The sequence below is a fragment of the Maledivibacter halophilus genome (assembly GCF_900167445.1).
Classification (GTDB): domain Bacteria; phylum Bacillota; class Clostridia; order Peptostreptococcales; family Caminicellaceae; genus Maledivibacter; species Maledivibacter halophilus.
In genome coordinates, this window is sequence record NZ_FUZT01000002.1 from 1 (window position 1) to 57,671 (window position 57,671).

A 57,671-nucleotide genomic window follows, 5' to 3' on the forward strand; every position below is an offset into this window, starting at 1 on the left:
AGAATGATAAAGATGAAGCAATGGAAAACATATAAGGCAATGCATAAAGAAATGAGAAAACAAGGAATCAAAGGCAGTGGGGAGAAGATGGCAGTTACAAAGTGGAAAAATTCAAATGTTCACATCATACACATGCTACTTCCCAACAAACTGTTTGAAGAACTTGGACTCATTGATTTAACAAAATACGAAGTTGGATTGTTGTCGAACTATTATTAGTTTACGAGAAATTTCAGGAGCCGGATACGGCAAACGTAAGTCCGGTTCTGTGAGAGCAAAGAAAATAGGATTAATTATCCTATTTTCTAGCTACTCGATATATATAAGATTTAAAACATCTTTATTTATGACATGTCACCCAAAAATCCTAAATAGGTGTGTACAGCTTATTGGGAACCTACAAAACTTTAAGAGGTGAATAAAATGAATCTACCATTAATAATTGTTGTTTGCTATATAATTGGATTATTTGCTATAAGTATTTATGCCAGAAAACTTGCTGCAAAGGGTTCTGAGAACTTTATACTAGCCGGAAGAAAACTTACCACTCCACTAATAGCTGTTACTGTTACTGGCCTTGCCATAGGTGGAGCATCGACTATTGGTGTGGCAGAAAGAGCTTATAATGTAGGTTTAGCTGCTGGATGGTACAATGTTGCATGGGGATTAGGAGCTATAGTTATGGGAGTAGTTGCTGCTGCCAAATATAGAAAGCTTAATATATCCACTGTACCTGAATTATTTGAAAGATTCTATGATGTAAAGGGCCATATTATTTGTGTACTTAGTCAAATAGTTATACTTTTAGTAATAACTTCCTTGCAATATGTTGCAGGAGGAGCTATACTTGCTTCATTATTACCGAATATATTTACATTAAAGACTGGAATGATTATGAGTGCTGTCGTTTTTATAGGAATTACTTTTATAGGTGGTATGTGGTCAGCAGGACTTTCTAATATTTTAAATGTGGCTTTAATATATGTAGGTACTATATTTGCAGCTATCTCAACTCTTACTTCTCAAGGGGGATTAAATAATATAGCCTTAAAATTGCCTGCAGATGTTGCATACTTACATCCAATAAAGGGATTAGGATTAGGAATTATAATGGGTTGGTGTGCAGTAATGGTAACACAAACTATGTCGCTGCAAGCCACTGTTCAGATTGCTTGTGGAGCAAAGAGCGAAAAGCAGGCTAAAAAAGGATTTATTATAGGTGGACTTATGATGATTCCTATAGGGTTTTTAGCGGCTCTTATGGGAATAGCTGCAAAGGTTGCTTATCCAGATATAAGTGCAACTATGGCACTTCCTAAAATAATAATGTCCTTAAATCCTATTATGGCAGGTATAACCTTAGCTGCCCTGTGGGCAGCCGATGTTTCTACTGCTTGTAATCTTCTTTTAGGTACTTCTACTTTATTTTCCCAGGATATTTATAAGAGATTTATAAATCCAAATGTAGATGATAATAAGTTTATGATAATAAGTAAGATTACTGTTATATTTTTAGGGTTATTAACCTTTGGATTATCTTTAACAATTGTTGGCATACTAAAAACATTACTTGTTGCTTTAAGTTTAACTACAGCCTTTACTGTAACATTTCTTTTTACAATATTTGCACCTGGTTTATGCAGGAAAAATTCTGCCTTCTATACAATGATAGTAGGTATATCAGTTCTTGTTTTATGGCAGTTGTTCCCACAAATAAGAATATTCTCCCATGTTATATATTTAGAGTGGATAGCTTGTATAGGAACTTTCTTATTGGTGGCTGTATTAGATTCAGTGAAAACTGTTGATCTTGATAGAACTAAGGAAGTAGCATAATTGATAGAAGAAATTGCATAATTATCTCTATCTTGATTTGTAAAAATTCTATAAGAATTAAAATGATATTTATTTAGAAGGGAAAAAGGATTATGAAAGAGTATAAAATGAAGTATGGAAAAGAAAAAGTTAATCTTTGTTTAAATGAAGAAAATTTGATGGGAGTTATAGAAAGTAATAAAATAGATAATAAAAAATCTGAAGAAGAAGTAATATTAAATGCACTTGAAAATCCCATAGATAGTCCTAAGCTTTGTGATATAGTAAATGAAGGAGAGAAGATATGTATAGTAATATCTGATATAACTAGAGCATGGCAGAAAATGGGAGCATATCTTCATTACATTGTGGATGAATTAAATAAGGGTGGAGTTTCTGATGAAGATATTGTATTTTTGAGTGCTACTGGATCTCATAGAAAACAAAGTAAAGAAGAACATGATATTTTATTAGGAGAAAAATTGGCTGATAGATTTGAAGTTATAGACCATGACTGTTTAGATAAAGAGAATCTGGTTTATCTAGGTAAAACCTCCTTTGGAACTCCAGTTGAGATTAATAGGATAGCTATGGGCTGTGATCATATAATCCTTACTGGAGCCATAGTATTCCATCTATTAGCTGGATGGGGAGGAGGAAAAAAATCTATACTGCCAGGAATTTCGAGCTATGATTCCATAATGAAAAATCATTCTATGTCACTTAATCCCGAAATGGGAAGTGGATCTAATCCAGAGGCTAGAAGTGGTAAAGTTAAAAATAATCCTATACATGAGGATATGCTTGAGGCTGCAGAGTTTGTAAAGCCATCATTTCTATTTAATGTTATTATGGATTCCAAGGGAAATATTACTAGAGCTGTGGCTGGAAACTATATTAAGGCCCATGAAGAAGGATGTAGAATAGTAGACGAAATAGATGGAGTAAGCATTAATGAAAAGGCTGATATGGTAATTGCCACTGCAGGAGGATATCCAAAGGATATAAATTTCTATCAGACAATAAAGACAGTAATAAATGCTAAAGAAGCAGTAAAAAAAGATGGGGTTATGATAATTTTAAGTGAGTGTAGTGATGGATTTGGAAATGACCCAATAAGAGAAATAATACAAAATTATAGTTCCCTGGAGGATAGAGAAAGGGCATTAAGAGAAAATTATTCAATAGCCAAATATATAGGTTATTATGTAACGGAAGTAGCTGAGAACCATTTATTTATATTAGTATCTAAATTAGCTCCAAAGGCGGTATCAATGGCCAATATAAATGTAGTTAAAACTGCAGATGAAGCATTGAAAATGGCTTATAAAGTCAAGGGTAAAAACCTAAAAACCTATTTAATGCCCCAAGGGGCCAATACTTTTCCTAAATTAAGAGAGTAGTGAAGGGCTGTGGGTGAATATAGATTTTTGATTAAAAGTAGATTTTAAACAAAAAGGCATTCTATCAAAATCTTTGAATTACTTAGATTTGATAAAATGTCTTTTTCCATTTTAAGGATTCCTTTTATATTTCCCAACAGTCCCTAATAAAAGTTGTTTAAAGAGATTCTATTTTGAAAATATTTTTTTGCTGCTTTATAACCTTGATTATATAAAAAATTATATGTTTTATCACCGGTAGTTATATCAAAATTTGTAGAAGATACATTTTTTGTATCGATTTCAATAGATCTCATTTTATCTTTAGGACTTTGATTATAGATATCCTCTTGAACCTTCATAAATGATTTGAACAGATTTTCTATATATTCTAATAAATTATTTATTTCATTATATTTTGGTTGACTAATAAACTTTGCTCCCAATGTCTGTATATTTATGCCATTAATTATATTGTCCATAAAATAATTGGAATCAAATAAATTTATAGGATAATTTCGCATAATTCCACCGTCGGAAAATACATGAGATATTGAATTTTTATAGGACATATCTTTATTAATTTCTATTGATTCAAAAAAGAGAGGAATAGACATAGAAATCCTAACAGCTTCAGCCACTTCCATATCAGGAGTGGTTTCATAGGAAAATAGCATTGAAGAGTTAGTAGATATATCTGTACCAATGATATATAAATCTAAAAAAGGTCTCTGATTTACATGAATATAAGGAGTTTTAAAATCCTTAAATGTATAGGGGGGAAGTTTTTTAGAACTATCAAATTGATCTGCAATTTGTTTTTTTATCCATTTGTAAAAATATTCACTGGAAAACCACCCGTAATTCTTTATTAATCTATATATACAATCAATATCTCCAAATATTTTTTCTATTTCTTTTTTTATAGCATGAGGGATGATTTTCAAATCAGAATGTTCACCATTTTGTGGGATTTTTTTATAATCTAATGTATCAGCTATTTTTTTCATTTCATTAAAAGGTAATGAAAAACTGGTTAAACATGTTGTAATAGCTCCTGCCGATGTTCCTGCCACTTTTGTTATATTTTGTAATATACCCTTATTGTACAAATAATCTAGCACCCCTAAATAAGCTATTCCCAGTACTCCTCCTCCTTCAAAAACCAAGTTTTTATAATTATAATCCACAATATCACCTCATATATTATTTATAGCATAATATTCAGAAATGAATTTTGCTGTGAATTTTGAAAAAAATTTCAATTTAAATTGAAATTTTTTTCAAAAATACAAATTATTTAATTATTTATCTAATAAATGAAAGTTTATAAATTCTTTGAATTAGCCCAATATAAGGTAATTTAGTAAAAAGTATGAATTTTGGCATTTTTCTTGCTTGTATATAAATTTGAAATGCTTGCTTAAGATAATAAGCAAAAAAATTAAAGGAGGAAGTAAATTGAAAGCTAGAAAACCTTATATTTATGAAGCTATACTATCTTTTGTTTTCTTAATTGTAGTAATGGGAATAGGTATTGCAGTATTTGGTTCCGATCCCCATATACCTATGCTTATAGGTACTGCTTTTGCTGCACTAATTGCATTGAAAATCGGTTATTCATGGAAAGAAATTGAAAAAAGCATGTTTGAAGGAATAAGCCAAGCACTACAAGCCATTATTATTCTTGCAATTATTGGTGTATTAATAGGGGTATGGCTTTTAGCAGGGGTTGTTCCAACTATGATTTATTATGGACTACAAATTTTATCTCCTAAAATTTTCTTGTTTGCAACAGTCATTATTTGTTCTATAACTTCCCTTGCAACAGGAACATCATGGGGCACAGCTGGAACAATAGGTATAGCTCTGATGGGAGTATCACAAGGGTTAGGAATTCCAGCACCCATAGCTGCAGGTGCTATTATATCAGGAGCTTACTTTGGGGATAAAATGTCTCCACTTTCTGATACAACTAACCTTGCCCCCGCAATGGCAGGAACTGATGTATTTACCCATGTGAAATTTATGATGAAACCTACAATTATTTCATATGGAATTACTCTAGTATTTTTCCTGATAATTGGTTTTAGATATGGAAATGTAAATGTAGATATGACTAGTATAGAAATTATGAAGGACGGTATGAAAAACTCTTTTAATATATCTCCTCTACTTTTAATTCCCCCTATAGTAGTAATTGTTTCTATTTCCAGGAAAATGCCTGCTATTCCAGGGATATTTATAGGAATAGTTTTAGGTGCAATATTGGCTCCAATTTATCAAGGAGCAAATTTTGGTGATATACTGAGTTCTAGCTTCAGTGGTTATGTAAGTCAAACTGGGCTTGAATCCATTGATGAACTTCTTTCTGCCGGGGGCTTGGAAGGCATGATGTATTCAATTTCATTGACTATTATTGCAATGATGTTTGGAGGTATCATGGAAAAAACTGGTCAGCTTGAAGTTATCGTTAATAAGTTAATTAGTAAAGTAAAGAGTATTCCGGGATTAATTTCATTGACAATAGCCACTTGTATAGGCAGCAATATGACAATGCCTGAACAATATATTTCAGTTGTTGTACCTGGTAGAATGTATGCTCAGGCTTACGCTGATAGGAAGCTTCATCCTAAAACATTGTCAAATGCTTTGGAATCAGCTGGAACATTGACTTCTGCTTTAATTCCTTGGAATACATGTGGGGCATTTTTATATGGAGTGTTAGGAGTTCCTACAATTATGTATGCCAAGTGGGCGGTATTTAACTATCTTACACCAATTGTAGTTATCGCACTGAGTTTTGTGGGAGTGACAGTTGCAAAACTAGATTCTGACTCGAAAGCCAGTGATAAAGTTAGTTAAGGGTTAAATGAATATATTTGATTGTAGGATTTCCCAAAATGATTTGAAAGTTGAATAAATTAAAAAGAATAGATATACTAAAATCAGAGGAAAAACTCTGATTCTTTTTTTAAAGGAGATTTAAATGAAGAGACGATTTATAATATTTTTTATATTAGTACTTATATTTTTTATATTATATGCTAATAAATATTTGGAATTAGAGCATAATGCAAATATTTTAGAATATATTAATCTATCTTCTGGTCTTACAAATGATGAAATTGAGATACTTAATAAATATCAGCCATTGATCCATGGAGGAAATATAAATGAACCTCCCCTTGGTATGTATTATGAAGAAAATAGACAATATATGGGTTTTGTTGTGGACTATATAAATGCACTCTCAATTGAGCTTGGCGTTCCAATTATTTCTAAGCCTATGGTGTGGAATGAAGCCCTTGAAGCATTAGAGGAAGGCAGAACTGATTTATGTGACATGACTCCTTCTTCTGAAAGAGCCAAATCCTTTGTTTTTTCTAATCCCATATACAGACTTAGGGGATTAATAGTAGTAAAAAATTTTAATAATAAAATTCATGATTTATATGATTTAGATAATATTAGAGTTGCAGTTCAGGAAAAAGATTATTCAATAGAATATATTAATTCAAAAGGAGTTAATCCAAATTTTGTTTTTGCAGATAATCTTTATGAAGCCTTGAATTTATTGTATAACAATGAGGTTGATGCTGTTGTAGGAGATGAACCGGGAATCAGATATTATATGAATGAACTGCATTACATGGGCGATTATCGTATTATAGAAGAGCCATTTTATGATGATGTATGTGCTATAGCTGTATCAAAAGAACAAAAGGACCTTATAAAAGTTATAAATAAAGCTATTTTTAATATAAAAAGAAAGGGAATAGACAGAAAAATAGAAATTAAATGGTTAGGTCATACTACTTTTTTAAGTGAAAATAAATTTAATGAAAAAATAAAGCTTAATCTATTAATGTTTTTGATTCTTTCCATGATTATTGTATATTTAGTTTATCTTTGGAATAGAAGCCTTAAACTGTTGGTTGATTCTAGAACTAAAGAATTGCAAATTATGAAGAATGAATTAGAAGTAACCTTTGATGGGATAGAAAACTTTTTAATTGTTTTAGGCAAGGATTTAAGAGTAAAAAATATAAATAATCCATTTTTGAAATACTTAGAAGGAGATAAAGAATTAATTTTAAATTCTTTATTTATGGAGATATTACTGCTTTGGGATTTTGAAAACCAAAATGAAAATTTAATATATAGATTACTTACTTGTTATGATGAATGTAATAAATTTGATATTCAAAAAAAATATGAAGTTAAAAGCAGAGGAAGACTATTTCAAGTTTCAATTTATCCATTAGAAAGAAACAAGTCCCAGGTAGTGAATATTTTAATAATGATTTCCGATATTACTAATATGAGAATTCAAGAGCAAAAGCTTATTCATTCCAATAAGATGGAAACAATCGGTCGGTTGGCGGCGGGGATGGCCCATGAGCTAAGAAATCCTTTAGGAGTAATTAGAAATTCTACTTTTATTCTACATGATGAATATAAGGAAAAAGATAAATTAAAGACGATGGCAATAGAAGCAATAGATAATTCAGTAGATAGAGCAAGTAAGATTATTGGAAATCTATTAAAATCTTCAAGATTGACTAACGATAAAAAAGAATGGACTAATCTTAAGGATTTGATTGGAGAAGTAATAAATCTATATAATAAACCTTTATATGAACAAAATATTAAACTGGATATTTTTTGCAAGGAAGATATAGTGATATATATTAATAGTGAATCATTAAAACACATCCTTATGAATCTGATTCATAATGCTATTGATGCCATGGAAGAAGGAGGAATATTAGAAATACAATGCCTTTGTAATGTTAAAAACATTGAGATTAAAATTAAGGACAATGGAATAGGAATAGAAGAAGAAATGCTTGATAAGATATTTGATCCCTTTTATACTACTAAGGATATAGGCAAAGGAACGGGTTTAGGATTGTATATAGCTTATTCAGAGACTGAGAAAATAGATGGGAATATTAAGGTGATTAGCGAAGGAAATGAAGGAACTACTTTTATTATTGATATTCCATATGGGAGTGAAGATGTATGGCAGTAGAGTTAAAACTCTTGGTAGTAGATGATGAAAAGGATTTTCGAAATCTTCTTAGGGTTATTCTTGAAAGAGAAGGATATCTAACGGATATTGCTGAAAATGGTAATATAGCAATTGATATGATTAAAAAAAATCACTATGATGTTGTTCTAACAGATATGAAAATGAATGGAATTGACGGGATGCAGCTTTTGGAATATATAAAGACATTTGATGAAAAAATTGAATGTATTATAATTACTGGTTTTGGAAGTGTAAAGAATGCTGTTGAGGCTATGAAAAAAGGAGCCTTTTCATATTTTATTAAAAGCAATAATCCTCAGGAATTATTATTTGATATTGAAAAAATATCTAAAATAAAATCCTTAAGTGATCAGAATAATCTATTAAAAGATGAAATTGGAAAACAAAATTATATATTAAAGTCAAAAAACCATGATTTTCAAAAGACTATAAAATATGCTAAAAAAGTTGCCACAACAGATTCTAATGTTTTAATTCTAGGAGAATCAGGAGTAGGGAAAGAGGTTGTTGCAAGATTTATTCATAAATGCAGTAACCGTAAAAATGAAATATTTATGGCTGTAAACTGTCATTCTTTCTCAGATTCTTTACTGGAGGACGAGTTGTATGGACATGAAAAAGGAGCTTTTACTGGCTCATATCATATGAGAAAAGGTAGGTTTGAAGCTTCTGACAAAGGTACACTTTTCCTTGATGAAATAGGTGATATACCAGCATCAACTCAAATCAAAATTCTAAGAAATATTGAAAATAAGGAAATTGAAAGAATAGGAAATAATAAATCAATTAAAATTGATTTTAGATTGATTTGTGCTACAAATAAAGATATTAAAAGTGAAATTTATAAAGGTCGATTCAGAAAAGATTTATATTATAGAATTAGTACTGTAATACTGGAGATACCTCCACTTAGACGAAGAAAAGAAGATTTGCCAATACTTATTGACTTTTTCTTAAAAAGAGCTCAAAAGGATTTAAAAAAGAAAGTAAAGGGATTAGATGAAGATTTAATGAATGTTTTATTAAATTATAATTATCCAGGCAATGTAAGAGAATTGAGAAATATTATTGAAAGATTAGTAGTTATAGCTGAAAACGATAAATTAACCTTAAGAGATGTTAGTGGTTATGATGTTTTTTCAGATTCAAGATTTCTAAATAATAAGAAATCATTAAAGGAAGTCAGGCAGTTTGCTGAACGTAGTCATATTATAAAGATTTTAGAATCCTATGACTTTGATATAAATAAAACTGCAGAGATTTTGCAGATTACAAGCAGACAGCTATATAATAAAATTAATGAATACAATATTGTAATTAGGAAAAATTAGAGTAAGCTTTATAATAGGAAAGGAGAAGGAATCATACATGATTAAAGAATTTGAAGGAATTAGACCTGTACTGGATGAAAAAACATTTGTAGCTGATGGTGCAAAAATAATTGGTGATGTTACCATGAAGGAGTTTGCTAGCATATGGTTTAATACAGTTGTAAGGGGGGATGTAAATCGTATTGAGATTGGGCGGTATACCAATATTCAGGATAATAGTGTTATACATGTTGCTGATAAATTTCCAACTATTATAGGGGATTTTGTTACAGTAGGCCACAATGCGACTTTACATGGATGCACTATTGAAGAACATTGCCTCATTGGTATGAGTACCACTGTGTTAAATGGTGCTGTTGTTGGCAAGGGGAGTATAATTGCAGCAGGAGCATTAGTCAGAGAAAATCAAATTATACCACCTAATTCCCTTGTGGTAGGTGTACCGGGTAAAGTTATTAAGACTTTAAATGAACAGTGGGACAGTATACATGCCCAGGCACTAAAATATAAGACACTATGGACAGAGCGCTATAAAATAATGCCAAAGGCAGGTGGAGAAAGATATAAGGGGGAAAAAATTATATAGATTATAGTTTATATTGTTTTAAAATAAATATCTAAATTTTGGAGAAAAATATCAAATGTTCTAAATAGATAATAGCAAAGGGAGAAAAACATGAAATATATATGCTATGCAGCTTTTAGTGAAGACTTTGTAATACTTGCAGAAAAAATATTTAAAAAACTAGGTGAAAGTAAAAATGTAGATATTCGAGTTTGGGATCCTCAAAAACCCCAAGAAGTTGTTGACGATGGAATAAAGGTTATTATGGCCCGTGGTGGTACTGGAATAAGAATAAGAAACACTCTTGATCTACCAGTTGTTGAAATTCCAATTCCCTTTGAAGATATAATGAAGACTTTACTCAAGGCTAGTAAAATAGGAAAAAATATTGGAGTAATTGGTTATAACAATTTATTAAAAGGATTAGATCTATTAAATCCACTATTAAATATTAATATAAAACAAAGATTTGCAAATGATGAAATTGAAATGAAAAAGCAGATACAAAAATTTAAAGATGAAGGGATAGATGTAATAGTAGGTGGTCTGCTTCAAACTTATATAGCAAAAGAACTTAATATGAATTATGTTAGAATTGATTTAAGTGAAAAGTCATTGGAATATGCATATAATGAAGCAAAGGTAATATTAGAAACTATTCGCTTTAATACTAGAAAAAATGAAGAGCTAAATGCAATATTGAATCATACTAAGGAAGGTTATGTTGCCATTGATAAAGAAGGAAAAATAACTTTAATAAATAAAAGAGCATTGCAGCTGATCCCAGAATATGAAAAGCAGCCTATCGGCACCCCGCTTGTAAACGTATTCCCAGAGTTTGGTGGTTTGCTAAATGTCTTGAAATCTGGAAAAGAGATTTTACATGAAACCACTTGTTTAAAAAGCACAAATATTCTTTATAATTTTATTCCTTTAAAGCTTGATAATAATGAGGTCATAGGAGGGATAGCCACATTTAACGATAGCAATACAATTACTAAGGGCGAATATAAAATAAGAAATAAATTATTGAGTAAAGGACTATATGCAACATATGAATTCAATCATATAAAAGGTAAGAGCAAGGCCATAAAGGAGTCTATAAATATTGCTAAAAAATTTGCAGATGCAGATTCAACTGTATTAATAATGGGAGAAACAGGAGTTGGAAAGGAATTATTTGCTCAAAGTATACATAATATGAGTTCAAGAAAATTTGGACCCTTTGTAGCTTTAAACTGTGCATCCCTTCCAGAAAGCATCTTAGAAAGTGAATTATTCGGATATGAAGAGGGGGCCTTTACAGGAGCTAAAAAAAATGGAAAAGCTGGCTTATTTGAATTGGCCCATAAAGGTACTATTTTTTTAGATGAAATAAGTGAAATGCCTTTAACATTACAAGGAAGATTTTTAAGAATTTTGCAAGAAAGAAAAGTAATGAGGCTTGGAGGTGACCAGATTATACCTATAGATGTGCGTGTAATATCTGCAACAAATAGGGAGATCAAGGATTTGGTTACGGAAAATAAATTTAGGCATGATTTATTTTATAGATTAAATGTTTTAACTTTAGTTATACCTCCACTTAGAGATAGAAAAGAAGATATTTATGAATTAGCAAAAGAATTTTTAGAAAATTATTCTAAAAATAAGGAAATTAGCTTCTCAAAAGATGCCAGAAAAGCTTTACAAACATATAAATGGCCGGGAAATATTAGACAGCTTAGAAATTTTATTGAAAAACTTAGCATAATAAATACAGTAGATATGATTAATGCAAATATAATAAATAAAATGATATCCGATTATGAACCTGATTTCGAAGAGATAAGGGAAACTAAATATAGTAACTCTAAAGCATGTATTACAAAAGAAGAAATAGAAAATGCTTTAGGGTTTACCAAGGGAAATAAAACTAAGGCAGCTAATAATTTGGGGATACATAGAAGCACTCTTTGGAGACTTATAAAGAAATATAGCATTTAAATAATGTTGCAAAAGTGTTGCTTGTGTTTCGATTGAAACATAAGCAACACTTTTATTGTTCGGAAATAGAAATATTATCTTATGATGTGTTAAATTTATAACTATTAGTATAAAGGCGTTTCAAGCTATTTTTATTTTACATTTTGAATTATGGCACAATTATTGCTCTATCTAATTTAAACTGTTGTGCTAGTAAATCAAATTTTTTTCTAAAATATAACTTAGGAAATATTAAAACTCCCCATATAGGAACTAGCACAACGAGTTAACTTATGTATTATATATAATTTGACATCGAGGAGGATTCATATGATTGATTTAAGAAGCGATACCTTAAGCCTGCCGGAAGAAGAAATGTTAAAAACAATTTTGCATGCTAAACTTGGTGACGATGGAAGAACAAATGAAAATGGAAGAGGTGAAGATTTAACTGTAAATGAACTTGAAGATTTTGCTGCTAAGCTGACTGGAAAAGATGGATCTATACTATTTTCTTCAGGAACTTTAGCAAATACAACCGCTATATTAACCTATTGTAATCCAAATGACAAAGTTCTTGTTGATGAAATACAGCATATTTATAAAAGTGAAAAAGTTGTATTTGAAAAAAGTCTTGGACAATTAATTCCTGTTACTTATAAACTAAATAAAAGAAAAACTCCAGATATAAATGATATTAGAAATTTATTAAATGAAAATAATATTAAACTTTTATGCATAGAAAATCCCCATAATTTTGCTGGTGGTACATGTATTAATCTGGAAGAATTAAAAGAGATATATAAACTTGCTAAAGAATTTAATGTTCATGTACATATGGATGGTGCAAGATTATTTAATGCTGTAGTAAGTCTAGGTGTAAAAGCAGAGGATATATGTAAGTACGTAGATTCTGTTATGTTTTGTTTATCTAAGGGATTAGGTGCACCTATTGGTTCCCTTTTATGCGGAAATAAAGATTTTATAAAAAAAGCAAGAATAAAAAGAAAATTATTAGGGGGGAATATGAGACAGGCTGGAATAATAGCAGCTCCAGGACTATATGCTCTTCAGAACAATATTGATACATTAAAGCAAGATCATGAAAACGCCAGATATGTTGTTGACAATCTTAAAGACTTAAAAAAAACAAAGGTTCAAAAGGATGTACAAACAAATATAGTTATGCTGGATATAAGAGAAACCGGTTTGACTGCTGAAAAATATTGTGCAATTGCAAAAGAAAAAGGTCTATTAATTCGTTCGGTATTAGGAGGGAATAAAGTTCGTTTGGTTTTTTATAGAGGAATTAGTCGCAATGATACAATTATTGCAGCAAAAATTATTAAGGATATAGATAGTTTAATATAATTTTGATAACTTAAATTGTATGCAAAATATTATCAATAATATATGAAAGGTTGGGTTTATATGAAGATAGGTGGAAAGAAAATTGGTTTAACAACACAAGTTTTTCTTGCTATGATTGTAGGAGCTATTCTAGGACTTCTTATCGGAGAACCTATGACCAAATTAGGGTTCATTGGGACAATTTGGCTTAATTGCATTAAGATGATTGTTGTACCTATGGTTATTGTTACTATTATTACAGGTATTACTTCCCAAAAGGATGTTAAGTCTTTAGGACGTATTAGTGTAAGAATAATGGCTTATTATATTTTTTCCACACTGATTGCCTGTGCCATAGGATTAACTGTGGCTTTAATTATTAAACCTGGGACAATAGCTAATTTTACAGGACTGGCTTCAAAGGAAATCACTGGTTCTACTGATATTACCGTTGCAGATTTTTTTACAAGTATGTTTTCAGCAAATATGTTTAAGACCTTTTCAGAAGGTAATATTTTACAGACCCTAATCATTTCTGTTATGATAGGAATTGCAATTTTAAGAATGAAAAATGAAAAGTTCAAAACAACTGTAGTTAACGGATTTAATGCACTTGGGGAAATGGTTTTTTCACTTATTGGAATGATTATGATTGCATCACCAATAGGAGTATTTTTCTTGATGGCCGATTCATTTGGCAAATATGGTGCAAGTATTTTTACTAGTATGGCAACCCTAGCAGGTACCTATTATCTGGCTTGTATTGTTCAAATAATCTTGGTTTACGGTGGAGTAGTATGGTTAACAGCAGGAATTAATCCCATTAAGTTTATAAAAGATAGTGCTGAATTATGGATTTATACAATTTCTACATGTAGTAGTGTGGCTTCCATCCCCATAAATATTAAAGTGGCTAAAGAAAAATTTGGTGTTCCTGAAAGAATATCCGGTTTTACTATTCCTTTAGGTTCTCAAATGAATTATGATGGTAGTGTAATATTATATGGTAGTGTTATTGTGTTTATCAGTCAAGTAGTAGGAGTACCAATTACTCTAGGTGTTATGCTTAAAGTTATATTCCTATCAGCAATTTTATCTACTGGCGGTGGTGGAATTCCAGGAAGTGGTATTGTTAAATTGCTTGTTATGGTTCAAGCCTTTGGACTTCCAACTGAAATCGTTGGTATTATTGCTGCATTCTATCGTTTATTCGATATGGGAACAACTACTAATAACTGCTTGGGAGACTTAGCAGGAACTGTATTTGTTTCAAAACTAGAAGAAAAAACTATTGAAAAGAACAATAGAAAAATGGCTGAAGCCAATTAATTGATAAACTTGCATAATTAACATTATTAATTTTAAAATTCTTTACATCTGTTATGCAATTTCATCAATTATTTAAGGAAATTCTATAATTATTTCTTATAAGAACTATTTAATATGTTTAGATTTTACTAAATGCTGGGTAAAAAAACCCAGCATTTTAACTTTGATGAGAGAAATATATAAGAATTTATAAAATTATTATATTCACAAATTTCATATATCTTCATATTGTAATAGTATCTAGGAAATGGAAGGGGAAAAGAAATGATACCATATTATCCGTATATGCCTATGAATTTACAAAGAGCATGTAGGAGAACTACACCAAATTCTTATATAAGATTATTTCATGCTTCACCTAATGCGCCAGCTGTAGATATTTATGCTAATGGAGACCTTATTGTACAGAATCTTTCATATAAAAATTTCTCGAAATATCTACCGGTTGCTCCAGGAAATTATAACATTCAAATCTATCCAGCAGGTAATACTACAAATGAAGTTTTAAATACAGATTTATATATTCCCCAAGGAACAATTTTTAATGCAGCGGTTGTTGGAGAGCTTCCTAATATAAGTTTATATCCTATACCTGAGCCCTATACTGGACAAAATTTTGGCAGACCATGTATTAGATTTATTCATTTATCTCCAAATGCTCCAGCTGTGGATATAGTATTATCCAATGGCAGTAAGGTATTTAATAATGTAGGTTATAAGGATATTACAGATTATGTTTGTATTCCTTCTGGCACCTATACTTTCCAGGTGCAACCTACAGGAAGCGATGATGTAGTTTTAACAATTCCAGATGTTCGATTGAAGCCTAATAATTATTATACTGTTTATGCTGTTGGATTAGTTGGTGAAACTCCAGAATTAGAAGCCATATTGGCTCCAGAACCAAGGCAATGAAGCTTTATATATTGAAAACAGATGGTTTTAATAAGAACCATCTGTTTTTTTATTTTTAATATTTTATATTGTTGACAGTATATAAGCATAGCTATATGCTAATTATATAAAGATCAAAGGATGTGTTGAAAAGTTGAATTTAAAAATAGCTGTAATTGGTTCTGAAGACACAGTAGACAGAATATTGGAAGTTACTAAGGAATTTGAAGGGAAAGCAGAATTTATGCCCTTTAAATATAAAGATAAGTCTCAAACTATTGAGTATACAAAAGAGATTCAGAAAAATTCAGATGCAATTATTTTTTCAGGGGAGGCACCTTATACAATAGCCTTAAATGCAGGGGTTATAAAAAAACCTTCAGTTTATGTTCCAAGAAAAGGGACAAGCCTTTATAAAGTGCTTTGGAAAATGAGAGATGATAATATTGATATTAAAAGAATAAGTACAGAAATTTTGTCAACTGAAGAAGTTGTGGAGACCATGGAAGAATTAGAGGTTGATTTTGAAAAAATTTATAACTATGATTTTGACCATTCTTTTAAATTTGAACATAAAGAATTGGCTGATTTTCACTATAATCTTTGGAAGGATGGGAAGATAAGTGCTGCTGTGACGGGATTTACAAATATATTTTATATGCTAAAAGATAGAGGAATGCCTGTTTACAAATTATATCCTACAAAGCCTTTAATCAGGGAATATATTAATAAAGCCATATTGCTTGGAAAAGTAAAAAAGGTACAACAGTCTCAGACTGCGGTTCAAATAGTAAAGATAAGAAATCGAGGAGAAAGCTTTTCTTCAGATTATGAATTTATGATGATAAAAAATAAATTGGAAAGTAAACTTATTAAGTATACTCGCGATAACTTTGGGTCCCTGTTTCCCCTTGGAAGGGATGAATACCTTATATTTACAAATAGGGGGTCAATAGAAAATATCTACAATATATTTAATTTCCATAGTGAAATTTATATTGAGGAAGATTCTAAGATTATATTATCTTCAGGTATTGGTTTTGGAAACACTGTATATGAATCAGAAATTAATGCAAGGATAGCTTTAAGCCATTCTATAAAAAGAAACTATAATTGTACTTTTATAATGGATGAATCTAGTAATGTTTCAGGACCCTTTTCAAATGAAGAAGATAAAAGATTTACCTATGACATGTCCTCAGGGAAGAATGAAGAAATAAGAGAACTTGCAGAAAAGACTTCTTTGAGTCCTGTATATATATCAAAATTAAGGGGGCTAATTGAAAAAATTGATAGAAATATTGTGGATGCCAATGTAGTTTCCAGTTATTTAGGAATCAGTACAAGGAGTGCAAGGCGAATACTTAATGTTTTAGTAAAGTCTGGATTTGGAAAAGTAAAGCATACTGAAAGCAAGGCTAAGACTGGAAGGCCAAGGAAGATTTATGAAATTAATATATAATTTGAGACATAAAAATAATATCTGTAGAGGCTTATTTTAAAATAAGGAATAGTACAATATATTAATAATTTATATATTAAAACTAAAGCTTATTTTGAAATAAGCTTTTTTTGTCGAAAAATGAAAATTGAAAAAAATTAAAAAAATGCAAGAAATTATTATAAAAATGTGATAAAATAGTATTAGACAAATCCTAAACAAGACCGAAAGTCCTGCAGGAAAAAATGTTCTTGGATTTATGTCTGTAAATAAAAGTAAGGGGGTAGTGTTAAATGGAAAATGGAAAAATGAAAAAGCAGACATTTCTTTACAGGTTCTTAAAAAAGGTAGAGATAGTAGGTAATAAATTACCTCACCCATTCTTCCTTTTTGTTGGATTAGTTGCAATAGTAATATTTTTATCTTTAATCTTATCGAAAATTGGTATACAGGTTAAACATCCTGTAAAAGATGAAATAGTTGTTGTAAAAAATTTATTAAGTAGAGAAGGTATTAGATATATGATACTAAATCTTCTTAATAACTTTACAAGCTTTAGACCTTTGGGATTAGTATTGTCAATGATGATTGGTATTGGCTTGGCTGAACAAGCGGGGCTAATGAGTGCCTTTATGAGGAAATTTATTTTAGGGGCTCCTGAAAAGCTGTTGATAATGTCTATTTTCCTAATAGGTATATGTGGAAATATAGCTTCAGATGCTTCCATAATTATAGTTCCACCATTGGCCGGAGCCATTTTTTATGGAGCTAAAAAGAATCCTATAGTTGGGGTTGCGGCAGGATATGCAGCAGCTTGTGCAGGTTTTACAGCAAATCTATTAATTGCTGGAACTGATGCCCTTTTAGCTGGGATTACAGAAGAAGCAGCCCATATTATAGATCCAAGTATCACTGTATCACCACTAGTAAATTATTATTTTATGTTTGTTTCTACCATATTATTATCAATAGTTGGTACATGGATTACAAAAAGGTATGTAGAAAAACAAGCAGGTGAATATATTGCAGATGAAAACATTCAGACAGATATCAATGAGTATCAGTTATCAGAGTCTGAAAGTAAGGGATTAAGAAGAGCTGGATTAATTACTTTAATATATTGGGGAATAATTATTATAGCTTTGATACCAAAAAATTCTGTTCTAAGAGCTGATGATGGGGGAATTATAAGTGGAACATTTATAAAGGGGATTATTCCTTTTATTCTATTTTGGTTTATTGCTGTGGGTATAGGCTATGGTAGAAAAGCTGGAACTATAAAACAGTCTGCTGATATACCTAAATTGATGTCAAAGGCAATGGCAGGAATGGCTTCATATATAGTAATTGTATTTGTTATAGCTCAATTTGTTAACTTTTTTAACTGGACGAACCTTGGACTTGTTTTAGCAGTAAATATGGCAAACTTAATGAAGGCTACTAATTTTACTGGATTACCAATGGTTATAGGTGTATTATTTATAACTATGTTTATAAATCTCTTTTTAGGCAGCGGATCAGCTAAGTGGGCTCTTCTTTCACCGGTTTTTGTTCCTATGTTTATGATGCTGGGCTATTCTCCAGAATTTGCACAGATTGCCTATAGAATTGGTGATTCCACAACAAATGCTATTTCACCATTGTTTCCGTATATAGCTATTGTTCTTGGATTTATGCAGAAATATAAAAAGGATGCTGGATTAGGTACACTTTTTTCCTTATTGTTACCATATACAATTGGATTTGGGTTGATTTGGATATTACAAATAGCAGTTTGGTTTATATTTAAACTTCCTTTAGGACCTGGAGCAAGTATTTTCATGTAAAAGCATAGAGTATTAAATTTTGAAATAAAATATAGTGAAATAATTCTAAGCTTTAATTTAAGCATCTTATCTTAAAATATCAATATTCCGGATTTTTATTATGCATAAATTGAGTTTTATTATGAACTCTATATAGATATTCTAGCAAAACAGTTAATTTATACATATCAAAAATCCCTAAAAATACTGGAAATTTTATATGTATAAATTAAGTTTTGCTATGAGAAATCTATATTATTACTAAAATATTTTAATCATAATTAAAGGGGTGTTGTAATGATTGACAAGAAAAGAATATTGGAAGTGATAGATCAAAAGAAAGATATTTTTACAGAGATTAGTGATAAAATTTGGGAATATGCAGAAACACGCTTTGAAGAATTTAAATCTGTAGAGCTTTTATCTAAGGCTTTAGAGGATGAGGGATTTGATGTCAAAAGAGAAATTGCTGATATTCCAACAGCCGTTAAAGGGTGCTATGGAAGTGGATATCCAGTGATTGGTATTCTCGGTGAGTATGATGCTTTATCAGGCTTAAGTCAAAAAAGTGGTATATCGGAGGAAGCACCTGTAATAGCAGGAGGCAATGGTCACGGATGTGGGCATAATATATTGGGAGCAGCATCTCTTTTAGCCGCTGTAGCAATTAAAGATTATATAGTAGAAAATAATATTGAAGGAACTATTTGTTTTTATGGATGTCCAGGCGAAGAAGGGGGTTCAGGAAAAACCTTTATGGCCCGGGAAGGAGTTTTTGAAGATATAGATGTTGCAATAACATGGCACCCCGGAACATATAATGGGATTATGAATGTTAATACCCTTGCAAACTATCAAGTATACTATAAATTCCATGGGAAAAGTTCCCATGCAGCAGCAGCTCCTCACTTAGGCCGAAGTGCTTTAGATGCTGTTGAATTGATGAATGTAGGAGTAAATTATTTAAGAGAGCATATTATCCCTGAGGCTCGTATTCATTATGCAGTTACAAATACTGGAGGGACCTCTCCAAATGTAGTTCAAGCTCAAGCTGAGGTTATATATCTTATTAGAGCCCCAAAGGTGTCTGAGGTAGATGAAATTTATAAAAGAGTATGCGATATAGCAAAGGGAGCAGCCATGATGACCGGTACAAAATGTGACATTATCTTTGACAAGGCCTGTTCAAACTATATTCCAAATAATACTATTGAAAAACTTATGTATGAAAATTATAAAGAATTAGGCACTTTTGATTTTGATGAAAAAGAGATAAAATTTGCTAGAGAAATAAGAGCGACATTATCAGATTCCGATAAGAATAATGATTTGCAAATGGCAAAGAAACTTATGGGAGAAAAAAGTACTTCAGAAATATTAAAGGAGTTAGAAAGAAAAGATTTATGTGATATAATACTTCCATATTCTGATTCATCTAATGTAAATATTGGCTCAACCGATGTTGGGGATGTAAGTTGGATTGTTCCAACAGCCCAAGTCTTTGCAGCATGTTATGCTTTAGGAACTCCAGCTCATTCTTGGCAGATGGTAGCCCAGGGAGCAAGTAGTTTAGCCCATAAAGGATTGGTTACAGCAGGTAAGGTTATGGCTATGACAGCTTTAGATATCCTAACAAATCCTAAAATTATTGAAAATGCAAAAAAAGAGCTAAAGGAAAAGCTTGATGGTGAAACTTATATTTGTCCAATTCCTAAAGGAGTAAAACTTTCACCAATAAAATAAATCCTATATAATTCATAGGTATTGAAGCCATAATAATTAAGAGGAGTGATACCAATGAATAAAGGGAAATCAAACAAACAGGATTTAAAGAAAAAATTAACTAAGGAGCAATATTATGTTACCCAAGAAAATGGTACAGAAGCTCCTTTTTCTGGGAAGTATTGGGATCATAAAGAAGAAGGAATATATGTTGATATAGTAAGTGGCGAACCTCTATTTAGTTCAAAGGATAAATTTGATTCAAGCTGTGGATGGCCCAGCTTTACCCAGGGCATTGATAGAAATAATATTAAAGAAAGGGCAGATTTTTCTCATAATATGCATAGGATAGAGGTAAGAAGTAAAGAAGGAGATTCTCATTTAGGCCATGTTTTTAATGATGGACCATTAGAAAAAGGTGGACTTCGCTATTGTATCAATAGTGCAGCCCTTAGATTTATCCATAAGGATGATCTTGAAAAAGAAGGATATGGTGAGTATAAAAAGTTTTTCGAATAAACGGTTGTTATAAGATTTATTAATTTTAAATTTAAAGAAATTATATAATTATTATTTGGCAGAATTGTATAATATATATAGTATTCCTTTGAAACCTTTAAAACTATATATTAGAGGGTTTTTACAAAAGGTTATTATGCAATTTGCTCATTTAATTAATTTTAATAAAGGAGATATGGAAAAATGGTTTAATAAAGTCGTTTTTGCATATCTTTTTTATACATTACAATAGTTTCAATACAAAAAACTTTTCAACCCTAGATGTTGACATAAATCGATAAATAAATTAAAATTAAGCTGAATAAAACTAAATACAAAGCTTTATGGTATTTCTGATTTTAAATTTAATTTAAGTCAGAGATTTAAAAGGGAAGTTTGGTGAAATTCCAACACGGTCCCGCCACTGTAATGGGAAGTAAATCTATATAGATCCACTGTTTCTTATATAGAGTTCCTAGTAAAACTTAGTTTATATGTATTTTGATGTGTATAAATAAAAGTTTTTACTGGAATTCCTATTAAAAAGAAATGGGAAGGCATAGATTTATTATGATTCTAAGTCAGGAGACCTGCCATGAAGAACAATACCATAATTACTCACGAGGATGAGGAGGTGTTAGAGGCAAGTAATTTGATAGTATGGCCATGTCTATTTTAATTTTTATTTGCACAAAACACCCTTTTATTTTTATTAAAAGGGTGTTTTATAAGTTTTTTAAGTAAAGTAAATATAGTGAAACAAATTCAAAGGTAGATTTATAGATTGTTTTACTATACATAGTTTTGTTATAAGTCGAGGGAGGATAAATAGAAATGAACTTCAATTATGTCCAATTCATTACAGATCCATTTATACTAATATTTATGTCAGTTATATCAGGTTTATTGATAGGTAAAATAGAAATCAAAAGAATTAAAATAGGAAATTCTGGAGGTTTGTTTACAGGCTTAGTGATAGGTTGGTTTGTTTATAGAAAATATATACTACCTTATGAGGGCGGAGAGAATATTCCTCTTCATATCAATAAAATCCTTGAAAATGGAATGATTCCAAAGGAAATATTCCATTTTGTATTAATATGCTTTATAGCATCGGTTGGATTATTAGCTTCAAAGGATATTGGAAAGGTTATAAAAAAATATGGTGTTAAATTTATCTTAGTAGGCTTTAGTGTCATATTTACTGGAGCTTTAATTTGTTATGTAGCTAGTTACTTTAATAGAGAGTTTAATATATATTCCGTAGCAGGAGTTTACATAGGAGCATTAACATGTTCTCCTGGTTTAGCAGCAGCTCTTGAATCAGTTTCGAATGTCGGTAGGGAAGCTGAAGCTATGATTGGACTTGGCTATGCCGTAGGCTATATTCCAGGAGTGGCAATAATAACTCTTTCTATGCAAATTTTACCTATTATATTTAAACTTGATATAAAAAAAGAGAAAAGACGATTTAATTATGAAATGAGAAAGGAAAAAGAAAAAAATGATTTAGATAGAATTGATTTTGAAGTTCTTTCATTTCTATTTATATGTATATTAGGTTCTTTTATGGGACAAATAAGAATTTATATGGGGCCAGTAATTAAATATTTAAGTTTTGGAACTGCTGGTGGAGTTTTAATAGCAGGCTTAATTTTAGGGCATATAGGGAAAATAGGATTTATGAATTTTCGTATGAACCCTAAAATCTTAATGGCCATAAGGGAATTATCCCTTTCAATTTTTTTGGCGATTGTTGGTTTAAGATATGGATATTCAACTATAACAACAATTGGAGACAGGGGAGGGGAATTATTAGGACTAGCCTTAGTTTGTTCTACAATATCTATATTGATGGGTTTTATAGTAGGTAGATATATTTTTAAAATAAATGGGATTATTTTATTAGGAGCTCTTTGCGGTAGTATGACCAGTACTCCAGGACTTACATCAGCAATAGATTCTATTGATAGTGAAGATGTAATGGCCGGTTATGGAGCTACCTACCCCTTTGCATTAATTGGAAAAATTATTTTTAGTATACTCATACATAGATTGTTTATAGGATAAAATTACAAAATTCACATTTTATAATTTAAGGAGGAAAACCCATGATGTCAAATAGGATTAGAAATAAAAAGCTTTTAAAAAGGGTGTGCAGTGCTAAGGAAGCTGCAATGTTGATAAAGGATAATATGAATGTCGCAGCTAGTGGTTTTACCCCTTCAGGATACCCGAAGGCAGTACCCCTTGCCCTGGCAGAAATATGTAAAGAAAATAAAGAAAAAATAAAAATAAATCTTTATACAGGTGCTTCTGTAGGAGACGAACTAGATGGTTCCTGGGCTAGAGCGGATATTATAAAAAAGAGATTACCCTATCAGACCAATGAGAGCCTTAGGGATCATACTAATAAAGGAAGATGTGAATTTTTAGATATGCATCTTAGTCATGTTCCCAACTACGTAAAATTAGGTTTTTTAGGAAAGATAGATATTGCCATTATAGAAGCTGTTGCAATTACTAAAGAAGGTCATATAATCCCATCTACATCGATTGGAGCATCTCCTACCTATGTAAAGATGGCAGATAAAGTAATCGTAGAAATCAACACCAGTCAACCCTTGGAATTAGAAGGAATGGCTGATATTTGTATTCCACAAAACCCTCCATATAAAAGGCCATTACCCATTGTGCTACCAAATGATAGAATAGGAACTGATTACATTCCCTGTGGTTTAGATAAAATAGCTGCCATAGTAATTACAGATATAGAAGATAATGTTCGTTCGTTATCACCAATTGATGAAACATCTGAGAAAATATCAGAAAACCTAATTAATTTTCTTAAAAAGGAAGTTGAATTAGGGAGATTGACAAATGAACTTTTACCCCTTCAATCTGGTGTAGGAAGTGTGGCCAATGCAGTTTTAGCGGGGCTGGGGAAATCGGAATTTGAAAATTTGGTTTGTTATACAGAGGTTATACAGGATTCTATGTTAGATCTTATAGATACTAATAAAGTACTGTTCGCTTCAGGAACTGCTATAACACCATCGATAGAGGGATTAAAAAAATTCAAAGAAAATATCAAAACTTATAGAGATAGAATTATTTTAAGGCCCCAGGAAATCAGCAATCATCCTGAAATAATTAGACGCCTTGGAGTTATAGCTATGAATACAGCTATTGAAGCTGATATATATGGTAATGTGAATTCTACCAATATAATGGGCTCTAGAATGATGAATGGAATTGGTGGTTCAGGAGATTTTACTAGAAATGCATATCTTTCCATTTTTACAACGTCATCTACAGCTAAAAATGGAGAAATATCTTCAATTGTTCCAATGGTATCTCACCATGATCATACAGAGCATGATGTCATGGTCATAATTACTGAGCAGGGAGTTGCGGATTTGAGGGGATTAAGTCCAAAGGAAAGGGCAGAGAAGATAATAAATAATTGTGCCCATCCTGATTTTAAGCCAATGCTTTTGGATTATTTTAGTCGTGCAAAGGAAAAAAGCTATGGTCACACCCCACATATATTAGGGGAGGCTTTATCCTGGCATGAAAGATTTATGGAAAAAGGAACAATGATAGTTGAGTAATTAATATATCTTCGATGGAGGTGTTTTGATTGAAAAATATGATAAAGATGCCTTTGCAATGTCTTCAACTGTTAGAGAGGTTCTGGGAAATGGATTTAGTGAATAAATTAAATATTTTAATATAAACGACTAAATGTGACAAATTTTACAGAATCAAAAATGTATAATCATATAGAGACAATTATATATAATAAATGCTGACTAGAAAACTAGAGGCATTATCTATTTCTATAAAATAGATAATGACTCTAGTTTTTTGTTTTAATTTTTATAGATTTTAGGTAGGTGACTTAAATGATCCAAATTCATCCTTTTACACTGATAGTATTTTCATTAAATATTTTGATATCTATACTTTTTTACAATCATCCTTTTTATATTTTTTTTATATTGATTATCTTAATTGTCAATATACTCATTATGAAGGAAAGGAAAAGGCTATTAGATACATTAAAAATAACTGGATATACAGCTTTTTTTATAATAATTGTAAATCCCCTTGTATCTAAGGGAGGAAGCTTAATAATTTATAAGGGAATTGATTTGCCTGTAATAGGAGAAATTGTAATTACTGTAGAAGCCATTGCCTTTGGAGCTGTTATGGCCATAAAGCTCATATCCATAGGTATGGTTTTTGTATTATATTCTATCATCAATAATCCCGATGATTCTTTTAGCTTTTTTTCAAAATATGCCCACAGACTTACACTTACATTATCTATGACTACGAATATAATCCATAGATTGAAATTAGAGGTTTTAAGGGTAAAGGAAGTAATGATACTGAGGGGAGCTAATTTTAAAGGAAAAAAATTTATTAAAAAAATTAAATCCTATTATCCAATATTAAAGGTGATTTTAATATCTTCCCTTGAAGGCTCCCTAAATAGGGCAGAAGCATTATATTCAAAGGGCTATGGTAAAAGAAAAAGAACCATGTATTCAGAATTAAGAATTACTGGAATAGATTTTATAATCAATACATTAAATATTATATTTATAGGAATTTTCATTTATGGTGTAAGTTCACAAAAAGCCATATATAATTTTTACCCCAGGCTAGGAAAATTAAATATAGAAGATATTTTATATCTAATTATTTTGACAGCTCCTATTTTACTTATACTTATAATAATGGGGAGGTATAGAAATTGGAAATCTTCAAAGTACAGGATTTAACATATTGTTATCCTAAATCAGAAAAGCCAGCCCTAAAAAACATAAATATATCTATAAATGAAGGTGAATTCATATTACTTATTGGAAAATCCGGTTCTGGAAAATCAACCTTTGGAAGATTATTTAATAGTATAGTACCCCAATTTTATGGAGGAACCATAAAGGGCCATGTAGAGGGAACAGAGGAAGTTGGAATGGTTTTTCAGGATCCAGAAAAACAATTGGTCATGGATAAGGTGGAAAGGGAAATTGCCTTTGGTCTTGAAAATATGGGAATGGATAATAAGCTGATGAAAAAAAGGGTTGCAGAAGTCTTAAGCTTTTTAAATATGTGGGAAATGAAGGATAAGAAAACCTATGAATTGTCCGGTGGTCAAAAACAAAAAACAGCCATTGCTTCAGTTATAGCAGTGGGAAATAGATTTTTAGTTTTAGATGAACCGACTTCCCAATTGGATCCCGTTAGTGGAGATGAAATATTACATATTTTAAAAAGATTAAATGAAGAATTAGGATATACTATTTTACTTATAGAGCAGAGAATAGATAGATGCTTTCATTTAGCCGATAGAATTTTACTTATGGAGAATAGGCAATTAATCTTTGATGGTAGTGCTGAAAATTTTGAAATATGGAATAAGGATAAGGAAATAAGCTTATTACCCTCTGTTCCTCAATTATTCTTAGAGCTTAATAGTAGTCCTTATATACCCTTAACTGTAAAGGAAGGCAGAAGGGAACTGAGAAGGATAATAGGTAAAAAATCAAAAAGAACATGGAAGCCAGAAAAAATCGATGTAAATGATAAAAGTGAAGTAATTAATATAAAAAAAATGAATTATATATATGAAAATGGAACCCATGCAATTAAGGATTTGAGCTTATCCATTTTTAAAGGAGAAATATTGGGAATAGCAGGGGAAAATGGAGGAGGTAAGTCAACCCTACTTAAAAATATATCTGGAATATTAAAGCCTACTAGTGGAAAAATCTTTGTTGAGGGAGAGATAGGTTTTTTGTCCCAGGATCCCAACGACTATTTATTTAATGACACAGTTTATGAAGAGCTTAAATATACATTAGATAATAAAAATATTAAAGATTGCTCCAGAATAGAAAAGACATTGGAGGAGCTGGAGTTATATGAATACAGGGATAAAAATCCCAGGGATTTAAGCAGCGGGGAAAGGCAAAGAGTGGCTTTAGCTTCAATTTTAGTTATGGAGCCTGAAATATTACTTCTAGATGAGCCAACAAGGGGATTAGATATTTACCTTAAAAGGAGCTTAGGAGAAATACTTATAAATCTAAAGAAAAAAGGAAAAACAATAATTTTAGTTACCCATGATATAGAGTTTTTATCAAAAATTTCCGATAGAATTTGTCTTATTTTTGATGGCACAGGGGTGCAAATAGGAACAAAATATGAGATTTTGACCTCTGGGATACATTATTCCACTCAAATAAATAAGCTTTTTACAGGCTATGTTGACAATATTTTGACTGTAGAGGATGGAATAAATGCTATGAATTTATTTAAAGAAGAAGGTGCAGTTTAAAATGAATTATGGTTTGATTTCCACAATAATCATATTATTCCTATTTATATTGATCTTTTTTTTGTACCAGAGAAAAGATATATCAGTAAAGGAAATATCTCTAGTAGCAACCCTATCAGCTTTGGCAGGGGCTTCAAGAGTTCCCTTTGCAGCCTTGGCCAATTTACAGCCCACAACATTTTTAGTAATAATATCGGGATATGTTTTTGGACCTATTTTTGGATTCATGGTGGGGGCCTTTTCAGCACTGATATCAAATAGTTTTTTAGGTCATGGTCCATGGACCCCTTGGCAGATGATGGCCTGGGGGCTTGCTGGATTGACAGCCGGCATACTGGGGAAATTTATGAAAAAACCTTCCAGATTGAAGTTGGCTTTATTTGCATTTGTTTGGGGATTTTTATTTGATTATATTATGAAATTATGGCATTGGTTGTTTTTAGTATATCCATTGAGTCTTAGGAGCTTTTTAGCTATGATTACAACTTCATTTTATTTTGATTTAACCCATAGCATAGGAAATTTTGGATTTACATATATTTTAGGTAAGGATTTTGTAAATGTACTCATAAGATTTAAAGATAGAATAAGCTATACCCAAATTACAACAGAGGGAAATAATAAATTTTAAAAAGGGAGGACTATAATCCATGTATAGAAAATGTAAAAACAAAAGAATTACCGCTGCATTAATTTCTATTATGATCCTGTTTTCTTTGGGAGGATATATAAGTAATGCAGAAAAAATTATTACCAATATCGATGAAGAAAAAAATATAAAAAATCAAAATAATGTCTTAAAGGAAAACACTGGAGTATTAATAGAAAATGAAGAATACACGGAATATAAAGGACCGGTCCAGGGAGAAATAAAATATAAAGAAGGAACTCCTGCAAGTGAAAATTCAAGAGACTATAAGGCCTTGGGAGATATTAAAAGCCCATATAAAGTAGATTTAGTTGTCACAAGTGATTTTGGACATACAAAGATCTTTGCCAAAAATGTGGGCCTTGTAAAGGATGAAGTGGGAATGGAGGTTCTTTTTAGAAATCTGGATATTCAAACTGCCTATGGAGGAGGCTTTGTCAATGCCATTAATGGATTAGAGTCAAAATTCACCTTTAATACTGGTGCTGAAAGAAAGAAAAAGGATTGGTTTTATTGGGTAAATGGTATATTGGCTCCAATAGGGGTTGCAGAGTATAAACCAGAGGCCGATGATGTAATTTGGTGGGATTATCATAGCTGGGGAATGACAATGTTCATTCCTGCTGTTATAGGCTCCTATCCCCAGCCCTTTAAAAATGGTTTTTGGGGAGAAAATCCCGGTACCGTCATTATGTATACAAAGGATATGAAAAATGCTGCTGAAAAATTAAAGGAAAGTCTTATAAATAAAGGGGTGAAAGAAATAGATATAAGTCCCTATGATCCTACAGTTTTAGAAGAACCAGAAAAGTATTACATATTATTGGGACAATGGAAGGAATTATCAAAGGAAAGTGAGTTTCTTCAAATAACAAATAAAAAAAGCAAGCTTATAGGAATTTATTCTAAGTTTGAGGATAATAAGCTTCATTCATTGAACTTTAAAGGAAAAAAAATAGAATCCTATGATAAAAAGGCCGGAGCAATTTATGCAACTGCCCCAGGTATGGGAAGGACTAAGCCAATATGGCTTGTTACAGGTATAGACAAGGATGGGGTAAAACTAGCCCTAGATGTTCTAATAAACAAGCCAGAATCAATCAAGAACTGCTTTGGAGCCGTTATAACAGAAGAAAAAATAGAGAATGTTCCTTATTTGAATTAACGGGGAATCCAAAACTTTATTTCATAAGAAAGGGATTAAAAATGAAGAGTATAAAACGGGGAATATTTATCATAATAGTTTTTTTCCTGCTTATTGGTACAAGGGTTTATGCCAGTGATTTGACCATGGATGTGGAAATGGGATTTGATGGGAGATGTAGAATTAATGGTATTAATCCTGTGAAAATCGAGCTTTTATCTGAAGATAAGGATGTTGAGGGAGAATTAATTTTAAAGATAGATGGTAGAGTGTATAAAAACACAATAAATCTTCCAAGGAAAGCAAAAAAGCTTATCCAATTTTCCCTGCCTATATTTAATGGAAATACAAATATAGAAATTAGTGTTACCCATGGAAAGGATATTATATTAAATGAAAATATTAGACCCAAGATAATAAAATCTAATTCCATGGCTATAGGATTATTGAGTGAAACACCTGAAGAATTATATTATATAAAGAATATAAACCCCTATTTTTTAAAGGAGCAGGAAGTAGAAATTATAAATCTAGATGAAAATATGGATTATTCATTAGGGGAATTAAAAAATATCAATATAATAATTCTTGATAATTTTAATACAGAAGCTCTTTCAGAAAAAAATCAGGAAATTTTTCTAAACTGGATAAAGGAAGGTGGATTAATAGTAGTAGGGAAAAAGGAATTTGCCCACAAGAATTTAACTGGAATTTTTTCAGGGATAGAAGAAGCTCAAGGAGTTGGAAGGGGCGCAGTAGTAGGATTAAATAATCCTATTAAAGAAAAAGATGCTAATTTAATAGAATATACAATTGAAAAAAATATTACCCCCCAGGGATTAGATCAATTATTAAATAAAAATTCTTTAAATAAGAAGGCCCAGGAAATTAAAAAGCTTCAATTTATTCCCGATAACCTCTTAAAACCAACAAAAAATAAAATATTATTTTTAACGGTTTTACTTATAGTATATATTCTTTTAATTATTGGGCTTCTTTTCTGGGAAAATAGGCCAAGGGGAATGGGTTTTGCTGTAGTAATAGGAGTATCATTTATATTTTATATTCTTGCATGGACCGGTGGATTAGGAGAAAGTAAAATAGTATCAAGTGAAGTGACCATTCACAATGAAAATACTACATCCTTTAATTTAATCAATATCTATCCATATAAAGAAGAAAACATGATAGTAAATTTAAGCTCTACATACTTTGCAAAGGAGTTAACCAATAGTAATTACATATTAGATATGGCAAACGAGGAAATTGTCTATAAGGATATAAATCCCCATTATTTATTTACAAAGGAAATAAATAATGGAGAAAAATCAAAATTAATCCTAGAATTAGAAAATGAAATATTAAAGGGGGAATTATTAAATCCCTTTCCCCATAAGCTTTATAAATCATTTCTTGTAATTGGGGATACGGTTTTATACCTTGGAGATATGAAAAGCAGGGAAAGAATTAATATAGAATACAAGCTGGATCATAATTTGCTTAATCTAAGTGATTACAATTATGTAGGAAAGATATCCCAAGCTGCTGGTCTGGATAGATATGAAAGGGGATTATTAGAATACTATTTGAGCCAAATAAAAGAAAAGAAAATAAATTCTAAATTAATTGGTTTTTCTAGAAATGAAAAAATAAAAACTATCAATAATAAAGAGAAAAAAATTCAAAACCACGGCTTAAATATTTGTCCTGTAAATATAAAATTTAATGGGGATGAGATTTTATTACCACCACAATTTATAGAGCCAGTTTTTAATATAAATAAGGAAATATCTAAAAATATTCAAAATGAATACAGCTTAAATAGTGGAGATGAATTATTATTATATTATTTTTTACCTTCTTTTATTGATGCCCATAATATATCCCTCTATGGAAAGATCGAAGGAGGGGAGATGAATATTGAGATTTATAACCATTATAAAGGTAGTTGGGAGAATTTAAACATTGATATGTTAGAAGGAGATAATCTTAGCAACTACCTTCAAAATAAACCTTTATCCCTAAAGATAACGGGAGAAGGAAGATTAATTATTCCTCAAATATCTGTAAAGGGTAAAGTGAATTTAGGAGATGAGCCTTATGAATAAAATCAGCAATAGAAATTTAATAATATTACTTACCTATATATTAATACTATCGGTGGTTTTAATTGGATATTTATTTATGGTGGCTTATCAAAGAGAAGGATATGACCCACAGGTTTATAATAGTGCTTATCTTTATTTTGTGATTTTACAGTTTGTGTTCTTCACAATTTTTCTTCCTCTATGGGATGATGTCAATATAAAGATAGGAAATACTAAGAATGAATTTTTAAGTATTTATATTTCAATGCTTTTAGAAGTAATTATCTTTTCCCTAGCCTCTATTCCCCATATTTTAACTATATTTATATTAGGTCATTTAAAGGGGATTAACTTTATTTTGCCCCTTATAATACAAATATTTTGGGGGATGGTTTTATTGAGCCTTAGGGAATATTTAAATATAAAATATAAAATCAAAAACCTAAAGAGCTTTATTTTAATTTTATTTATATTTACTCTTATTATATTATCCACGGTATTTTTATATTTTTATATAGAATATAAAAGCTTAGTTGTAATAACCTTGTATAATGAAGGTTTTCCAGGAATATTTTTTATAAACCCCCTTCTAGCCATTGGAGGACTTTTATATAGTCAGATAGGGGGAGGAAATTATCTTGGCAATTCTCCGCTAATAATTAATATATTGTTTTCCATTTTTATAACAATAATTTTTAATATTTTAAGGGTAAGAGAAATATTTAAAACAGGAGTAAATGAATATGAGAAAAAAGAAAATAATACTGGTATTAAAGAAGCTTAGAAGAAAAATTTGGATTGAAAGAATAATAAATTCTATAATAAAGGGTTTAATGGTTTTTAGCATATTGATATTTATATTCATGATATTTACTCAAATATATCCAGTAGTATATGGAATAAAGAAAGCAGTATATATATTTATTTTCACAATGATAATATCAATTTTAATAGGAATTTTTAAAAGGCCAAAACTAAAGGAAGCAGCCCTTGTAGGTGATAAGTTTGGTCTAGAGGATAGACTCATAACCTATATAGAATATAAAGAAGAAAATACTCCCCTTATGGAAATTTTTTTAGAGGATTTAAAATATATTCTAGAAAATTTTAATCCTCTTAAAAAATACAAAATAAAAATAAAGGTCAAAAGATTATTTACAGGAATTTTATTTATTTGCATTTCCCTTGGGATTTATTATCTACCTACCGGAACAAGGGGAGTTGCCGCAGAAAGGGAAGAAATCAATAAAGAACTCACAGAAGAAGCAAGGGAAATAAAAAAAATATTAGAAGAAGAAATGGCCTCAGAGGAAGATAGTAATATCAAAAAAGAAAAAAAAGAAATTTTAAAGGATTTAGAAAAAAAAATAGAAAGAACCTTTGACTTTAAGGATGGGGCAGGGGAAATTGCCAATGCCCAAAGAAGAATTGAAGAATTGTATGAAAGAAATAATGAAGATATATTAAGGGCCTTGGCAGGGATATTTCAAGGAGTATCTCCTGACCACAGGGATTTGGAAAATGCACTTATGAATAGGGATATAGAAAATACTATGGATTTAATAAAAAATAAAATTTTTACAGAAATAGAACAAAAAAAAATACTGGAAAACCTAAAAGCAGAAGAAAAAAATTATTATAGTGTAGAGACAAAGGAAGAATTAAATAAAATAAAGAAAAAGCTTGAGAATAAAGAGTTTTCAAATGAAACCCTTAGAAAATCCCTGGAAGAAATAAAGGAAAAAAAGGCTTTAAAGGATATGGAAAAGGATATTCTCAGTGAATTACAGGAATCCAAGGAAAGATTTTTTTCAAAAAGCAAGGATGGTATAGAAGCACCAAAGGGAGAAAAAAAATTATCGGCCCTTACCAAAGGAGAAAAAGCTGATTTAAAAAGTGGCGAAAAGTCAAGGGAAGAAAGCAGTGAACTTTTAGCAGGGGGCTTTGGAAATGAAGCCCAAAGTAATACAAAGGGAATAGGGAGAGGTGGTAAATCTGCCTCTGGAGAAGGCACTGGGGAAAAGGCCTTTGGAGAACTAGAAAAAAATTCCCAGGATAAAAGACTTGGAGATGATAAAGGGGATATTTCCAATATTCGAGGAGAAGAATCAAAAACAGGAAATATAGAAAGCAAATCTTCAAATGAAGTTTTTGCAGTGGAGGGAGAAAAAAAGGATTTAAGGACAGAATTGATAAAATACGAAAATCAAGGGATGAAATATATATATAAACAAAATATACCATTAGAGAGAAAGGACCTTGTTATAAAATATTTTATGGAGATAAATGGGGGAAAAACAAATGGAGAAGAAAATAATTAAAAATTTCCAGGGATATTTTGAGGAAATAGAAAAGGAAGTTAATAAAGCTATAATAGGGCAGGAAGAAGTAGTTAAGGATTTACTCATAGGAATTATCTCTGGAGGAAATGTTTTAATGGAAGGAACACCGGGCCTTGGGAAAACCCAGATGGTTAAAACCCTATCAAGGGTTTTAGATCTTTCTTTTTCAAGAATCCAGTTTACTCCGGATCTTATGCCAGTAGATATTCTAGGAACCTTTTTAATAGATAAAAAGAATGAAGAATTCAATTTTAAATTTCAGAAAGGACCAATTTTCAGCTCATTAATACTGGCCGATGAAATAAATAGGGCCACACCCAAGACCCAAAGTGCTTTATTGGAAGCAATGCAGGAGCAAACCGTTACCGTAGGAAATAATATTTATAATTTGCCCCAGCCCTTTTTTGTACTGGCTACAGAAAACCCCCTGGAAATGGAGGGAACATATCCTTTACCGGAGGCCCAGCTGGATAGATTCATGTTTAAGCTGACCATAGACCTTCCCAATATGGAAGCCTTATCCCAAATAATGGATTTAACCACCACCGAAAGAAATGAAAATTTAGACTTAAGAAAAATAGTGGGAAAGGAAGAAATAATGGAAATGAAAAGGGCTGCCCTAAAGGTACCTATAGCTGCACCAATAAAGGAATATGCCATAAAAATAATGTTGGCTACCCATCCGAGAGAAAGTCAATTGGATATTGTGAAAAACTATGTAAAATGTGGAGTAAGTCCCAGGGGGATACAATCCATTATTATTGCCTCCAAGGCAAGGGCCCTTTCTAAGGGGCGATTCAATGTTTCCTTTGAGGATATAAAAGCCATGGCCTATCCATGTCTTAGGCACAGGATATTTACAAACTTCCGCGGTATGTCTGAAAGAATAGATCCAGACAATATAATAGAAGAAATAGTAAAGCTGGTGAAATAAAATGGAAAAATTTTTACAAGAAATAGAACAAATAATCATAAAAAGAAGAAAAAGACTCATAAATGGACAAATTGGAAATAGAAAAAGCAAAAGAATAGGTTCTTCCCAGGATTTCTATGGACATAGAATATACAATCCTGGCGATGATACGAAAAAAATAGATTGGAAGGCTTATCCTCGCACTGGTAAATTTTATATCAGGGAATTTACAGCCCAAAAGCAGATGGAGATAAATATAATATTGGACTGTAGCGGCTCCATGGACTTTGGAAATCCTAACAAATTTCAATTGGCAGAGCTTTTATCAATTGGACTTGCATATATAAGTATAAATCAAAGAGATAAATTAAATATCTATACAATAAATAAAGATGTAGAAATTTTAAGAAAAAATTTAAATAATAAATATGATTTTTATGAGCTTTTAAATCTTATTAAAGATATAAAACCAAAGGGAGAAACAAACTTTTATTCTTTATCCTCCATAGAAAAAATCAAAGAAGGGGTGACCTTTATTATAACAGATTTATTTGGAAAGAACTTTTCAGATATATTAGATTATTTATCGTCAAAAAAGCAGGATATAATTGTTATACATTTAATGGCTCCCCAGGAAATAAAGCCGGATTTTTCTGGAGAGCTTAAGCTTATTGACAAGGAAACTGGAGAAAGTAGAAAAATTTTACTCACCCAGGGAATTAAGGAAAAATATAAAAAGAAAATTAGAAACTTCATAGAAGATAATAAAAAAATATGTGATTATAGGGATGTAAAATATGTTTTTTCCCCCAGCGATAGTCAACCGATTAATATTATTGCCAAGGCAGTCGAGGTGATTTAAATGATTTTTTTAAATCCATTGGGATGGCTTCTTTCACTGCTTTTACCCCTTATAATTTTACTTCATTTAAAAAAACAGCAATTTATACAAAGGGAAGTATCCTACCTTGGATTATGGGAGGAAGTAATAAAAGAAGTAGAGGGAATAAAGAAAAATAGGATAAATAAATATCTTCTTCTTTTTATTCAACTTTTAATAGGAATTCTAATAGTTATGGCCTTTGCAAGGCCTATGTGGATAAAGCCCTTTAAGGGAGAAAGCTTAACAATAGTCCTTGACAATTCCTTGACCATGAGGGCAGAAGAAGACGGAGTCACGGAAATAGAAAAAGCAAAAAAAGAAATAAAAAAATATATAAAAAATATAGATGATGATATTTCTATTGATTTTGTAACCATAGGAAGAAAAATCCAAACAATAGTAAAGGGGGGCAGTAAAAATCAAGTATTAAATGAACTTGATGCAATTCAGCCCACCTATGAAGTTTTTAATATAAAAAATAAAGAAGCTATTTTTTCAACTTTTCCAGAGCCTATAGTTTTCTTTACAAATAAGAATATATTACTTGGAGATGAAAATATAAAAATAGGAGATGGAATTAATAATATAGGAATTATAGATGGCAAATTCGATTACTATAATCGTGCTGCATTATTTAAAATAAGAAATTATGGAGAAAAAAATAAGGAAATAATTTTAGAATTAAAGGATGAAATTAATTGGCAGGATATTAGGAAAATAAATATACCTTCTAGAGAAGTAGTAAATGTAAATTGGACTGATATTCCCTTAAACATAGATTACTTAAAGATTTATATAAAGGAAGAGGATACGATTTATGGGGACAATGAATTTGTTCTTCCCATAGGAGATAAATACAAGAAGAAAGTTTTGATGATAGGAGAAAATTATTTTTTAAATAGGGCCCTTAAAAGCTTGCCCTATATAAAACTAACAAATATTAAGAAATATAAGGATATAAAAGAAAAATTTGACTTATATATAATAAATGAAAGGTTAATGGAAAAGAAATTATGGGAGGATAAAAATATATGGTATCTTAAGCCTCCAGAAGAAATGGTAGAGGGATACTTAGATAAATACAGTGAAATGAAAATAGCAGATGAGCTTTTTTCAGAGGATATAATTCTTAGGGATTCCTATTTAAAGGATTTTTCATATCTTAAGGAAGATGAGAATTTTAAAACTATACTTAAGGCAGAGGATAAAACAGTAATGGCCTATGAAATAGAAGACAAAGGGAAAAAAATATATTCTACCATAGATTTTAATAAAACTAATTTTTCAATGAAAACCGAATTCCCAATTTTAATTGACAATATTATTAAATGGTTTTTAAAGGAAGATAAAAGATGCTATGAGCCTGGGGAAGAAATATATATAAAAGAAAGTAATATAAGGCTTAAAACCCCCACAAAGGAAATAAATATAAATGGTGAAGAAAATATAAAATTAAGGGAAATTGGAAAGTACAATCTAATTGACAGAGATAAAAATATAAAGACATTTTTTGTTAATCCTCCAAAGGAGGAAAATATAAAATACGACTTTTTATCCAGAGAAAAAAAGAAAATAAACAAATTTCATTTCAATAATTTAAATAAAATAGATTTAAAAAATATAATAATTTGCCTTCTGCTTTTATTGATGATTTTAGAGTGGGAGGTGTTTAAAAATGCTGTATAATTTCCAAGGAAATATTATTACCCTAATAATTTCATCTATTGTTTCATTATATTTTGCCTTTCAAATTAAAAATAGCTATAGAGTAATAGATGAAAAAAAAAGAAAATATTGGATATTTATTAGGATTTTAACCCTTATTTGTCTTATTTTATCTTTAACTCAATTAGACATAGATTTTTCAGCTAGAAATACAACTACCATATTTTTAGTAGATAAATCCATAAGTGCAGATAAAAATAAAGAGAGAATAGAAGAATATTTAAATCATCAGCTCAAATTAAAGGAATCTAAGGATAAGATGGGAATAATAGTCTTTGGAGAAAAACCAATGATAGAAATGCCCATTAAAGATAAAATAGAAAAAATAAATTTAAGCTCTAATATTAATTCCAATTTTACAAATATAGAAGAAGCCCTAGATTTTGCAGTGAATTTTTTCCCGGAAAAAACAAATAAAAGATTGGTCTTAATAAGTGATGGAAGGGAAAATATGGGTAATGCTGTAGAAAAAATAAATAAATTAAGGGAAAATAAAATAAGCCTCGAAATATATCCTATAAATACTGAAAAAGTCAAGGATGTACAGCTTACTTCCTTGGGAATTCCAGAGAATATACATAATAAAAATGATATACCGGTAGAGATAATTATAGACAGCAATTTTGATGGAGAGGGTACTTTTATCTTTTATGGAAACAATGAAGAAATACTAAAGAAAGACTTAAGGGTAGAAAATGGTGAAAATGTATTCAAATATAGTATTTCTCTAGAGGATAACGAGAGAATAAATTATAGGGGGGAAATAGTTTTTAAAGAGGATAAAAATTATAAAAACAATAAAGCTTCTGGAGTTTTAAATATAGGAAATAGGCCCGAGAGCTTAATAATTGGAAAGGATGAGGATATAAAAAATTTAAGGGGAGTCTTAAAATCAATGGATTTAAATCCAATTGTTTATTCTTCCGGGGAGGTCCCCGATAATATGAATTTTTTATCCCAATTCAATGGAATATTCCTAGTAAATCTTCATCATGACAATATATCTTCTGAATTTGAAGAAAATTTACAAAAATGTGTAAAAAACCTTGGAACTGGCCTTGTAATTATAGGGGGAGAAGAAAGCTTTGCCCTGGGAGAATATAAAGATACTATTTTAGAAGATATTCTTCCTTTAGAGTGTGATATGAAGGGAAATAAAAAGCTTCCCAATACTGGCTTAATACTAATTATAGACAGCTCTGGAAGCATGGAGGATGAAAGCCATGGAGTAAAAAAAATAGATATGGCAAAGGAAGCTTCCCTAAGATCCATAGGAATACTAAATGAAAATGATTATATTGGAGTCTTAGGTTTTTCCGATACCTTAGAATGGATAGTTCCCTTTAAGAGTGCTGAGGATAAGGAAAAAATAAAAGAAAATATTTTAAAGCTCAGCTCAAGGGGAGGAACCTTAATCCTGCCAGCTTTGGATGAGGGAATAAATGCCTTTGAAAATGCTCCAGTTAAAATCAAACATATTATATTATTATCCGATGGACAGGGAGAAAAGGAGGGATATGAAAATTATATAAACAAAATGAAGGAAAAAAGCATAACTCTTTCTACGGTGGGAATAGGTCAAGATGCAAATATTGAGGTATTGAAAAAATTATCTAAGGAGGCAAAGGGAAGAAATTATTTTGTAAAGGATTTTACATCAATACCAAAAATATTTGCTAAGGAAACCTATCTGGCAACAAAAAAATACATAAATAATGAAGAATTTACTCCCATAAAAGTAGAAAACACAAAGTATTTTAATTATGATCAATTTCCTAATTTAAAGGGCTATGTGGGAACTGGAATAAAAGAAGGTGCAACCCTTGTTTTAAAAAGTCCCTTGGATGACCCAATACTTAGTCACTGGCAGTATGGCCTTGGAAGGGTATTGGTGTGGACCTCCGATTTAAATGGAAGGTGGAGTGATTCATGGATAAAATGGGACAAATTCCAGGAAAAATGGTCTTCTATAGTAGGTTGGATTTTTTCAAGGGGAAAAAATAAAGAAATGGAAATTGATTTAGTGAAAACTAGAGGAAAATTAGAAATTTTCGCTGCCCACAATAATCCTAAAGAAAACAGCAAATTTAAAATCCAAGTACAGGGACCAAAGGAATTCAAAGAAAATATATTATTAAATCAAATTTCAACTGGAAAATACAAGGGTGAGTTTTCCTTAAATGAAGAGGGCAGCTACTATGTAACAGCAGAATTAATAAGAGATAGTGAAACTATTGAAAGAAAAATTGAAACAATAAATTTAAATTATTCCCCAGAACATGAAATAAATAAAGGAAGGGGGATAGAAAGATTAAATTTAATAAGGGAAATATCAAAGGGAAGATTAATAGACGAAGATACAAATGTATTTAAACAACCAATAGATAAAAATAAATCATCTTTGGATTTGAGCTTTATATTACTTCCTTTGGCACTGCTTTTTTATATAGGAGATATTGCCATAAGGAAGCTGTAAATAAGCTTGATACACTTAGGAATGTATTAAAAATCTCCTAGATTATATTAGAAATAGGTTTTTAGTAAAATAATATTTTACAGATGTACGCTCATAAAACTTTAGAAAGGAAGGTATCCACTGAGATTTCCTTTTAGTTCTCTTTATAAACCTCTTTTGTCCTCTTAGTATTTAGAATTATAAAGAGGTTTATAGGAGGAGCGTAAAAGGATTCTCAGTGGATACCTGAGCAAGCTAGACTTTAAAAGCGTACATATATGTTCAAGGAGGATTAAAATGTTAAATAAATCAAAGAATAAAAAGGGTTTAAATTTAGCTTTAGTATTATTAACCATAATATTAATATTCAATCTATTTACAGTATCAATTTATGCCCAGTCTGTAAAAATTACTAAGGAGGAATTAAGGGAGATAGCCCAGAAAACCATTGATTATTATCAGGATAGATACAAAGAAAGGGAATTTAAAGGAATTCTAGATTGGCCAGCCTTTGGACTATTTGGATTTGAAGAGGATGTAAGTGGAGAAAAATGGACAACTGAGGATGGAAAAAACGGTGCATATTGGAGGGAGCAGCAGGTAAAGGAAGGTATAGGCCTTCGCAGCTCTGCCAGTACCGATTATCAAAGGACAATTATTGGAGTTTGCTCCGCAGGAAAGAATCCCAGGGATTTTGGAGGGATAAACCTTGTTGAAAAAGTAAAAAGCACATTGCTTCCCAGCGGTAAGTTTGCAGACTCCCTTGAGGATAATACAACAGGTGAGCCGGTGGGCGAGGATTTAATCAATGCCCATATTTTTGGCATAATATCCCTTTATTGTGCAGGAGAGCCGATTCCCAACAGAGACAAGGTTTTAAAATGGCTGGTAGATAAACAGCATCCAGATGGAGGATTTACCTATGATGTTAAATATTTTGAAGATCCAGAGGATTATTATTTAATTGATTCCGATATAGATATGACGGCTTCAGCCCTTATGGCCCTTGGAATATTAGGAGAAGATCAGTTCAATGAGGTGGTTCAAAAAGCTTTAAACTTTTTACATGAAAGACAGCTGGATAATGGAGGCTTTGATTCATGGGGAACAATAAATCCAGAAAGCTGTTCATGGGTAATTCTAGGACTTAATTCCATTGGAGAAAATCCTGTAGGAGAAAAGTGGACTAAAGAAAATGGAAACAATCCCGTTACAGCAATGCTTGAGTTTCAGCTGGAAGACGGAAGCTTTACCCATGTTTTGAGTAAATATGGAAATTACCGTATTTCTTCTAATGCCATGGCAACAGAACAGGGATTGTATGGAATGGCAAGTGCCTACAATGAAAAATCATTGTTCAAAATGCTTCATGAAAAATATAGACCAGAGGCAGAAAAGCATTTGTTCACTGATTATAAACCAGGAGACTTTGGATTTAAGGAAGCAATGGATTTAGTATATAAATATGAATTATCTGGCCATCTTGATGGGACATTTAAACCTAATGACCCCATAAAAAAATTGGAACTTGGAAAAATATTATCAGATGAAAATTATTCTACAAATGAGAACATAACCGGAGAAGAATTTATTATGGCTATTATAAAAAATGTAAATCTAGAAGAAAATTCTTTTGAAGGATATTTCAAGCTGGCCCATGAAAAGGGCTTTGTATACGAGAATTTTAATCCTAATAAACCCGTTACCAGAGCCCAGTGTGCCTGGAGTATTAAAAGACTCAGGGAAAGCCAGGGGTTATAAAAGTAAAAAGAATGTCATATATTGATGTAAGATTTTTTAAGGAGATTATGGGAAAACAATTGAAATTTTATGGAAATAGAGTTATAATTTATTAGAGACAAGGTATTGATATTAATATTTTAAAATTAAAAATGATATATAGTATACTATTTCGGTTCTTTGTATATAAATTACAAAGATTAAAGGGAATCTGGTGAAAATCCAGAGCGGTCCGGCCACTGTAAGTGGGAAGTAATCCTTGTATATGCCACTGGATGAATTTCTGGGAAGGCAAAGGAAAACGATGATCCATAAGTCAGGATACCTGCCAAAATAGCATTACATTAAACCTTCCGAGGAAAGGCAATATGTGGAACAGTATTTTAAATCATCTGTTTAAAATGCTTATGGTTATATATAGAAATACCATAAAAGCCCTAACCCTTATCGGAGGTTAGGGCTTTTATTTTAGGTAGCTTTGTTCCAAATCTTCAAATGGTAATTAGAAGAAAATGAAGGGGGATGCCATTTTGAGTAAAAAACAAAGTCAAATACTTTTAAATGAAAAGGAAAAGAATTTAATAGAGCTGATTCGAAGTACTGAGTATGGAGAGATTAGGATTGTAATACAAAACGCTATTCCCATAAGGGTAGAGGAGATAAAGAAATCCATAAAATTATAAATCAAGATAAGGGCTGACCAGAAAACTGGAGGCACTACCAATATATTTATTTGGTAGTGCCTTTTAGTTTATAAAAACAAACAAGCAAAAGATCATCTAAAAGGGGGGACATACAGGGTATTAGGGAAGAAGCATTAAATTAGATTTTTCAAACCAAAGAAAAAAAGGAGATGAATGTGATGAAAAAAAGATTAAGTATGTTGTTAGTTGCGTTTATGTTGGTGGCTGTTTTAGGAGTTCCTTCATTTGCTGATGATGGGTGTACTACTTATCCCTATATTACTTTAGCAGATAGTAATCATTTTACAATAGTTAAACAAGGAACAGGAGCAACTGAAATTGTACAAGCTGTAGGATTAGATTCTTCATATATTAAGCATGGTTTTACCAATGAGGAAGAAGCTTATTTAAAATGGACAACTTCTGATAGTTCTGTAGTCAAATTTGTAAAGGGACGAAAAACAGTAAGCCTATTGGAAGGTGAATCCCAAGTTACATTAAAAACTGTAGGAACTGGAAGTGCAGTAATTACAGTAACCTACGATACACCCGATGATAACCCAGTTTCTGTTACATCCTATGTGGTAGTAGAAGGAACTTCATATACAGGTGATGTAACAAATATTTCAGTTAAAGCGCAGGCAAATGGAACCACATATTGTGACCAAACAGGTCTTACAGTAGAAGAATTTAGCTTAGAAACTATTTTTGGTTCAAGCTTTGATGATTCCGATGTATTGCAGAATAGTCCATCAGGAATCCATGCATTACTTTTCGCATTAGAATTAGAAAAGGATCCAGATGGCTGCACAAGCATAAGTGACTCTAATTGGGATTGGGATTGGGTATCAGCTAATGTAGAGCTTGATTCTCAAGGAAGCTATTTGCTGAAAATTGGTAATGACTATTATTGGGAATATTATCTAAACAATCAATATGGAGAACATGCTTCTTCAGCTGTTCAATTGGATGACTATGATTCCGTAAGATTTGAAAAGTCCAGCTGGTAAAAAAATTAATAAAATTATAGTGCAGATAAGTAAAAGCAAATAGAAACTACAGTTTCTATTTGCTTTTTATGGATTATAACTATAGTAATTAATTAGAAAAAATAACAATAAAATACAATAAAATTCATTTCAATATTTAAGGGATTAAGTAAAAATTTTAGATTGCACATATCAAAAATTCCAAGGAACAGTGGTATTTTTGACATGTGCAACTTGGGTTTTACTATTATATAGCAAATGAACTGGAATATTTAATATAAAGCAATATATTTTTTAAAAGGTAAAAGGGGGGGTTTTAGTGAAGCTTAAAAGGCCAAGAAAAATTATTAGCATATTAATAATATTATCAATGATTCTATCTACAATAACACCTGTATTAGGTGAAGATTTAATAAAAGAACAGGATATAGAAATAAAGAATGAAACAGCTATAGAAGAGAAAGAACCGATAAAAGAAGAAAAAGAACCCACAGAAGAAGATGAAGAACCAACAAAAGAAGAAAAAGAACCCACAGAAGAAGAAAAAGAACCCACAGAAGAAGATGAAGAACCAGAAAAAGAAGATGAAGAACCACCAAAAGAAGATGAAGAACCAACAAAAGAAGAAAAAGAACCCACAGAAGAAGAAAAAGAACCCACAGAAGAAGATGAAGAACCAGTAAAAGAAGATGAAGAACCAGCAAAAGAAGATGAAGAACCAACAAAAGAAGAAAAAGAACCCACAGAAGAAGATGAAGAACCAGCAAAAGAAGATGAAGAACCAACAAAAGAAGATGAAGAACCAACAAAAGAAGAAAAAGAACCCACAGAAGAAGATGAAGAATCAAAGGCAAGTAAAATAGAAATAACAGGAGAAACAGAGGTAGAAGCAGGAAAAACAATACAGCTAACAGCAGTGGTAAAGAATGAAAAGGATGAAATACTAGAGGAAGAAAAGGTAAAATGGAAAAGTGGAGATAAAGAAAAGGCACAGGTAGATGAAGAAACAGGAGAAGTAACAGGGGTAGGAGAAGGGACTGTAAATATAATAGCTGTATCTGAGACGAATTCTGATTTAGAGGAAACAATATCTATTGAAGTAAAGAAGGAAGTTAAGTCTTTAAAATTAAAAGTAGAAATTTTAAGTCCAGAAAATGGGTCAAGTGGAGCAAAGGCAGGAAATGAAATAAAAATAAAGTTTAACAAACCAGTAGAAAGCTTGGAAGGTACAAATGATTCTTTATTAACAATAATGAATATATCAGAAGATGGAAAGAATTATGCAGATGTACATGATTATTATGAAAGAGAAGATTGGTATTTATTAGAATTAGAAGATGACAGCAATGGAGAATCGACCATAGGAGTATTTAAATGGGAAGATGGAGAAAGTATAAAATCAGAAAAGAATCGCTATTATGAAATAATAATTCCAAAGGGACTAATAAAGGCTGTAGATAGTGAAGAAGAGTTAGAAGCAATTGAATGGAGATTTGATACAGTAGAAAAGGAAGAAGAATTAAAAGTAGAAATTTTAAGTCCAGAAAATGGGTCAAGTGGAGCAAAGGCAGGAAATGAAATAAAAATAAAGTTTAACAAACCAGTAGAAAGCTTGGAAGGTACAAATGATTCTTTATTAACAATAATGAATATATCAGAAGATGGAAAGAATTATGCAGATGTACATGATTATTATGAAAGAGAAGATTGGTATTTATTAGAATTAGAAGATGACAGCAATGGAGAATCGACCATAGGAGTATTTAAATGGGAAGATGGAGAAAGTATAAAATCAGAAAAGAATCGCTATTATGAAATAATAATTCCAAAGGGACTAATAAAGGCTGTAGATAGTGAAGAAGAGTTAGAAGCAATTGAATGGAGATTTGATACAGTAGAAAAGCCATTAGAAGTAGAAAGCCTAAGTCCAGAAAATAAAGCTAGTGGAGTAGCAAAGGATGCAGAGCTAAGTGTTACATTTAATCAAGAGGTAGAATTCAAAGAAAACTCACAACTACCAGTCCAAGTTGCAGTTCTTTATGACAAAGATGGTGATGGAGAAGTAGATCAGAGTAATTCTTTATATGGTGATATAACAAAGCATGAATTAGTATTTAGCCAAGATAATCCCAATAAAGTAACAATACAGTTAAAGGATGAAGATGGAAAAAATATAGATCTAGAAGAAAACCATGTATACAAAGTAGACATAATACGTGAATTTATACAATCTAAAACAGGCGAAAAAATCTTAGATAAAAACATAAGATGGACCTTTGACACAAAACCCCAAAAACTAGAAATAACAAGCCCGATAAATGGGAAAACCATTTCTCCAAAAGATGAAATATTTATTAAAACTAGTAAAGAGCTAGATGAGGATTATATAAATAAATTAAATATATTTTTATACCAAATAGTTGAAAAAACAGAAGAAAATGAAAGGTCAGAAGAATTAATAAAGGAAGGAACAGGGAAAGACCTCGCAGAAATTGATGATGAAGATGGTAAAAAAATAATAATAAAATTAAATAATCAGCTAGAAATAGAAAATTCCTATAAAATTAAAATATCTACCCAAGAAGGAGAAGCTCTAGAGGATTTAATAATAATTAAATTTGATGTGAAGGATGTACAAGAATATGCTTTAAAGGAGATTCTAGATTTCTCAAGAAGAGAAACAGTTACTACAGGAATGCAAAATTTTATATCTGCATCCATGAATAATGGAATAGTATATGCTATTAGAGACAATACGGGTCTTGGTGAAGGTAAAAATGATGGAAAGGGAATAAGAATATATGCCTTTGATTTATATGGAAATGAGCTTTGGAATAAAAGAATAGATGGGGTTGGTACCAGTAATAAAAAGTATATGCCTGTATACGGAAAAGACGGAACAGTTTATATTCAAACCTTTACAAGTGATTTTGATAATTCAGAATTTAAAACACAACTTTTTGCCATGGATCCATATGATGGGAGAGTAGAATGGAAAGAGGAATTTGAAGGCAAGGGCTTAATTAAAACAAATCCAATAATAATAGATGATGAAATAATAATAACAACTCAAGAAGGAATATATAGTTATGAGAAAAATGGAGATGAAAAATGGAGCCATGAAATTGATGATGAAAATTTAGAAGAATCTATATCAAGCTATGAAATAAAAGAGCCCCCAATAAAAGATGAAAATAATAATATATATATAGCTATTGATGGAAAAAATCAAGACATAAAGGATGGAAAAATACAGGCTTTAGATTCCAATGGAAATAAAAAATGGAGCTATCCAACAAAAAGTGGAATAAGGCCACCGGTAATAGGAAGCAGTGGAGAAGTATATATAGTAGATAATAGATGTGTTATAAAGGTATTGAATCCTGAGGATGGAAGTGAAATAGAAGATCATCCCCTTAATAATTATGAATTAAGTGAAAGTAATGATTATAATATTACTTCCTTGTCTATAAAAAATGACATCGATATGGATACCTTGTATGCAGTTATTGGGTATTACAAGGAAGGAAAAAATAAAATAATATCAATTAATTCTAATGGAACTGAGAATTATATTTATGAAAACGACGAAGATTCATTTGGTAATTCAGTAGTAGACTACGAGGGGTATTTATATTATCCAGAAAAAACTTCCAGTGGAGGAGCCTTATATGTCATAGACCCCTATGGAAAAGAAGCCGATAGTATAATTCTTACTGGAAGTTCTATGCTTGGGTTTAATAGCCTATACATAGATGGTAATGTTCTTATAGGGGCTAAAAGATATTACTCAAATGTTGCAGCCGTTAAAATCCAAAGAAGAATTCCTGAAAGGCCGTCATCCATAGAAATAATAGAAAAGGATAAAAAGCTTGGGGAGAATTTAGAGGAAACATTGGCTGTTGTAGTAAAAAATACTCATGGAAAGGCAATGATAGGAGAAGAAATTCAGTGGGAAAGTGACAATGAGTCTATTATTGAGCCAACCTCCGATGGAAAATTACATTGTAAAGATATAACTGAAGAAGATAAAAAAGTTAAACTAACAGTAAGGGTAAAAGGAACTGATATAAAGGATATAGTAGAAGTAGAGGTTGTTGAGAAAGATCCAGTACCAGCTTCTATTAAGATTTTAGATGAAGATAAAGAAGAAATTAAAAATACAATCGATATAGAATATGGTATACCCTATCAATTCCATGTACAGGTTCTTGATCAATATGGAGATACTATGGAGGAGGAAGAGGAAGAAGTAATTTGGCATAGTATAATAAATTATTTTCCCGCAATAGATAATAATGGACTCTTAAATCCTAAAGCTGAAGGAATAAATGCCTTAGAGGTAATATCTTCTACAGATGTTAGAGTGAGAAAGGAAATAAAGTATAATGTTTTTAAAAGTTCAAGTGAATATAAGACCATATATCCTAAGGAAGCTATAATATCTTTTCCTGGAACCTTAGCATTATCTACCGTAGATCAATATGGAAATATTATTGAGCTTGAAGAGATAAAATGGTCAAGTTCCAATGAAAATGTGGCAAAGGTAGATGAAAAAGGAAAGGTTACTTCCTTAGAATGTGGAACTACTATTATAAAGGGAACTAGTGGAGATATAACCCATGAAAGAGAAATAACTGTAGTCCCATCCTTTGGATATCATTGGAATCTTAGCAGCCGTAGATTATCTGAATATATAGCACAAGGGAATAATGGAGCGCTTTATTATATTGATAGTAATCAAGAACTAATATCTATAAATTCCCAGAATAAAGAGGAAAACTGGAGAATAGAAGTAGGATCTGTTTATCATATAGAAACTAGTAAAAACAATATTATTTATTGTATAGTTAAGGATAAAAATAGTAAGTATAGACTATTAGCAGTAAAAGATAATGGGGAAATCAAGTGGGAATATGAAATCGAAAATCATGTAGGTAAGGTAATAACTAATATAGAGGAAAGTGATGAGGGTACAATTTATTTTGCATCATCCCAAGAAAATATGGGTGCATATTTATATTCAATAAATAATGAAACCGGTGAAAAAAATTGGGAAAAGAATTTTGATGAAGAAATTTCTTCATTTACATTAGACAGCCAAGATAATATTATTTGTGTACTTAAGGATATTAAAGATACTATAATAAATAAGATAAATTCTCAAGGTGAAACAATAGAAGAAAATATTTTTGAAGACCTATTATTTGGGCAGGTCAATATTGAAATAGATGATAACAATGCTCTATATGGATATTTTAGAGAAGAAGGTCAGCAAGAAGATAAGGAAGGAATATGTAAAATACAAAATGGTAATATTGTATGGAAATATGATGATGAAAGTATTACTCTTAGTAAAGAACGCCAAATTCTATTAAGTGAAGAAAGATTATATTTTATATTGGGAAGCAGTAAAGAAGATTATACATTTTATGTACTGAATAAAGAAGGAGAAGAAATATGGAAGAAAAAACTAAATGGTTTAGTAGGTGCTTCTCATTATATATTACCAAGTAGATATTTTATAATAGACAATGATAAAAATATATCCCTACCCCTTGTTGAATATAAAAAAGAAGGTTTTAGCAAAATTTCTATTAGAAGTAGAATATATAAAATGGATTCTAATGGAAATATTATACAAGCTATTAGCTATGATAAAAATAAATATGGCGAATTTGAAAGTGTTTTTTTAGGAAAAGATAAGAAGAGCTTATACGTTATAGGTATATATGATAGTAATAATAAACATAATTTAGTTAAATTCACCTTTGAAAATAATCAAGAAATTAGGGTAGAAGAAATTAAAATTATAGGAGATAAAGAAAGTATAATTGTAGATGAATTTCTTGATTTAAAAGCTGAAGTATATAATCAATTTGGAACCCTTATATACAATGAAAAAGTTACATGGTTCAGTGAAAATCCAGAAATAGCAACGGTGGACAATAACGGAAGGGTAAAGGGAATAGAGCCTGGTACAGTAACAATAATAGCCCAGTCCCAAACTAATCCACAGGTAAAGGGAGCTTTGACTTTAACCGTGGTAGAAGAGGATAAATATAATGTACCAGAAGACATAATAAATGAAAAAGCCCAGTTGACTATTGATTTTTACAAGAGAAAGGGAAGGCCTAATGGTGATTGGGTGGCCTTTGCATTGGGCGCTTATGGAGAGAATATAAATAAAAAGCCATATTTGTCTAATGGAAGAAGCTACATAGACAGCCTGTGGAGTTCAATAGAAGCAAATGATAATTTAGGTGATATTACTGAGTATGTAAGGGTCTCTTTAGGAATACTGGGTGCAGGCTATGATCCCCATAATTTTGCTGGGAAAAATTTAATAGAAAAAATATATAGCTATGGCAGTTTAAGCCAGGGAAACAATGCGGCTATTTGGGCCCTCATTGCATTAGATGCAGCAGATTCAGATATTCCTCAAAATAAAGGATATTTTACACAAGAATATTTAATAGATTATTTACTTAATAATAGAGATGGCTATGGATGGTCTATTGAGGGGGGAGGCTCAGAAATAGATGTTACAGCAATGGCAATTTATGCTCTGGCTCCCTATAGAAACAGATCCGATGTTAAAGGGGCTTTAGGTGAAGCGGTAGAATGGCTTAAGCAAAATCAAAATGAAGACGGGGGTTTTAATACCTTTGGAACAGCAAATTCCAGTACAGAATCTACAGCTCAGGTTATAATGGCCCTTACATCCCTAGGAATTGATCCTCAGGGAAAGGACTTTACAAGGGGACAAGGTAATCCTGTATCATCTATGCTAGATAATCAATTTCATGATGGAAGTTTTGTGCATATAAAGACGGGTTCTGCTACTGGTAATGGCATGGCAACAGAACAAGCTCTACAGGCCCTTGCGGCTTTAAAGGATTTTTATGAAAATGGAATATCAACAATTTTTTATCGTATAAGATATAGTAAAGACTCAGGAGATGCAATAGTAAGAATAGAAGGAAAGAATAGAACAATACTTTCCCAAACCCGTGTAGATATAATTTTGGAAGAAACAACATTATATGAGGCAGTTACTAAGGCATTAGATAAAGGAAATGTTAATTATCATGGGAGCGGTGGAAATATTGTTATAGAAAATGAAGAGGGCTGGAAATGGATAGAATTAAAGAATAATAAAATACAAACAAAATCTTCAGGTGATATTCTTTATGGAGGAGAAGAAATTATCCTGGTGGATGAAGGCATTACAAATCCAGTATATACAATAATAAATATTCCTACAAAGGATTTAAGTATAGAAAAGGAATTTCCAGTTTATGTATATGATTTAAAGAATAGACCAGTATCAGGTGCAGAAATAATATACTACAAGGAAAAGGAAAATCCAGTTTCTACGGGAATATATACCGATAAGGATGGAAAAGGGTTAATTACAATTTCAAATGAAGGTAAATTCTTTATTACAGCCCACGGAAAAAATTTAATAAGAGCTAAGGCTGAGGAAGTAATACTGCAGAAAAATAAGGAAATTGAAATTAATATTAGAGTAGAGGGTCCAGAATATACAATATTACCAAAAACAAAAGTAAAAATAATGTCAGGAGATTATCCAATAGAAGCTTTAAAGGCTGCTGGATTAAAAGTTACCTACGATAGTGGTAAAACAGATACAGAACCTCCAAAAACCATAGACGGAGTAAAGGGAGAGCCTAAATGGGATATATATCCAGAAAAATTTGGATTTGATATTCCTTTAGAAGAGGGAAATGATATTGTATTTACAGGTAATGGAACCTGCTATGATCATGGAAATGTATTTGTACCTGATAAAGCTGTGATAGATGAAGAATTTACTGTTATTGCAAAGGACAGTAATGGAGATCCAATAGAAGATGAAGAAATTGTATATTATAAAAAAGGAAAGCATAAAAACCCACAATATACTGGAGAGTATACCGATGAAGATGGAAGGGCAAAACTAAGTATTGACAGATTGGGAACATATTATATAACAATCATACCTGATAGTGATAAACATTTAGTTACTCCTGAGGCTCAAGAGATTGAAATAAAGGAATTAATCCCTATAGAGGAAGGAGTAACAGTAAGTATAACAATAACAGGGTCTAGGGAAAAAGAAATATTAGATGATTATGAAGTAACCACCGACATATTTGATTTGCAGCCATACTTAAGACCTGGAACTGGACCTACAGCAGAGCCATCTCATGATTGGTATGCAGAAAAATTTGATGAACCCACTGTAGCCCATGCAATGGTAAAGGCCCTAGAAGAAGAAGATATTGACTATGATTTCCAGGATTATGGATGGGGATTATACTTTGCCATGATAGATGGAGATAGGGAAAAGGAATATAAAGACACCTCAGGATGGATGTATAAAATAAATGGAGTACAAGGGCCAGGGACTCAGGATCAGTATATAGAAGATGGAGACGAAATTGAATTTTGGTTTGCAGTAGGTGGATGGCAGGATCCTTATCTTGAAATAGGAGAAAATATACTTTTAGATATTTTAGAGGATGAAAATGCAACGGAAGAAGAAATATTAGAAGCCCTAGAGGGTGTTGTCGATGAAATTCAGGACATTGCCGGTGATGTGAAGTCAGAAAAGGAAGCAAAACAATTAATAAATGATATAGAAGATATTACAGAATTAATTCAAGAAGCAGGAGAGAGAATAGAAACAGAAGATGGATTAAAAGAAGCATCCCATAGAACTATAGATTTGATAAAGGCATTGAAAAAAGCATCAGAAGTAGTAGAGGATGAAAAAATAAAAAGGGAAATTGATGAAGCAGCAGCAGCGGTAATAGAAACAATAGTAATGCTTATAAATGAACAGGAAAATGAAAAAGAAATAGACAAGATAATTGAAGAAATGATTAAAATATCAGGAGAACTTAAAAAGGAAATAGGGGAAGGAAATTCAAATAATCTAGAAAGAAAAATTATCGAGGCGGTAGAAATGATATTAAATAAAGGGGCTGTAAAAGAGGTAGAAGATAAATATATAGCTAAAGAAGGAAATAAAGAAGTAGTAACAATTGATACAAATTCAATTATAAAAGTATCAAAGAATTTAATGGAAAAAGCTAAAGCACTAAAAGAAAAACTGCAAGATAATAATATAAAGGGGAATAGGGAAGTTCAAAAGAAAATAACAATTAAAATACCAAAAACAAAGACCAGTGAAATAGAAACGAGGCTTCCATCGGGAATACTTAATAAGGTTCTAAAAGGTGGAATAGATAGTATAGAAATACAAACAAATGCAGCGGGCTTTAAAATAAATTCAAATACCTTTAAAGAAGAAATAAAGAATAAGGAAATAATTTTAAACGCAAAAAGAATAGAAAGAGATAAATTATTAAATAGAGCAAAAAATGAAATACCTGAGGGAAGCATAATAGTAGACTTAAATGCAAAGGCTGGAGAACAAAAAATATCAACCTTTGAAAAACCAATAGAGATAAGTATTCCATATAAAGAAAAAGTAAAGAATAAAGAAAAAATAACGGTATACTTATTAAGGGATGATGGAACAATAGAAACGGTTGGAGGATTATATAATCTATTAACTAGAGAGGTCAAATTTAATACAAGTCATTTCAGTAAATATTTTGCTAAAGAAGAAAATGTAGAATTTAATGACCTTGAAAAGGTCAAATGGGCAGAGGATGAAATAGAAATAATGGCATCAAAGGGAATAATTAAGGGAAGAGAAGATGAAAAATATGATCCTAATGCCAATATAACAAGGGCAGAATTTGCTGTATTAATGACAAGAATGCTAAAATACAAAGCAGGCAAGGAAGAAATACCATTTGAGGATGTTATAAAAGATAAATGGTATTATAAGGAAGTTGCAGCAGCCCATGAGAATGGACTAATGCAGGGAGTATCAAATAATGAATTTAATCCAGATGGGAATATAACAGGCCAGGAAGTAATTACAGTAATTGAGAGAATACTTATTCAAAGAGGATATAAAAAGGCTAAAGAAGAAGAGTTAAAGAATTATTCCCAAAAAGATAAAACAGCTAATTGGGCAAAGGCAGCAGTGGCCTTTGGATTAAGAGAAGGAATAATCAATGAAAATAAGGAAGAAGGATTTGTTCCAAATAGAAATGTAACAAGGGCTCAAGTTGCTGCTATACTTTATAGGCTGTATAATTTAATTATTAAATAGAGATTATTTATAAAAACAAATATTTAACCCCTTGATAAATTTATTATCGAGGGGTTAAATATTTGCAAAAATGTAGAAGCTTTATGAAATATATGGTATAACTAGGTAATATATAGGATAGTTCTTGACCAAAGTCACAAGAAAAGACCAAGTTAAAAAGGCCTTTATATAGTCTTAATAATGTCAAATCTATTGTTTTGAAAAAAATATTATGAGATACTTATCTGGAAAGCGCTTTCTAAATATTAAAATAGAAGAGGTGAAGGGATGTCAAATGGTAAAAAAATGAGTGAACAAATTCAAAGATTTGGTAGGTCCCTGCTTTTACCTATTGCTGTAATGGCACCAGTTGGTATGGTTTTAGGGCTTACGGGAGCTTTAGTTCAAAGCTATATGATTGAAAGAGTTCCATTTTTAGGAAATCCCACATTGAAACTCATTTTAACAAGTTTAAGAAGCATTGCAGGAGTCATTTTCAGTAATATTCCAGTTTTATTTGCCATGGGTGTAGCCTACGGAGTTGCTAAAAAGGAAAAAGGAATCGCAGTTTTCTCATCCATTATATCCTATTTAATTTTGAATGCCACAATCAATATTTGGCTTAATGCAACTGGAAATCTTGCTGCAGCAGATCAAATGGCCCAAATGGGGCAAGGTATGGTGCTGGGAATTCAAACGCTAAGATTAGATGTATTAGGTGGTATTATCAGTGGTCTCATCGGTGCAAAAATGACAGATCGATTTTATCAATTGGAGCTTCCAATAGCTTTTGCATTTTTTAGTGGTAAAAAATCTGTTCCAATTGTATCTATAGGAGTGACTATGATAGTTGGACTAATTATCCCCTTTTTCTGGAATCTAATAACGAAAGCTTTAATTTCTATATCTTCTATAATATTAAGAGGTCCTTTTGGAGTATTTTTTAATATAGTAATGAATCGACTTCTAATTCCCTTTGGACTTCATCATGTTTGGAATGCCTTACTTAGATTCACCCCTGCTGGAGGGACCTATATAATTGATGGGGAAAGTCATGTGGGAGTTTTATCGGCTTTAAACAAGATATTATTTGAATTAGGACCAAGCCATGAAGCTTGGGATATGCTGCCAGAGTTAACTAGATTTATGGCTCAAAATCAAATGCTTGTGACCTTATTTGTTATTCCAGCTGTTGGATTAGCTATGTATAAAACTGCTTATGCAAAAAATAGGCCCTTTGTAAAGGGGATTATTATAACTATGGTTCTAACACCTTTTTTAGGAAATGTAACAGAGCCTATGGAGTTTTCCTTTTTATTTATTGCTCCATTACTGTACATACTTTATGTTGTATTAATAGCAAGTGGAGCAGCTGTATTATATTTATTAAAAACAGGAGTAGGATATATTAGGGGAACTATTTTTGATTTTGCTATATTCGGATTAATGTATGAAAATACTAGATGGTATAATCTTTTAATAGTAGGTATTCCACTATTTATTATCACATATTTTCTATTTACTTGGGCCATAAAAAAATGGAATATTCCAACTCCAGGACGGGAAGAGGATGATATTGTATATAATTCTTTACTACAGGAAAAGAAATATGATGAAGTGGCTAGGATAGTGATAGGTGCAATAGGAGGAAAAGATAATATTCTTCATGTTGAAAATTGTGTAACTCGTCTAAGAATTGATTTAAAAAATATGAAAATGGTTGAAAAAGAAAAGCTAATGGAATCAGGAACTTCTGGAGTATTCTTCCCTATTAAAAATCATATACATATTGTCTTTGGTCCTAATGTAGAGTTTGTCAAAAATGCTGTGGACCGTCAGCTGGAGGGGCAGGAGGTTAAGCAGTGAATTTAAGTAAATTAGCACAAAATTATGGAAGCTTGACAGAGCTTGAGAAAAAAATTGTTGAGTATATAATGAATAATCCGAAAAAAATACTTTGTCTTACTGCTAATGAGTTAGCAGAAATATTATTTGTATCAAAAACTTCTATAATTAATTTATCAAAGAAAATAGGCTTTGATGGCTATAGTGAACTCAGATATTATGTAAAAAATCACATACAAAGTAATGAAAAAAAAGAGCAAATTTTATCCTATGATACTATACTAGGCAATATACATGATGAAATAACAAAAACATTATATCTTCAAAGTGAAGAAAATATAAAAACTATTGCTGAAAAGATAGTAGGCTCAAGGATGATATATGTCATAGCCAGGGGAGCTTCAAAGCCGATAGCTGATTTTTTAAGCTCTAGGCTGGCTATATTAAAGGTTAAATCTATTTTTATTGGAGATCCCAATGTAATCGATGTATTGGGAGAAAGCCTAGGAGTAGGAGAGTCTATATTACTTATGTCTTTATCCGGTGAAACAGAAAAGATTTTAAATATAGCCAAAGCAGCTAGAGCAAGGAGCATAGACGTTATCGCCTTAACTTCCTTCTCTAATAATTCATTACAGAATATAGCTAATTACAATATGTTTTGCTTTGCCAACAATACAAAAACAAAATATAACGATTTAATTTCAAGGCTTGGCTTACATACATTAACACAAATATTAATAACATATATTGCCATGACTAGAGAGGAGTAATATCATGAAAAGAGAAAAACAAATAGTCACAATAGTTGGAGCTGGAAGTACAAGGACTCCTGCTTTAATTGGAAGCTTAGTCAATTATAAGGATAGATTTCCATTAAAAAAATTAGTTCTATTTGACATAGATAAATCCCGCATAGATGCTCAAAAAGACTATATTAGATTAGTAATGGAAAAACATTGTCCAGATGTAGAGCTTTTTTTTACAGATGATGAAGATAAAGCTTATATAGATACAGATTATGTATTTTGTCAAATGCGTGCAGGAAATTTTGAAATGAGAAATTATGATGAAAAAATTCCCCTTAAATATGGGCTAGTTGGTCAGGAAACCTGTGGACCAGGGGGGTTCGCCTATGGAATGAGATCAATACAGCCTATGATAGATATGGTTAAGAAAATAAGAGAATATTCAAAGGATGCTTGGATATTAAATTATACTAATCCAGCTGCTATAGTTGCAGTGGCTCTAGATAAAGTATTCCCCAATGATAAAAAAATACTGAATATCTGTGATCAACCCTATTCAATGATCAAATCCTTTGCAAAAATATTAGAGGTAGATATGTATGATATTGAACCTAGATATTTTGGACTAAATCACTTTGGATGGTTTACAAAGCTATATCAATCTTCTACTGGAGAAGATTTAATTCCAAAATTAAAGGATTATTTAACTAATCATGAATTTAAGCCCTATAATGCCGAACAAAGAGATCCATCTTGGCTGGAAACCTATAAAAATGTAAATAAAATGATGAAGCATTTTCCTAGGTATCTACCTAACACATATTTACAATATTACTTTTTCCCCGATGAAATAGCCAAAAAAAGTAATCCGGAATATACAAGGGCTGATGAAGCAAAGGCAGGCAGAGAAAAAGAAGTATTAGATATTTGCAGACAAGCTAGGGAGCAAAATTCTTTGGAAGGATTACCTCTGCTTATGGGTCAAGTTCATGGAAATATGATGGTGGAAGTAGCAGAATCCATTGCATATGATCTTAAAAAAGTATTTGTAATTATGGCAAGAAATGAAGATATTATTCCAAACCTTCCTAAGGATGCAATGGTTGAATGTGCCGGAGCCCTTACTGAAAATGGAGCAGAGCCCTATCCTTATGGTGAAGTAGAAACCTTCTATAAAGGGCTTTTAGAAAATCAATATGCCTATGAAAAATTAACTGTAGAAGCATGCTTAGAGTCAAACTATGAGAAAGCTATTCAAGCTTTGACTCTTAACCGTACTATAGTCAACCCTAATAAAGCAAAGAGTGTTTTAGATGATTTAATGGAAGTTAATAGCGAATATTGGATTTTAAAATAAGGGGTGATACTATGTATCTGCATTCTAAGAATATTTATACTCCTCAGGGATTTCAAATGGGTTACTTAAAAATAGAGAATGGAAAAATAGAAGGGATTTTTGATGAGGCTCCTATAGGGGATGTGATTGACTATGAAGATAAAATTATTATACCTGGATTTATAGATATTCACATTCACGGATGGGCAACAGGATCTTTTGCCCATGAAGGAACTGTGGAGTCTGTTCAAAATATGTCTAAGGAACTGGTTAAGGTCGGTGTTACTTCCTATCTTGCCACATCTGGAACTAATTCTATAGATGAAATTAATAGACATCTTTGTCAGGGGAGGATAGCTATCGATAATTGGAGTCCCGATAAAGGTGCCCATGTTGTAGGTTTTCACTTGGAAGGGCCCTTTATTAATAAAGAATTTAAAGGCATG

35 protein-coding genes, 2 pseudogenes and 2 riboswitches (1 of these 39 running past the window's edge) are annotated in these 57,671 nt (G+C 31.1%); of the genes and pseudogenes, 36 read left to right on the plus strand and 1 reads right to left on the minus strand.

The window, feature by feature from the left end; translation table 11 throughout:
• The 3 genes and pseudogenes from B5X81_RS04115 to B5X81_RS04125 form a co-directional block, all read left to right on the plus strand.
• Positions 1-219, plus strand: a pseudogene (locus tag B5X81_RS04115) (group II intron reverse transcriptase/maturase); the annotation flags it as partial.
• A gap of 204 nt (positions 220-423) precedes the next feature.
• Positions 424-1,836: a sodium:solute symporter family protein gene (locus B5X81_RS04120; RefSeq protein WP_079489618.1), complete on the plus strand. Its 1,413-nt coding sequence runs from the start codon at positions 424-426 to the stop codon at positions 1,834-1,836.
• Positions 1,837-1,928: 92 nt separating this feature from the next.
• A complete protein-coding gene (locus tag B5X81_RS04125) occupies positions 1,929-3,218 on the plus strand; it encodes a lactate racemase domain-containing protein (protein ID WP_079489619.1) in 1,290 nt (429 codons plus the stop codon).
• Positions 3,219-3,361: 143 nt separating this feature from the next.
• On the opposite strand, the gene B5X81_RS04130 is transcribed toward B5X81_RS04125, so the two are convergent.
• Positions 3,362-4,387: a patatin-like phospholipase family protein gene (locus B5X81_RS04130; RefSeq protein ID WP_079489621.1), complete on the minus strand. Its 1,026-nt coding sequence runs from the start codon at positions 4,385-4,387 to the stop codon at positions 3,362-3,364.
• Positions 4,388-4,658: 271 nt separating this feature from the next.
• On the opposite strand from B5X81_RS04130, the gene nhaC reads away from it, so the two are divergent.
• The 33 genes and pseudogenes from nhaC to nagA all read left to right on the plus strand — a co-directional run.
• The gene (gene nhaC / locus B5X81_RS04135; protein WP_139380244.1) at positions 4,659-6,062 is read left to right on the plus strand and encodes a Na+/H+ antiporter NhaC; all 1,404 of its coding nucleotides are present in this window, start codon (positions 4,659-4,661) and stop codon (positions 6,060-6,062) included.
• A 124-nt stretch (positions 6,063-6,186) separates the two neighbouring features.
• Positions 6,187-8,235, plus strand: a complete 2,049-nt coding sequence (locus B5X81_RS04140) for an ATP-binding protein (protein ID WP_079489622.1) — start codon at positions 6,187-6,189, stop codon at positions 8,233-8,235.
• Entirely contained in the window at positions 8,226-9,587 is a 1,362-nt protein-coding gene (locus tag B5X81_RS04145) for a sigma-54-dependent transcriptional regulator (protein WP_079489624.1), read from the plus strand. The genes B5X81_RS04140 and B5X81_RS04145 overlap by 10 nt, the downstream gene beginning before the upstream one ends.
• A gap of 37 nt (positions 9,588-9,624) precedes the next feature.
• Positions 9,625-10,173, plus strand: a complete 549-nt coding sequence (locus B5X81_RS28335) for a gamma carbonic anhydrase family protein (protein WP_079489625.1) — start codon at positions 9,625-9,627, stop codon at positions 10,171-10,173.
• Between the two features lie 90 nt (positions 10,174-10,263).
• Positions 10,264-12,138, plus strand: coding sequence for a sigma 54-interacting transcriptional regulator (locus tag B5X81_RS04155; protein ID WP_079489627.1), 1,875 nt, complete (start codon positions 10,264-10,266; stop codon positions 12,136-12,138).
• Between the two features lie 309 nt (positions 12,139-12,447).
• Complete coding sequence (locus B5X81_RS04160) at positions 12,448-13,488, plus strand: threonine aldolase family protein (RefSeq protein WP_079489628.1); 1,041 nt, start codon at positions 12,448-12,450, stop codon at positions 13,486-13,488.
• Between the two features lie 60 nt (positions 13,489-13,548).
• Positions 13,549-14,796, plus strand: coding sequence for a dicarboxylate/amino acid:cation symporter (locus B5X81_RS04165; protein WP_079489630.1), 1,248 nt, complete (start codon positions 13,549-13,551; stop codon positions 14,794-14,796).
• Positions 14,797-15,060: 264 nt separating this feature from the next.
• Entirely contained in the window at positions 15,061-15,711 is a 651-nt protein-coding gene (locus B5X81_RS04170) for a DUF4397 domain-containing protein (protein ID WP_244281998.1), read from the plus strand.
• 133 nt (positions 15,712-15,844) lie between these two features.
• Positions 15,845-17,152 carry a hypothetical protein gene (locus tag B5X81_RS04175; protein ID WP_079489631.1) on the plus strand — a complete coding sequence of 436 codons (1,308 nt, stop codon included), beginning with the start codon at positions 15,845-15,847 and terminating at the stop codon, positions 17,150-17,152.
• Positions 17,153-17,424: 272 nt separating this feature from the next.
• Positions 17,425-18,957 (plus strand): AbgT family transporter, encoded by a 1,533-nt coding sequence (locus B5X81_RS04180; RefSeq protein WP_079489633.1) that lies wholly within the window; start codon positions 17,425-17,427, stop codon positions 18,955-18,957.
• A 276-nt stretch (positions 18,958-19,233) separates the two neighbouring features.
• Positions 19,234-20,679: a M20 family metallopeptidase gene (locus B5X81_RS04185; RefSeq protein WP_079489634.1), complete on the plus strand. Its 1,446-nt coding sequence runs from the start codon at positions 19,234-19,236 to the stop codon at positions 20,677-20,679.
• Between the two features lie 72 nt (positions 20,680-20,751).
• Positions 20,752-21,177 (plus strand): annotated as a pseudogene (msrB, locus tag B5X81_RS04190) (peptide-methionine (R)-S-oxide reductase MsrB); the annotation flags it as partial.
• A gap of 307 nt (positions 21,178-21,484) precedes the next feature.
• Positions 21,485-21,768: riboswitch (cobalamin riboswitch) on the plus strand.
• 222 nt (positions 21,769-21,990) lie between these two features.
• Positions 21,991-23,226, plus strand: coding sequence for an aspartate-alanine antiporter-like transporter (locus tag B5X81_RS04195; protein ID WP_079489637.1), 1,236 nt, complete (start codon positions 21,991-21,993; stop codon positions 23,224-23,226).
• Between the two features lie 41 nt (positions 23,227-23,267).
• Positions 23,268-24,770 carry an acetyl-CoA hydrolase/transferase family protein gene (locus B5X81_RS04200; protein WP_079489639.1) on the plus strand — a complete coding sequence of 501 codons (1,503 nt, stop codon included), beginning with the start codon at positions 23,268-23,270 and terminating at the stop codon, positions 24,768-24,770.
• Positions 24,771-25,190: 420 nt separating this feature from the next.
• On the plus strand, positions 25,191-25,949 hold the full coding sequence (locus B5X81_RS04205) for an energy-coupling factor transporter transmembrane component T (protein ID WP_139380245.1): 759 nt from the start codon (positions 25,191-25,193) through the stop codon (positions 25,947-25,949).
• Positions 25,922-27,508, plus strand: a complete 1,587-nt coding sequence (locus B5X81_RS04210) for an ABC transporter ATP-binding protein (RefSeq protein WP_079489642.1) — start codon at positions 25,922-25,924, stop codon at positions 27,506-27,508. The genes B5X81_RS04205 and B5X81_RS04210 overlap by 28 nt, the downstream gene beginning before the upstream one ends.
• Before the next feature lies 1 nt (position 27,509).
• Positions 27,510-28,139 (plus strand): ECF transporter S component, encoded by a 630-nt coding sequence (locus B5X81_RS04215; RefSeq protein WP_079489643.1) that lies wholly within the window; start codon positions 27,510-27,512, stop codon positions 28,137-28,139.
• A gap of 19 nt (positions 28,140-28,158) precedes the next feature.
• Positions 28,159-29,322, plus strand: a complete 1,164-nt coding sequence (locus B5X81_RS04220) for a DUF4430 domain-containing protein (protein WP_079489645.1) — start codon at positions 28,159-28,161, stop codon at positions 29,320-29,322.
• A gap of 41 nt (positions 29,323-29,363) precedes the next feature.
• Positions 29,364-31,409: a hypothetical protein gene (locus tag B5X81_RS04225; RefSeq protein WP_079489646.1), complete on the plus strand. Its 2,046-nt coding sequence runs from the start codon at positions 29,364-29,366 to the stop codon at positions 31,407-31,409.
• Entirely contained in the window at positions 31,402-32,172 is a 771-nt protein-coding gene (locus tag B5X81_RS04230) for a hypothetical protein (RefSeq protein ID WP_079489648.1), read from the plus strand. Before B5X81_RS04225 ends, B5X81_RS04230 begins: the two co-directional genes overlap by 8 nt.
• Entirely contained in the window at positions 32,132-33,709 is a 1,578-nt protein-coding gene (locus B5X81_RS04235) for a coiled-coil domain-containing protein (protein WP_079489649.1), read from the plus strand. The genes B5X81_RS04230 and B5X81_RS04235 overlap by 41 nt, the downstream gene beginning before the upstream one ends.
• Complete coding sequence (locus tag B5X81_RS04240; protein ID WP_079489651.1) at positions 33,690-34,664, plus strand: AAA family ATPase; 975 nt, start codon at positions 33,690-33,692, stop codon at positions 34,662-34,664. Before B5X81_RS04235 ends, B5X81_RS04240 begins: the two co-directional genes overlap by 20 nt.
• Position 34,665: 1 nt before the next feature.
• Positions 34,666-35,505, plus strand: coding sequence for a DUF58 domain-containing protein (locus B5X81_RS04245; protein ID WP_079489652.1), 840 nt, complete (start codon positions 34,666-34,668; stop codon positions 35,503-35,505).
• A complete protein-coding gene (locus tag B5X81_RS04250; protein WP_079489654.1) occupies positions 35,506-37,212 on the plus strand; it encodes a BatA domain-containing protein in 1,707 nt (568 codons plus the stop codon). It abuts the gene before it with no gap.
• Entirely contained in the window at positions 37,202-39,727 is a 2,526-nt protein-coding gene (locus B5X81_RS04255) for a VWA domain-containing protein (RefSeq protein WP_079489655.1), read from the plus strand. The genes B5X81_RS04250 and B5X81_RS04255 overlap by 11 nt, the downstream gene beginning before the upstream one ends.
• A 276-nt stretch (positions 39,728-40,003) precedes the next feature.
• Positions 40,004-41,467 carry a prenyltransferase/squalene oxidase repeat-containing protein gene (locus B5X81_RS04260; RefSeq protein ID WP_079489657.1) on the plus strand — a complete coding sequence of 488 codons (1,464 nt, stop codon included), beginning with the start codon at positions 40,004-40,006 and terminating at the stop codon, positions 41,465-41,467.
• Between the two features lie 135 nt (positions 41,468-41,602).
• Positions 41,603-41,793, plus strand: a riboswitch (cobalamin riboswitch).
• Positions 41,794-41,976: 183 nt separating this feature from the next.
• The gene (locus tag B5X81_RS04265) at positions 41,977-42,129 is read left to right on the plus strand and encodes a DUF2292 domain-containing protein (RefSeq protein ID WP_244282000.1); all 153 of its coding nucleotides are present in this window, start codon (positions 41,977-41,979) and stop codon (positions 42,127-42,129) included.
• 179 nt (positions 42,130-42,308) lie between these two features.
• Positions 42,309-43,139, plus strand: coding sequence for a hypothetical protein (locus B5X81_RS04270; RefSeq protein WP_079489660.1), 831 nt, complete (start codon positions 42,309-42,311; stop codon positions 43,137-43,139).
• Between the two features lie 298 nt (positions 43,140-43,437).
• Positions 43,438-53,316, plus strand: a complete 9,879-nt coding sequence (locus B5X81_RS04275; RefSeq protein WP_079489661.1) for an S-layer homology domain-containing protein — start codon at positions 43,438-43,440, stop codon at positions 53,314-53,316.
• Between the two features lie 267 nt (positions 53,317-53,583).
• Entirely contained in the window at positions 53,584-55,161 is a 1,578-nt protein-coding gene (locus B5X81_RS04280) for a PTS transporter subunit EIIC (RefSeq protein WP_079489663.1), read from the plus strand.
• Positions 55,158-55,913: a MurR/RpiR family transcriptional regulator gene (locus B5X81_RS04285; protein WP_079489664.1), complete on the plus strand. Its 756-nt coding sequence runs from the start codon at positions 55,158-55,160 to the stop codon at positions 55,911-55,913. Before B5X81_RS04280 ends, B5X81_RS04285 begins: the two co-directional genes overlap by 4 nt.
• 4 nt (positions 55,914-55,917) lie before the next feature.
• Positions 55,918-57,246, plus strand: a complete 1,329-nt coding sequence (locus B5X81_RS04290) for a family 4 glycosyl hydrolase (RefSeq protein ID WP_079489666.1) — start codon at positions 55,918-55,920, stop codon at positions 57,244-57,246.
• Positions 57,247-57,257: 11 nt separating this feature from the next.
• Positions 57,258-57,671: the 5' portion of an N-acetylglucosamine-6-phosphate deacetylase gene (gene nagA, locus B5X81_RS04295; RefSeq protein ID WP_079490162.1), read on the plus strand. The gene runs 780 nt beyond the window's last position; only the first 414 of its 1,194 coding nucleotides appear in the window; its start codon is at positions 57,258-57,260; its stop codon lies off the right edge, out of view.

What these genes read in the sequence shown, in the direction of transcription:
- B5X81_RS04120 (WP_079489618.1), top strand. Translation starts at nt 424, where the DNA reads ATGAATCTACCATTAATAATTGTTGTTTGCTATATAATTGGATTATTT.
- B5X81_RS04125 (WP_079489619.1), top strand. Translation starts at nt 1,929, where the DNA reads ATGAAAGAGTATAAAATGAAGTATGGAAAAGAAAAAGTTAATCTTTGT.
- B5X81_RS04140 (WP_079489622.1), top strand. Translation starts at nt 6,187, where the DNA reads ATGAAGAGACGATTTATAATATTTTTTATATTAGTACTTATATTTTTT.
- B5X81_RS04145 (WP_079489624.1), top strand. Translation starts at nt 8,226, where the DNA reads ATGGCAGTAGAGTTAAAACTCTTGGTAGTAGATGATGAAAAGGATTTT.
- B5X81_RS28335 (WP_079489625.1), top strand. Translation starts at nt 9,625, where the DNA reads ATGATTAAAGAATTTGAAGGAATTAGACCTGTACTGGATGAAAAAACA.
- B5X81_RS04155 (WP_079489627.1), top strand. Translation starts at nt 10,264, where the DNA reads ATGAAATATATATGCTATGCAGCTTTTAGTGAAGACTTTGTAATACTT.
- B5X81_RS04160 (WP_079489628.1), top strand. Translation starts at nt 12,448, where the DNA reads ATGATTGATTTAAGAAGCGATACCTTAAGCCTGCCGGAAGAAGAAATG.
- B5X81_RS04165 (WP_079489630.1), top strand. Translation starts at nt 13,549, where the DNA reads ATGAAGATAGGTGGAAAGAAAATTGGTTTAACAACACAAGTTTTTCTT.
- B5X81_RS04170 (WP_244281998.1), top strand. Translation starts at nt 15,061, where the DNA reads ATGATACCATATTATCCGTATATGCCTATGAATTTACAAAGAGCATGT.
- B5X81_RS04180 (WP_079489633.1), top strand. Translation starts at nt 17,425, where the DNA reads ATGGAAAATGGAAAAATGAAAAAGCAGACATTTCTTTACAGGTTCTTA.
- B5X81_RS04185 (WP_079489634.1), top strand. Translation starts at nt 19,234, where the DNA reads ATGATTGACAAGAAAAGAATATTGGAAGTGATAGATCAAAAGAAAGAT.
- B5X81_RS04195 (WP_079489637.1), top strand. Translation starts at nt 21,991, where the DNA reads ATGAACTTCAATTATGTCCAATTCATTACAGATCCATTTATACTAATA.
- B5X81_RS04200 (WP_079489639.1), top strand. Translation starts at nt 23,268, where the DNA reads ATGATGTCAAATAGGATTAGAAATAAAAAGCTTTTAAAAAGGGTGTGC.
- B5X81_RS04205 (WP_139380245.1), top strand. Translation starts at nt 25,191, where the DNA reads ATGAAGGAAAGGAAAAGGCTATTAGATACATTAAAAATAACTGGATAT.
- B5X81_RS04215 (WP_079489643.1), top strand. Translation starts at nt 27,510, where the DNA reads ATGAATTATGGTTTGATTTCCACAATAATCATATTATTCCTATTTATA.
- B5X81_RS04220 (WP_079489645.1), top strand. Translation starts at nt 28,159, where the DNA reads ATGTATAGAAAATGTAAAAACAAAAGAATTACCGCTGCATTAATTTCT.
- B5X81_RS04225 (WP_079489646.1), top strand. Translation starts at nt 29,364, where the DNA reads ATGAAGAGTATAAAACGGGGAATATTTATCATAATAGTTTTTTTCCTG.
- B5X81_RS04230 (WP_079489648.1), top strand. Translation starts at nt 31,402, where the DNA reads ATGAATAAAATCAGCAATAGAAATTTAATAATATTACTTACCTATATA.
- B5X81_RS04235 (WP_079489649.1), top strand. Translation starts at nt 32,132, where the DNA reads ATGAGAAAAAAGAAAATAATACTGGTATTAAAGAAGCTTAGAAGAAAA.
- B5X81_RS04240 (WP_079489651.1), top strand. Translation starts at nt 33,690, where the DNA reads ATGGAGAAGAAAATAATTAAAAATTTCCAGGGATATTTTGAGGAAATA.
- B5X81_RS04245 (WP_079489652.1), top strand. Translation starts at nt 34,666, where the DNA reads ATGGAAAAATTTTTACAAGAAATAGAACAAATAATCATAAAAAGAAGA.
- B5X81_RS04250 (WP_079489654.1), top strand. Translation starts at nt 35,506, where the DNA reads ATGATTTTTTTAAATCCATTGGGATGGCTTCTTTCACTGCTTTTACCC.
- B5X81_RS04255 (WP_079489655.1), top strand. Translation starts at nt 37,202, where the DNA reads ATGCTGTATAATTTCCAAGGAAATATTATTACCCTAATAATTTCATCT.
- B5X81_RS04260 (WP_079489657.1), top strand. Translation starts at nt 40,004, where the DNA reads ATGTTAAATAAATCAAAGAATAAAAAGGGTTTAAATTTAGCTTTAGTA.
- B5X81_RS04270 (WP_079489660.1), top strand. Translation starts at nt 42,309, where the DNA reads ATGAAAAAAAGATTAAGTATGTTGTTAGTTGCGTTTATGTTGGTGGCT.
- B5X81_RS04280 (WP_079489663.1), top strand. Translation starts at nt 53,584, where the DNA reads ATGTCAAATGGTAAAAAAATGAGTGAACAAATTCAAAGATTTGGTAGG.
- B5X81_RS04290 (WP_079489666.1), top strand. Translation starts at nt 55,918, where the DNA reads ATGAAAAGAGAAAAACAAATAGTCACAATAGTTGGAGCTGGAAGTACA.